This is a genomic window from Novosphingobium album (ex Hu et al. 2023) (genome assembly GCF_022832385.1).
GTDB classification, from domain to species: Bacteria; Pseudomonadota; Alphaproteobacteria; order Sphingomonadales; family Sphingomonadaceae; genus Novosphingobium; species Novosphingobium album.
Map to the genome: position 1 here is coordinate 1 of NZ_JALHLE010000043.1, position 56,047 is coordinate 56,047.

Sequence of the window (56,047 nt, forward strand, 5' to 3'; positions counted from 1 at the left end):
CCGCCGCCACCGAAGCCGCGACCACCGCCGCCGAAGCCGCCACGATCGCCACCGCCGAAGCCGCCACCACCGCCGCCACCGAAGCCGCCGCGATCACCGCCGCCGAAACCGCCACGATCGCCGCCGCCGAAGCCACCGCGATCACCGCCGCCGAAACGATCTTGCCCACCGAAAAACGGATCGAAATCGTCCTCTCCGAACCGATCCCGCTTGTCGCGTCCCCTTCCGCGACGACCTCTGTCAAAACCCATCTTTACGAACGTACCTTACGCTGCGCCCAAAAAGCACGCGCCCGGACACGTGGACGAGACCGCGCCGGGCGTCAGGGCAAGAATGAACAAAGCTCACCCCTTTCCTGCAATCATGCCTCTTACACGACTCCCAACGCAATAGCGAATGGAAATACGGGGCAGTTTGAGCCTGAATGCCCTTTCTCTTTCGATTTTGACCAGCAATTTGGCTTGCGTGTTCGACAAAGCAGGTCTTGAAGAGCGCAGGATCAGAATCCCATCTGGTTCGAGATCGTTCCTCAAGGGAGATTCGAAACGATGTTCCGCCAGATTACCGACACTGTCTTTGCCAGCCCGCAGATCGGCACCGATGCCATTGCAAAAGCCAAAGCGCTCGGAGTCGTGAGGATCATCAACAACCGACCCGAAGGCGAGGAAGATGGCCAGCCCTCGGGCCCCGACATCGAAGCCGCCGCGCGCGATGCCGGGCTGGATTATGTCGCCATCCCAGTGACCCATGCCGGCTTCAGCCAGGGTCAGGTCGATGCCATGCTGGATGCGCTGGACGGGGCGGGCGGTCCGGTTCTCGCCTACTGCCGCTCCGGCACGCGATCCACTCTGCTGTGGGCGCTGGCCCGCGCCAAGGCAGGTGACAATCCCGCCGTCATTGCCTCGAAAGCGGCATCCGCAGGTTACGACGTCACGCCCGTACGCCAGTTGATCGACATGCTGGCTGCCGGCGGTTGACGCCGGCGGCGCTCAAAGCGCCAGATCACCCTGCTCGCCAGTGCGAACGCGCAGAACATCCGCGAGATCGAACACGAAAATCTTTCCGTCACCGATCTCGTCGGTATGCGCGGACGCGCTTACGATCTCGATGACCTTGTCAGCGAAGGCATCCGAAACCGCAATCTCTAGCTTCAGCTTTGGTAACATGCTCGAGACATATTCGGCACCGCGATAGACTTCGGTCTGCCCTTTCTGCCGTCCATAACCGCTCACTTCGGTCACCGTCAGGCCCGACACGCCAAGATCGCTGAGCGCCTGCTTCACATCGGTGAACTTGAACGGCTTGATGATGGCGGTGATGAATTTCATGCTGCCCCGCGCTCCCTGATTTTGCCCTGAGCCGGACCGGAAGGCCCCTGCCCGCTATCAACGGCGATATGTCTCATATCGGCGTCAGCCACACAAAGAAAAACCGGCGCAAGGCCGGCTTCTCACGAAAAAAGGGCCGGAGCGGCTGGCTCCGGCCCATTGAGTTTGTGTTCGCAGGAGGAACATCGGTTGGCGACGACGGGTGGGAGGAGAGGAGGAAGTACCCGCCGCCGCCAAACTCGTAGGATCTTAGTTGTAGGCGCGCTCGCCGTGTTCGCCGATATCGAGACCTTCGTGCTCGATTTCCTCGGTGACACGCAGCCCGGTGATCAGCTTGGCGATGAAGATCGCGATCACGGTGCCGATGGCGGCCCAGACGATCGAAACCATCACGGCCTGGATCTGGATCCACACCTGGGCACCCATGGCAGTCGAGCCATCGCCCGGACCACCGAGACCCGGCTGGTAGACGATGCCGGTGCCGATGGCACCGATGATACCGCCGACGCCGTGGACACCGAAAGCGTCGAGCGAGTCGTCGTAGCCGAGCGCCGGCTTGACCTTCGAAACCATGATGAAGCAGACGATCGAGGCAACCGCGCCGAGCACGATGGCGCCGAACGGACCCGAGTTACCGGCAGCAGGCGTGACGGCAACGAGGCCGGCAACGATGCCCGAGCAGAAGCCCAGAGCCGAACCCTTGTGACCGCTGAACTTCTCGGCAAGCATCCAGAACAGGCCGGCCGAAGCGGTGGCGACGAACGTGTTGATCATGGCGAGACCGGCAGTGCCGTCAGCCTCGAGTTCCGAACCGGCGTTGAAGCCGAACCAGCCCACCCACAGCAGGCCGGTGCCGACCATGGTCAGCGTCAGCGAGTGCGGCGGCATCGGCTCGCTCGGGAAGCCCTTGCGCTTGCCGAGGATCAGAGCGGCCACGAGCGCCGAGACACCGGCGTTGATGTGAACGACGGTACCGCCGGCGAAGTCGAGAGCACCGAGCTTGAACAGCAGACCGCCACCGGCCCAGACCATGTGCGCGATCGGGAAGTAGACGATCGTCAACCACACGACGGCAAAAGCCATCACAGCCGAGAACTTGATACGCTCGACGGTCGCACCCAGCACCAGAGCCACGGTGATCGCGGCGAAGGTCATCTGGAAGCAGACGAAGACGTATTCGGAGATCACTTCGTCAGAGAAGGTGGCCGCGACCGAATCGGGCGTGACCGACGAAAGGAACAGGCTGCCGCTGCTGACGAAATTGCCGATGAAACCTTCCGAGGTCACCGGGCCGAACGCCATCGAGTAGCCGTACATCACCCAGATGAGCATCGCGAGAGCCGCGACGGCACCGATCTGAGTCATCGTGGAAAGCATGTTCTTCGAACGGGTCAAACCGCCGTAGAACAGGGCAAGGCCGGGAAGGATCATGAGCAGGACCAGAATGGTCGAAGTCATCATCCAGGCATTGTTGCCGGGGTTGGGGACCTTGGCCGCTTCTTCGGCCCAGGCAGGCATGGCGGCAAACAGCGACGCGGTGAGAGCGCCGGCGCCGCAGAGAATCTTGCGGTTCATCGTGGAAAGACTCCTCAAAGCGCGGTGTCGCCGGCTTCGCCGGTGCGGATACGCACGGCCGAAGCGAGGTCGAGAACGAAAATCTTGCCGTCACCGATCGCTTCGGTGCTGGCAACCTGCTGGATCGTTTCGACGATCTTCGGTGCGAGATCGTCAGGTGCAGCCACCTCGATCTTCACCTTCGGCAGCATGTTGGTCGAATACTCGGCCCCACGATAAATCTCGGTCTGGCCCTTCTGGCGCCCGAAGCCCTTCACCTCGGAAACGGTCATGCCGGCGACGCCGATCGCGCCGAGTGCCTCACGCACCTCGTCCAGCTTGAAGGGCTTAATGATGGCGATGATGAACTTCATGCCTATCCCCTGTTTGTCACCGGCCCCAGCGCCGGCTAGCGTGTACAAAAGCAAGGGATATGCCAATTTACCAATTGGCAAGATTCCGGGAAGCACCACCCGGATTGCCGCAGAAGGGGCACGTTACGTCGCCCGATTCGTGAGCACGTGCCTATTTTTTAGGCAGAAAAAGAGACGCTTTAACCGGCAGATGGTCAGAACCTGTCGCGGATAACGGGCTGTGGTGCACCTGCGTTCCCAGGACATCCCATTCCGGCGAAACAATAATGCGGTCGAGCCGCGCAATCGGGCGCCGGGAGGGAAAGCTGTGGCCTGGTGCAAGGACCCGCCATGCTTCACCGTCGAATTCCTGCAAGCATCCCCCGCGCTGCGACCACTCGTTGAGGTCTCCCATGAGCACGGTCGGCACCTGATGATCGCAATCCGCGCAATGCGCGAGCACGCTGCGGACCTGATGACGGCGGCGCAATCCCGACAGATCGAGATGCATGCCGATCGCGCGTACCCGCCTGCCTTCCAGCAGGAGATCGGCCCGGATTGCCCCCCGTGGCTCCAGCACGGGCAAGGGTACCGGCGCCGCTTCGACCAGATCGATCCCCTTGCGCACCAGCAGAGCATTGCCGTGCCAGCCCAGACTGTCCGGCTTCATCGACAAAGGCACAGGCACATAGTCGGTTGCCGCATGGATCGCATCGAGCGGCAGCACCGCCATGCGCCGGCCGAACCGGCGATCCACTTCCTGCAGCGCGACAATGTCTGCATCGACTTCCAGCAGGATGCGCAGGATGCGTTCGTGGTCACGCCGCCGGTCAAGGCCGACCGCCTTGTGAATGTTGTAACTGGCGAAAGTGATCTGCAACGGGAAGGTCCTGCCGGGCTTTTGCGAGAGGCGATTTAGGCATTCCCGGTGGGGCTTGCCAAGGCGGCCCTCGTCCAATCCGTGAAACGGCTTCCGATTCCGCTCACCGCTCCTTGGTAGCGCTGAACGTCAGCTCCGGATTGCGTTCCTGCTGGTAGCCCACGTCCCACGCCGACCGGGCCATGAAAACCGGGTCGCCATCGCGATCCTTGGCGAGGTTCATCTTGTTGAACTCGGCAAAGTCGCGCAGCGCCTGATCGCTGCCCTTGAGCCAGCGCGCGGTGTCGAAGGGCGAGGCTTCGAGCACAGCTTCCACCTTGTATTCCGCTTCCAGCCGCGAGATCAGCACGTCGAGCTGCAACTGGCCGACCACGCCGACGATCCACTGCGAGCCAATCTCCGGGTAGAACACCTGGATCACGCCCTCCTCGGACAGATCGTCGAGCGCCTTGCGCAGCTGCTTGGTCTTGGTCGGGTCCTTCAGCGCGACACGGCGCAGGATTTCCGGCGCGAAGTTGGGCAAACCGGTAAAACGGATCTGGTTCTTCTCGGACAGCGTATCGCCCACCCGCAAGGTGCCGTGGTTGGGAATGCCGATGATGTCGCCCGGTTCGGCATTGTCGGCGATTTCGCGGTCCTGAGCAAAGAACAGGATCGGCGAGTGGACCGCGATCGACTTGCCCAGCCCGGAAGGCGTCAGCTTCATCCCGCGCTTGAAGGTCCCCGAAACCAGTCGCATGAAGGCGATGCGGTCGCGGTGCATCGGGTCCATGTTGGCCTGCACCTTGAAGATGAAGCCGGTGACTTCCTTGTTCTCCGGCTCGACTGGCCCCGCTTCGGTCGGCTGCGGGCGTGGTGGCGGGGCGTATCTGGCGATGGCGTCGATCAGCTCGGCCACACCGAAGTTCTTGAGCGCGGAGCCAAAGAAGACCGGGGTCAGGTCGCCGGCGCGATAGGCTTCGAGATCGAACTCGGGATAACCGGCCACGGCCAGCTCCAGTTCGTCCGCCACCTCGACAGGCAGCGTCACGTTCTCGTCGACCTTGCCGAGGAATTCCTTGCTGCCGCCCTCCGGCCGGCTGACCTTGCCGGTAGCAATGTCGAGGATGCCCTCGAACAGCCCGCCCATGCCGACCGGCCAGGACATCGGGCACACGTCAAGCGCCAGCTTGTCGGCCACTTCGTCCATCAGATCGAAGCAGGCGCGGCCTTCGCGGTCCACCTTGTTGATGAAAGTGATGATCGGCAACGAGCGCAAGCGGCAGACCTCGAACAGCTTGCGGGTCTGCGGCTCGATGCCCTTGGCCGCGTCGATCACCATGATCGCGGAGTCGACGGCCGTCAGCGTGCGATAGGTGTCTTCCGAGAAGTCCTCGTGGCCCGGCGTATCGAGCAGGTTGAACGTCACCTTGTCGCCATTTGCGTCAGTGCGCTCGAAGGTCATCACCGAGCTGGTGACCGAGATGCCGCGTTGCTGCTCGATCTTCATCCAGTCCGACCGCGCCCGCCGCGCCTGCCCGCGCGCCTTTACTTCACCGGCAAGGTGAATGGCGCCGCCCTGCAGCAGCAGCTTTTCGGTCAGCGTGGTCTTACCCGCGTCAGGGTGCGAGATGATCGCGAAGGTACGGCGTGAATTGGTCATCCGCGCGCCTTTAAGGACGCAACGGGATTCCCGCAACGCCTAGCCTTCGCGCGCCACCTGGAAGCCCGCGAAGGACTGCGCCACCGGCATCAGTTCCAGCGCATTGATGTTGACGTGCGGCGGCTGGCTGGCGACCCAGAGCACAACATCGGCAATGTCCGGCCCGTCCAGCGGGCGCATGCCTGCGTAGAGCGTGTCCGATGCCGCCTGATTGCCGCCAGTACGTACCAGCGTGAATTCGGTCTCGACCATGCCCGGCTCGATCGAGGTGACGCGCACGCCGGTTCCGGCAAGGTCCGAGCGCAGGCCCAGCGAGAACTGACGGACAAACGCCTTGCTGCCGCCATAGACGTTGCCACCGGTGTAAGGGTAGGTCGCCGCGACCGAGGACAGGTTCACGATCACCGCCTTACTGGCAATCAGAGCGGGCAGCAGCTTGTGGGTGAGTGAGACCAGCGCCGTGACGTTGGTGTCGATCATCGTCTTCCAGTTGGCGAGATCGGCGTCCTGCGCTTTTTCGGTGCCGAGCGCGAGACCGGCGTTGTTCACGAGGCAGTCGATCTTCGCAAAGCTCTCGGGCAGGGCATCGAGCGCAGCATTGCGGGCCGCCTCGTCGCGCACGTCGAACACGCAGGGGTGGACGCGGTCCGCGCCCAGCTCATCGACCAGCGCCTCGAGCCGTTCCGCCCGGCGGCCGGTGGCGATCACCTTCCAGCCCGCCTCGACGAAGGCACGGGCACAGGCTTCGCCGATACCGGCCGTGGCGCCAGTGACGAGAACGGTCTTCATGGCAAACTCCTTTAATCGCCCATTCAATCGGCAGGCAGGACAGTGACGTCCATGCGGAACGCGCGGGCATCCCCGGACTCCAGATTCACAATCCCGGGTTTCTCGCGGAAATCGCAGGAAAAGCCAACGGGGTCTGCATGGCCCTGCCACGGTTCGATGCACAGAAACGGCGCGCCGGGCTTCTGCCATATCCCCAGCATCGGCGTATCGGGAAAGCCGATGGCAAGCTGCGCACCACCGGGCGTGCCGAACGTGAGTGATCGGCTCACCAGCTCGTCCCATATCATCGCATCAGCCTCGAACAATGCGGCGTCGAGCGCCAGGTGATGACCTTCGACCGGCGTGGGCTCGGCGTCAGGCAGCATCAGGCCTGAAGCGGGGTCAAGACGGCGAACCCGTTGGGTTTCCGGGCTGGAAAAAGCGATAACGTGGTCTGCCTTGTCCGATCCGCCGGGTAAGGGCCAGGCGAAGGCCGGGTGATAGCCAAAGCTGAACGGCAGCGCGGTATCGCCGGGATTGCGCACGGTCGCGGTCATGTGCAGCGTCGTGCCGTCAAGAACGAAAGCCATCTCCAGTTCAAACGCGAACGGGTAGACAGCACGCGTCTCCGCGCTGTCACGCAATCGGAAGCGCGCGGAGCATTCGCCTGCTTCCATGAGCTCGAATGGTGAGCGGCGAGCAAATCCGTGCCGGGGCAGCTCATATTCCTGCCCATCCACCCGGTATCGGTTCGCTGCGAGACCGCCCACGATGGGGAACAGCAGAGGCGCGTGCCCGGACCAGAACGCCGGATCGCCAGCGGTCATGAACTCTCGACCGTGCGCATCGGTCAATGACCAGAGCTCGGCCCCGAAAGGATTGATCCGGGCAGTGAGATCGCCGGAACTGATGGTCACGAATTCCATTTCCGGCACCGGCGATCTCCTGTTTCCCCTGGTCAGCCGCGCAGGACGGCCCCGAGCTTGGCGGCAGCGGCGGTCACCTTCCCGGTGATGGCCTTCAGGTCTTCTTCCTTATAGCTCTTTTCGAGCGGCTGGAGTGTGACTTCAAGTGCCAGCGACTTCTGCCCTTCCGGAACGCCCTGGCCGCGGAAGTCATCGAACAGGCGGGCCGCGACGATGTTCGCCTTGTCCGCGCCCTGCACAACGCGCACCAGATCGCCAGCCGGCAAGTCCGCCGGCACGAGGAAGGCATAGTCGCGCGTAACCGCCTGCAATGCCGGCGGGGCATAGGATACACGAGCGAACGCGGCAGCGCCCTTCTTGCCGGGGATGGCGTCGAGATAGATTTCGGCCATGGCGACCGGGCCATCGATGTCGAACTGCTTCGCCGCTGTGGGATGCAGCATACCGAAGCGCGCGAGCACGTTCTTGGGGCCAAGGCGCAACGTGCCCGACTGGCCGGGGTGGAATTGCGGGCCAGCTTCGCCCATCACCTGCAGCTTGTCGGCGGGCGCGCCCGCCTCGGCCAGCAGCGCTAGTGCTTCGGCCTTGGCGTCATAGGCGTCGAATGCAACAGCCTTGCCGCTCGCCCAGCCGCGCGAGGCCTTTTCACCCGCAAGGACCACGCCCAACGCCATGCGTTCATCGCTCGCCCCGGCGTTGCCGCGGAAATAGCGGCGGCCGAGTTCGAACAGCCGCAACGAGGAAGCGCCGCGATCGAGATTGCGCTTCGCTGCAGAGAGCAGGCCCGGCAGCAGCGAGGGCCGCATGACCTTCATGTCCTCGCTGATCGGGTTGGAGAGCGTCCACAGGCCGCCGTTGCCGTCCGCGAAGGCATCGGCTTCCGCCTGCGGCAGGAACGACCAGGTGACAGCCTCCTGCAGCCCGCGCGAAGCGGCCGCGCGGCGAACGCGCCGCTCCTGCTTCTGCGCCGGAGTGGCGGTCGGCCGGGCGACACCATCGGCCCGCGGCAGAGCCACGCTCTCGACCTTGTCGAGGCCGTGGATGCGGACGACTTCCTCGACGAGATCAGGCGCACCATCGACGTCGGGACGCCAGCCGGGCACAGTAACGGCCCAGGCGTTTTCGTACCCGGCCTGCTCGGCGACCACCACGAAACCCAGCGATTCGAGAATGCGCTGTTGCTCGTCGAGCGGGATCGAAATGCCGCCCAGCTTCTCGGTCAGGGCCGGATCGAAATGGACGATCTTCGGTGTGGTGGGTGCGGCACCCGCACGCACGACCTCCGAGGCCTCACCGCCACACAGCGTCTGGATCAGCTTGGTCAGGTGCGCGAGGCCCTGATCGAGGAAGTTGGGATCGATGCCGCGCTCGAAACGCGCACGCGCATCGGAGGTCAGATTGAGCTTGCGGCCGGTCTTGGCAATCCTCTCGGGATCGAAATAGGCGATTTCGAGCAGGATGTCGGTGGTCTCGTCCCCGCAGCCCGAATGCTCGCCGCCCATGATGCCGGCAATGTCGTGAACACCGTTGTCGTCGGCGATCACGGTCATGTCCGCATCGAGCGTGTATTCCTTTTCGTTAAGCGCCAGCACGGTCTCGCCCTGCTTCGCGCGGCGCGCGAAGACCGCGCCGCTCAGCTTGGCCAGATCATAGGCATGAGCCGGGCGGCCATAGGCCAGCATCAGGTAGTTCGTCGCATCGACCAGCGCCGAGATCGGCCGCTGTCCCGCGGACTTGAGCCGGTCCTGCAGCCACTGCGGCGAAGGGCCATTCTTTACGCCCCGGATGACCCGACCATAGAAAGCCGGGCAGCCTTCCGCATCATCGGTGCGAATGTCCACCGGGCACGGGAAATCACCGGCGAGATCGAGCTCCTGAATGGGTTTCAGGGTGCCGAGCCCCGCCGCTGCCAGGTCGCGGGCAATGCCATAGAGGCCCATGCAATCCGGACGGTTCGGCGTGATCGCCACCTCGATCACCGGATCGGCGCCATGGTACTCGGCAAAGGCGGTGCCGACCGGCGCATCCGCGGGAAGCTCGATGATGCCATCGTGGTCATCGCCAAGTTCGAGCTCGCGCGTGGAGCACATCATGCCGTTCGATTCGACCCCGCGCACGGCGGCGACCTTCAGCACCATGCCGTTCGCCGGAACCGTAGCGCCCGGAAGGCCGAGCACACCGACGAGGCCCGCGCGGGCATTGGGCGCGCCGCAGACCACCTGCAGCGGCTGGCCATCCCCGGTATCGACAGTCAGCACCTGCAGCTTGTCCGCGTCGGGGTGGCGCGCGGCGGTTAGGACTTTCGCGACGCGGAAACCGGCCAGCTTGGCGGACGGGTCCTCGATGCCTTCGACTTCAAGGCCGATGGCATTGAGCTTGGCGGCAACCTCTTCGACCGTCGCTTCGGTTTCGAGGTACTGCTTGAGCCAGGAGAGCGAGAATTTCATCGTTTCTGTTTCCTTCCGCAATCCAGCCGATCAGGCAGGCGTGCCAACGCCGCCCGAAAGGGTCGGCACGTCGAGGGCGGAGAAGCCGTAGTGGGAAAGCCAGCGCACATCGCCATCGAAAAAGGCGCGCAGGTCGTCCATGCCGTACTTCAGCATGGCGAGGCGATCCACGCCCACGCCGAAGGCGAAGCCCTGCCATTCGTCGGGATCGAGCCCGCCGGCCTTGATGACATGGCGGTTGACCATGCCGCTGCCGAGCACTTCCATCCAGGCATGGCCGGGCTCGTCGCCCGAACCGCCGACCACGCGGCGGCCGCCTTCGTTGGCATAGCCGACGTCCACCTCGACCGAAGGCTCGGTGAAGGGGAAATAGCTGGGGCGCAGGCGCAGGACGATGTCGTCACGCTCGAAGAAGGCCTTCAGGAAGGTTTCCAGCGTCCACTTGAGATGGCCGAGGTGAATATGCTTGTCGATCACCAGCGCCTCGACCTGATGGAACATCGGGGTGTGCGTGGCGTCGCTGTCAGACCGGTAGACGCGGCCCGGCGCGATGATGCGGAGCGGAGCACCTTCGGCGAGCATCGTGCGTATCTGCACCGGCGAGGTATGCGTACGCAGCACCATCTCGCGCTCCTGCGCATCGCGGTCAGGGAAATAGAACGTGTCGTGCATCGCGCGCGCAGGATGAGTTTCCGGCATGTTGAGCGCGGTGAAGTTGTGCCAGTCGTCCTCGATCTCAGGACCGGTCGCAACGGCAAAGCCCATGTCGGCGAAGATCTCGGCCAGTTCGTCCATCACCTGCGAAACCGGATGCACGGTGCCCCGCGGCGTTTCCGGCGCGGGGAGCGACAGGTCGATGGTTTCGGAGGCCAGCTTCGCTTCCAGCACGGCCGCCTCAAGCGTTGCCTTGCGGCTGGCCAGCGCTTCGGTCACGCTTTCACGCAGCCCGTGGATCTTCGGGCCTTCAACCGTCCGTTCTTCCGGGGTCAGCTTGCCCAGCGTCTTGAGCAGGCCCGAGATCGATCCCTGCTTGCCCAGAAACTCGACCCGCAGCGCTTCGAGAGCTTCAAGATCCGTGGCGCCAGCGATGCGCGAGAGCGCTTCCTGGCCGGTTGCTGCGTAGTCCACTGGTTGTCTGCCTGGCTGTTGCTGGAACGGGAAGCGCGCTCCTTAGGGTGACTGACAGCGAATCGCAACGCCGGGGACAGGCTCAGATCGGCACGGAATTCATAACTTCCGAATTTCCATTGCCGCGAAGGCGCTCGCGCATGAGCAGGTCCATGACCGGCTTGTCGAGCGCTGCATACTCACGCGGTGTCATGCCCATGAAGGCGCGGAAGTCGCGCACGAACTGGGCCTGATCGTGATAACCCTGGTCCATCGCCCCGACCCAGCGCCGCGCCGGGTTGCTCGCATAGTGCTCCAGACTGCGCAGAAACCTGTGGCGGCGGACAAGCATCTTGGGCGTGAAGCCGAAGATGGCCCGGCAAGCCCGTTCCAGAGTACGCTGTTTGCATCCGGCCCGCTCTGCCATCTCTGCCGCCGTACGGACGTCAGGGTCGGCCAGAGCGGCTTCGACACTCGCCACAAGATGAGCATGGAGCACGGACTGCTTCGGCAGAGCCTCCAGAAAAGCCATGAACCGGTCGAACTGCAATCCCGGAAGCGCGTCATCCGCCGCGAGCAAATCATACAGCGGACGAAAGCGCGCGAACGTCTCATCGGTATCGCCATCGGCGATTCTGTCAGCATAGGCATCCGCCGGAACGCCTGTCAGCGCCGCCCAGCCGAGCGGCCTCAGCCGTATCCCCCACTGCCGCCCGGTTCCCATCGAAAAGCCCAATTGCCGGGTACGGGGGCCAGCCACCACAAAACGGGACTCTACGGTTTGCGCGCCCTGGTCCATTTCGGCATGCCAGAGCGAACCGTATTGAAAACGCAAACTGCCCCATGCCGGAAACAGGATGTCATGCAGCCGGTCCGAACCAGCCTGCTGGAAATCGCAGTAGAACACAGCACCGATGTAGGGCGCCAGATTTTCGGGCACCGGACAGTACTGGATCATGACGTGGCCAGTTGCCATGCAGCCCCTTCCCACCTTCCTACTCCGGCAATGTGATCCCGCAGCAGCCGGCATGCAAGATGCGCGCACGCGAACAAATGAAAAGGCGCGGGGATTGCTCCCCGCGCCCTTTTCAATTCTTGCGGCTCCGGGCGATCCCTGGAACCATGCCACCGGCTCAGGCCGGAAGCGCGGCCTTCGCCTGCGCGATGACGGCGGTGAACACGGCACCTTCGTTCATCGCGAGATCGGCCATCGCCTTGCGGTCGAGCTCGATACCGGCGAGCTTAACGCCGTGCATGAACTGCGAGTAGGTGAGGCCTTCGTTGCGGACCGCAGCGTTGATGCGCTGGATCCACAGGGCACGGAAGTTCCGCTTCTTAACCTTGCGGTCGCGATAGGCGTACTGGCCGGCCTTTTCGACGGCCTGACGGGCGACGCGGATCGTGTTCTTGCGGCGGCCGCGGTAGCCCTTGGCCTGGTCCAGAATACGCTTGTGCTTGGCGCGGGTGGTTACACCCCTCTTGATACGGCTCATCGGTCAGTACTCCTCAGTTGAGCCCGTAGGGCGCCCACTTCTTGATCGTCTTGGCATCGGCGTCGGAAATGACTTCGGTGCCGCGATTCTGGCGGATGTACTTGCCGTTATGGCTGATCAGGCGGTGGCGCTTGCCGGCAACGCCGTGCTTCACCTTGCCGGTGGCGGTGATCTTGAAGCGCTTCTTCACACCGCTCTTGGTCTTCAACTTGGGCATTTTCGTCTCCTGTTCAGGGACACGTCCCGCCGGCCCTGGCAGCCCTTTTCGCCAGGCCGACCCGCGAATCTCTTTTTCGAAAGACTCAAGTCGTGTCGATTGAAGGGCGGCCCTTTAGTGCGGGAACGGCTGAAACGCAAGAGTGCAGCGCCCCCGGGGGCTCAGGTCCCGTCGCGCGGGCTTGAAAAGGCCCGGCGGCGGGTCTGCAACAACCACCCTGCAAAATCACCGCAGCCGATAGCCGGTGCCTCTGGCGGCAAGGCAATGCGCCACAGGTATACTTGCGCCGGGACCAGTCCTGCACGGCCCGTTCGCACGGGCAGGCAGGTGCGGCGGTACTCCTGCCCCTCGTAACGGTCCAGCCGGGCCAGATCACCCGGCGCCAGCCTGAGTTCGCACAATGTGCCCTGCACGCGCGCACCCGACTTCGCCGGGACCAGTGCCGGGAACCAACCATTGCCGCCTTGCACCGCGAAGAGGCGACCGGGTACGCTGGCCGCTTCGGCCTTAACCAGCCGCGCCTCGATCCAGCGGGCCATGCGCGTTCCCGCCTGTGGCTGCAGAGTACCGTAGACGAACAGGCGCAACCGGCCGCTCAATGATGGCAGGCCAGCGCCTCGATAACGTCCTCCATCCGCGCCGGATCGCCGATCGCCAGCACATGGCCCTCCGATTCGGCGTGGAGCGGATCGCCGTTCCAGTCGCACATCGTCCCCCCTGCCCCTTCAACGACGGGCACCAGCGCAGCCCAGTCGTGGAGCTTGAGACCGGCCTCGCAAACGACGTCGATCTGTCCGCTCGCCAGCAGACCATAATTATAGCAGTCGCCGCCCATCATCATCCGGCGGTGGTCTGTCCGGGCGGCCAGTGCCATGAAATGCTGGCCCTGATGATCGTCGAAATAGTGTGGCCCGGTCGTCGCCAGCATGGCTTGAGACAATTCCCGGCACGCACGGGTGCGCACGGGCTTGCCGTTGAACGTGGTTGGCTGGCCACTTGCCCCGATCCAGCGCTCGCCCAGAATCGGCTGATCGATGATGCCCAGCACCGGCCAGCCGTCGACCAGCAAGGAGATCAGCGTGCCAAAAATCGGACGCCCGGCGATGAACGAGACGGTCCCGTCGATCGGATCAAGCACCCATGTCCGGTTGGAAGTGCCCGTTTCGGTTCCGAACTCTTCGCCGATGATCGCATCCTGCGGCACTTCTGCCTTGAGAATGCGCCGCATGGCTTCTTCCGCCGACCGGTCGGCTATCGTCACCGGTGAGGCATCGGCCTTGCGCTCGGCATCCAGGCCGCTGCGGAAATGGGGACGGATGGCGTTTCCGGCTGCCTCGGCAAGCCTCACGGCGAGAACGATGTCGTGTTCGATCTTCATGCCCGCCCTGTGCCAATGGGACGCCGCTCCGGTCAAGCCGCCATCTCGCATGCGACACCACTGTAATAATATGGCAGGGCGCAACATCCCTGTGGTAGGTTTTCCCTCGTTGTGCGGCCGTTTCGCCGGACGTATTGCTCTGATTCGAAGAGAGCGTGGCAAGAGCGGGGGTATGGATCACAGCAAACGCCCGGCAATCGATCCGGCGATCGCACCGGAACAGGGGGTCACTAAAGACGGGCAGCCTCTGTCATACAATCGCGCACCGGCACCGGATCTGGCGCCATGGATCGCACGCCTGTACGTCACGAAAGTCTCGGCGCCTGCCGGCTACACATTATCGTGCGGGCTGTTCAGCGATGCCGCCTTCGTCCGCATCCAGCTTGCCGGAGATTGGACAGCCGAAACCGCGACCGGGCACGAAACGTTCGGGCGCGCGGCACTGTTCTTCGGGCCGCAGACGAAACGCATGCCCGTCACGGTCACCGGTAGTTTCATCAGCGTGGGAATGGGCATGCGGCCTGGCGCCTGCACCGCGTTGCGGGGCCCCAGGCTCGGCGACTTTCTCGACCGGCTGGTCCCGACAACCGCTGTCGCCATGCCTTCCGACAAAATCCTCTCGATGCTGCCGCCCGACGCCACGCCCGAAGACTGGCTGCACACGCTGGAAGACCTCGTGCGCAAGCGGATCGAACACATGGACGGAGCCATGCCCGACCCGATTGCCGCCCGCTTCGAGGACATAACCTTCAGGGATCCGGGAATGTCCGTCGGCGAGGCTGCGCAGCTTTGTGAAGTCGAACGCCGCAAACTCGAGCGCGTGGCCAACCGCGACTTCGGGATGGCGCCCAAGCAGGTCCTGCGCCGGGCCCGTGCCCTCGACATGGCCAGCCATCTGCGGGGCGTCGCTGATTCGGCGGAGGGCGAGGAGATGGCGCTTCGCTACTACGACGAAAGCCACCTGATCCATGAATTCACCGCACTGTTCGGCATGTCGCCGCGCCAGTTCGTGAAGTCGCCGCAGCCGATTCTCACCCTGTCACTCGAATCACGCCAAGCCCGCCGGCTGGAAGCGCTCCACCGCATCGCGCCCGGGGAAGCCCGTCCCTGGGAATAAGGCGCGAAGACCTCAGTCGAACAGACTGGAAACCGAGCTCTCGTCAGCAATACGGCGAATTGCCTCGCCGATCAGCGGCGCGATGGTCAGCTCCCGGATTCGGTCAGATTCCTTCGCTGCATCGGTGGTCTGGATCGAATCGGTGATTACCAGTTCCTTGAGCGCGGAATTGCTGACGCGCGAGACGGCAGCGCCGGACAAGACACCGTGCGTGATGTAGGCCGTAACGCTCGAAGCGCCTTCGTCCATCAGCGCCTGCGCGGCGTTGCACAGGGTGCCGCCGGAATCGATGATGTCGTCGATCAGGATGCAGGCGCGGCCCTTCACGTCGCCGATGATGTTCATGACTTCCGACTGACCCGGCTTGTCGCGGCGCTTGTCGACGATGGCCAGCGGAGCATTGTCCAGACGCTTGGCAAGCGCACGGGCGCGGACCACGCCGCCGACGTCGGGCGAGACGACCATCAGCGCCTGATCACCGTAGCGGGCCTGAATGTCGGCCGCCATGACCGGCGCTGCGAACAGGTTGTCGGTCGGGATGTCGAAGAAGCCCTGGATCTGCCCGGCGTGCAGATCGACCGAGAGCACGCGGTCAGCGCCGGCCTCGGTCATCAGGTTCGCGACCAGCTTGGCCGAAATCGGCGTACGCGGCCCGGGCTTGCGGTCCTGGCGGGCATATCCGAAGTAGGGCACCACCGCAGTGATGCGCTTGGCCGAAGCACGGCGCAGCGCGTCGATGCAGATCAGCAGCTCCATCAGGTTATCGTTCGCCGGGTAGCTGGTGGGCTGCACCACGAAGACGTCCTCGCCACGCACGTTCTCATGGATCTCGACGAAGATCTCTTCGTCAGCGAAACGGCGGACGCTCGCATCGGTGAGCGGCAGTTCAAGGTATCCTGCAATGGCGCGGGCGAGCGGCAGGTTGCTGTTGCCGGACATGATCTTCATGGCGAATCCCTCAATGCGGCCGAAGGTGCTGGCGCGGTCGCGCCCGCCTCTAGCCATGCGTCATCCGATTGCAATAGAGCAAGCGCCGTTTTCACCGGCAGGCGATACAGCGAAGGCCGGGTCCGTATGGTCCGGACCCGGCCTTCGCCGATCTGCAAAGATACGCAAGAGATCAGACGATGCGGTGCTCGCCCTTTATCCAGCGCACAGTGCCTGAGCTCGCACGCATGACGACACTCTCGGTCGTCATCTTGCCGCCCTTGAGGTGCTTCACGCCGTCGAGCAGCGAACCGCTGGTAACGCCGGTCGCCGCGAAGATGCAGTCGCCCTTGGCCAGTTCCTCGAGCTTGTAGATCTTGTTCAGATCCTCGATGCCCCACTTGCGGGCGCGGGCGCGCTCGTCATCGTTGCGGAACAGCAGGCGGCCGTTGAACTGGCCTCCGACACAACGAAGCGCAGCCGCCGCGAGCACACCCTCGGGCGCGCCGCCGGAGCCCATGTACATGTCGATCGTGGTGTTCTCGTCGGTCACCGCGATCACGCCGGCGACGTCACCGTCACCGATCAGCACGACACCACAGCCCAGTTCACGCAATTCGGCGATAAGAGCCTCGTGACGCGGACGGTCGAGCACGCAGACAATGATCTCTTCCGGCTTCACGCCCTTGGCCGCAGCCACGGCCTTGACGTTTTCAGTCGGGCTCTTGTCGAGATCGATCACGCCTTCCGGGTAGCCGGGACCGACCGCGATCTTGTCCATGTAGACATCCGGCGCGTTGAGCAGGCCGCCTTCTTCGGCAGCCGCCAGCACGGCAAGGGCGTTCGGACCGGCCTTGGCCGTGATCGTGGTGCCTTCCAGCGGATCGAGTGCGATATCGATCTTCGGCCCCTTGCCCGGCGCACCGCCGACCTTCTCGCCGATGAAGAGCATCGGCGCTTCGTCGCGCTCGCCTTCGCCAATGACGACCGTGCCGTCGATGTAGAGTTCGTCAAAAGCCTTGCGCATGGCTTCGACGGCGGCATGATCAGCGGCCTTCTCGTCACCTCGGCCGACCAGGCTCGAAGCAGCAATGGCAGCAGCTTCGGTAACCCGAACCATTTCGAGAACGAGAACGCGATCAAGGACTTTACTTGCAGGAGTCGGCTTTTCGGACATGTTCACTCCGGATTAATCCAGGGAGGAAAGGTTTGGCCCGCTTAGACAGAGGAATTGGAATTGTCGAGAAGCTGGAAAGTCCTTTTCGCGCTGGCCGCCATGGGCCCCGCTCCGGCGATGGCACAAACGGCGCCCCGGACGCCGGGCGACGAGGACCGTGCCATAGCTGAAAAGATGTTGGGGACAGGCGGCCGGATCATGCCTGACAGGTCCCGCAACACGTGCCTGCGCACCATCAAGCAGGGCGAAATCACGGTGTGCGCCCCCGACGAGGACGAATTTCGCGTCAAATCCTCAGCGGATCTGGATCCCGAATCCGCCGCGGCCCTGAACGATGGCCGGCTTCAAGCGCCGGACGTCGCCGGTGGCGGCATCTTCAAGGGCAAGTCAACGATGAGCGGAATGTGCATGATTCCGCCCTGCCCGCCCGAGCAGCCCTATCTGATCGACCTGTCGTCAATTCCCGAGGCACCGGCCGGATCGGATGCGGACAAGATCGCGAAAGGCGAATTGCGCGCGCCCTGAGGCAGCCGCATGCCCGGAAACGGCCAGGTCCTCAGTCGCCGATGATCTGCATCACCAGTGGCTGGGCGGTCAGGCTGTCCGAACCCTCGAGAATGCGCATGGCCTCGCTCACTGCGCTTTCGGGCACCACATGGGTGACGAGAGCGAGGATCACCTCGCCGTCGTCGTCCGGATCGCCCTTCTGGATCAGGCTTTCAATCGACACCCCGGCATCGCGCATGGCCGCAGTTATGTCCGCCAGCACCCCCGGCCGGTCGGGAACCGTGAAGCGGATATAGGACCGGCTGAGACGGTGGCCTGTCGGCGCAGGCTCCATGGCCTCCAGATCACCCGCGGGCATCGAGAACGCCGCACCCTTCTCGCCGCGGGCAATGTCGATGATGTCGGCCACCACGGCGCTGGCAGTCGGGCCGTCACCGGCACCGGCGCCCTGGAACAGCAGGCGGCCCATGAAGTTGCCTTCGGCGACAACCGCATTGGTCGCGCCATCGACATGCGCCAGCGGATGGTCGAACGGCACCAGATGCGGGCGCACGCGCTGGAACAGGCGCGGCGCGGTCTCGCTGCCGTCGATTTCCGCCGTGCCGATCAGCCGGATGACATAGCCCAGTGAACGGGCCTGCTCGATGTCCGCCGCCTTGACGCGCGAGACGCCCATGGTCTCTACCGCATCGAAGCGCAACCGCGTGCCGAAAGCGATGGCCGCAAGGATCGAGAGCTTGTGCGCAGCGTCGATGCCTTCGATGTCGAACGTGGGATCAGCCTCGGCATAACCCAGGCGCTGGGCATCGGCGAGCACGTCGCCGAAGTCGGCGCCTGTGTCTTCCATGGTCGAGAGTATGTAATTGCAGGTGCCGTTGAGGATACCATAGACGCGGTCGATCGCATTGGCTGCGGCACCTTCGCTGAGCCCCTTGATGACGGGAATGCCCCCGGCCACGGCCGCCTCGAACTTGAGCGGCACGCCGGCCTGCTCTGCGCTCGCGGCAAGTTCCAGACCGTGGTGGGCAATCATCGCCTTGTTGGCGGTGACAAGGCCCTTGCCGTGCTTGATCGCCCCGCGCGCCAGAGTCAGCGCCGGGCCGTCCGAACCACCGACCAGCTCCACCACCACGTCGACGTCATCGCGCGAGGCCATCGCCGACGGATCGTCTTCCCAGGCATAGGGAGACAGATCGACACCGCGGTCCTTGGTCCGGTCTCGCGCACTCACTGCGGTAATGCGGATGGGACGCCCAGCACGCCGCGCGATCAGTTCGGCATTCGTCTCGATAAGACGAACCACGCCGGTTCCGACAGTTCCCAGACCTGCAAGTGCGATTTTGAGCGGCTCAACCATAATGCTCCCTTTCGGGAGCGCGCCCTAGGGCAGGCTTGGCCGAATTTCCAGCACCTTCAACACCACGCACCCGGATCCGGCCCAAACCGTCAGGACAAGTTACGCCGGCACACGCCCAGTTCGCCCAGCACCATGCGGTAATCCGCTTCCGCCTGCCTTTTCTCGGCGAAGCCTTCCGACACATTCGCGCCGGGCGGCGGCATGTTAGGCAGAAAGCAGGCCAGGCGGTACCAGGCCAACGTTTCCGGCTGCGGAGGATGGCCCAGATCAGCCACCAGCTCGGAAAACGACACACCCCAGACCGGCGGACCGCTGCCCTCGTGCTGCACGGTGATCGAGGCCGCCGATCCGTCTTCCGTCTTCAGGAAGATCTGCGTTTCTCCCTGCCCCGCCAAATTCCCGGGTGCATAGAACAGCTCGCGCACGCCCGTCACCTTCGCCGGCGCGTCAGGCGAAACCAGCGATTTGAGGATGGCACGCAGCCGCGCCTCTCCGGCTGCGGTGCGCTGCCATTGCGCGGTCGGCGTAACCAGTTGCAGCTCACCCGGCCGGCCGGGAACGGCCCGCGCAAACAGGAACACACTCTGCTTCTTGAGCTTCGGAGGCTTGCCGCGTGCATCAAGCGACAGGTCGACAAGATACTTGACCGATTCGCCCAGCGGCGCGCTGCCCGTCAGCAGGGCAAGGGTTTTGGCTTCCACATAGAAGCGGCCGTAACCCTGCTGCCGTCCGGGCGCCCTTGAATCTTCCACGCGCACCATTTTCGTCACTTCCACCAGAACGACCAATCCGGCCGAATCGGCAAGGTCGGCGATGTCCGCAAAAGTGGGCTCCGGTCCCGCAGGCGCGGCGATCTGCGCCAGAGCCGGAACGGCCGAAACGGCCAGCATCGCTCCGCCCAGAGCCGCCCACAAGCGTTTCGATTTTACTGACATCGATGACAATCTCCGTGGAAATGCCGCATGTTATAATCACGAGCCGGGACAGGCTCAAAATCGTATGCACTGAGTTTGGCGGAAACCTGAATGAATTGAGGGTTAACCCTTGAACCGCCGATAAGGCGTTGCGCAGGGGGTACATCGCCGCTAAGGAAACACGCGAAACGGGGCGAAAATACAAAAATGCTCCTCGGTCCGCTTGCCCGTCGCACGTTTACGGCTGGTGGATTGTCAGCCGTCAGGGTGGGTAGTTTAGAGTTTCGTCATGGGCTCCACGTCTTTTTGGGGGGGAGGCCATGGGCGCCCTTGGACTTGTCCGCTTTTTGGATATGTTCCGGGGCTTGGTAATGGAGTGAAGGGTCTGAATGGCTTACGCTGACCAGCAAATGAGCGGTAACAAGATTACCGCGCTTGTCATTGTCGCGCTGATCCATGTCTTCGTCGGCTACGCGCTCGTCACGGGCCTTGCCTATGAGGCGGCGAAGAAAGTGATCAGCAAAGTAACGACGGTTGATATCAAGGAACCGGAGAAGCCCAAGGAGGAGCCACCTCCGCCACCTCCGAAGGAAGATACGCCGCCGCCGCCCATCGTGGCGCCGCCGCCGCCGATCAACATTGCCCCGGCCCCGCCGCCGGTGCAGACCGTGATCACGCCGCCGCCGCCGCCGCCGGTGGTCATCCAGACGGCAGCGCCGCCGCCGCCACCGCCAGCCCCCTCCAAGGCTCGTGGTGCATCGCCCAAGGGCCAGAACAGCTGGGCGGCCCGTATTCAGGCGAACTATCCGACCCGCGCCGCTCGCGAAGAGCGTGAAGGCCGCGTCGGTGTGCGCGTCACGATCAATTCGGATGGCCGTGTCGATTCCTGCTCGGTCTCGAGCTCGAGCGGCAGCCCGGATCTGGACGAGGCGGCTTGTGACGGCATGACCCGTTACGCCCGCTTCAACCCGGCGCTCGATGCTGCCGGCAACCCGACCAGCGGATCGTATTCCACAGCCATCGTTTACAGGCTTAACTAATTGACGGCCCGGCCGGGCTGTTGCTCCCGGCTAAAACTGCATTCTTCTTGAGAGGTAAATCGCATGCTTATCGTTGATATCCTTGCCGCTGCCGCCGAAGCTGCGCCGCAGAACAAATTCGGCTTTGCCGAAGCCCTGAAGCAGGGCGGTTTCATCGCCTATGCCACCGTGATCATTCTCGGCATCATGTCGTTCGGTTCGTTCTACATCCTGTTCACCAAGTGGTTCGAACAGTCGAAGATCATGCGCCAGTTCAGCACCGTCCGCACCGCGTTCTGGAAGGCTCCGACCCTCAAGGAAGGCGCGACCAAGCTCGAGAAGAACAGCGCATGGCGCCAGATCGTCGACGACGGCGTGAAGGCTGAAGAAGAAGCCTCGAAGCTGAAGGATCCGACTGAAGCGCACGACTGGCTGCACGGATCGCTGGCCCGTTCGGAAGCCTCGATCAACGCCCGCCTCGCTGGCGGCCTTCCGTTCCTCGCCACCGTCGGCGCGACCTCGCCGTTCATCGGTCTGTTCGGTACCGTCGTCGGCATCTACCGCGCCCTGATCGCGATCGGCCTTGCCGGTTCGGCCTCGATCGACAAGGTCGCCGGTCCGGTCGGTGAAGCTCTGATCATGACCGCGCTTGGTCTGCTCGTCGCCGTTCCCGCCGTTCTCGCCTACAACTACCTGCAGGCCCGCAACAAGCGCATCGCAGAGCTGCTGACCGGCTTCTCGACCGACGTTCTTGCGAACATCGCTTCGGGCGGCGCTGTCAAGCCGACCGTTGCCGCTGCTCCGGCCAAGGCCGCTCCGGCCAAGCCCGCTGCCGCTCCGGCCAAGTCGTAAGGAGCGCGGGCCAGCGGAACCGGCAGGCCCGGTTCCGCTCCCGCTGGGGACAGGCGGCGGCAAGTTGCATGCGCAAACCGCCGCCATCCCCCAGGCAACGCAAGGATTAGGATAAGACTATGGCGATATCCACGGGCGGAGGCGGTGCAGACACACCGATGTCCGACATCAACACGACGCCGCTCGTCGACGTCATGCTGGTGCTGCTGATCATCTTCCTCATCGCGGTTCCGGTCGCGATCCAGACGATCGAAAAGCTTCGTATCCCGGTCATCGTGGCAGTCGAATCGAAGGACAAGGTCGAAAACCTTCTTCTCACCGTTTCGACGACCGACGATGCCGGCCGCAGCGCTGGCGAACCTGGTTACGAGGGTGCGTCGCGCAACGGCGAATGCCGCATTTACCTCAACAACATCACGCCGGTCACTTCGGAAGAGCTGCGCGACAAGGCCTTCAAGCGCCTTGACGCCATCGTGAAGCGCGCGGGTGGTCCCGAGGCTCTCATGGAGAACCCGGACCAGATCCCGCAGGTTCACATCCGCGGTGACGTCAACGCTCCCTGGCGGTGCGTTGCGGGCGCGATCTACAACGTCCAGATTTCGGGCTACCCGACGGTTGGCTTCATCACCAACCCGATCGACCCGAACGGCTGACGTTTCGGCAGGAACAGGAGTAATATTCCATGGCTATGTCAAGCGGCAAGGACGATGGCTCGCCGATGATGGATATGAACACGACGCCGTTGATCGACGTCATGCTCTGCCTCCTCATCATGTTCATCATGTCCATCCCGGTTGCGACCCACTCGATTGACATCGACCTGCCAGTCGCAACCCCTCCGACGGACACACCTCCGCCGATCGATCCGGTCAAGAACAAGGTGGTTCTCACGGCCAGCAACGAGATCATGTGGAACGGCACCCAGATCGATGGTCAGCGCCTGCTGACCACGCTCCAGGCGACCACCCGCATGGACCCGGAACCGGAACTGCAGTTCCAGCCGGAACCCAACGCCAGCTATGAACTGTCGGCCAACGTGCTGCAGGTCATCAAGGCGTCGGCCGTGACCAAGTTCGGCTTCGTCGGCAACGAGCAGTTCTCGGAATTCGGCAAGTAAGCCGGAAACCAGACAGGATCCCTCGCGGATCCCACGAAGGGGCGGAGCAATCCGTCCCTTTTTTGTTGTATGGATACGCTGTAGAGTGACGACGGCGCGGAGCAGTCGGAAAGGACATTGCTCATGGCATCTGCCGCGCCCATTCTGCCACAGGGCCCTATCGCCGCCATCAACACGACGCCGTTGATCGACGTCATGCTGGTATTGCTGATCATGTTCGTGATCACGATCCCCGCCGCCACCAACAGCGTCGACATCGATCTTCCCGCAGAAGGCGTCACGCCACCGGCAGTGCCGGACTCTATCAAGAACAAGGTCGTGCTGACGAGCCAGGGAAGGATCCTCTGGAATGGCATCCCCGTGACCCGCCCGCAGCTCGCCGCGCTGCTGCTCCAGACCACGCGTATGCCGGTAGAGCCGGAGCTTCAGTTCGAACCCTCGGCCGATGCCACCTACGACAAGACGCTGCACGTGCTCGATACGATCAAGGCCTCGGGCGTCACCCGCTTCGGCTTCGTCGGCAACGAGCGCCATCGCGCGTTTGAGAAATAGGCGCTGCCTCGTTCCCCGGTGCACCCGTGCCGGGGAACACTCACTCTACGTCATCAGGACGAGGGCCATCCACCCGCATTGCCACGGCAGCAAGGCTTTCCGCCTCCACCAGCAATTCTTCGTCCGCCGCGCCGGACGGCAGGCTTTCGCGCCCGATCATCGAAAGGGCTGGCACGGCCAGCGGACTGATACGGTCGAGGCAGACGTGGTCGATTTCGCGCGCGGCCCGGTCGAGCACGTCGGCCACACGGGCAACATCGGTCATCCTTGCCCGTGCATCGGCCCATGCCGCCTCAATCAGCAGGTGACCGGGCTCGTACTTCTGCAATACATCGTAGATGAGGTCGGTCGAGAATGTGACCTGCCGCCCGGACTTGCGCTTGCCGGGGTGCTGGCGCTCGACAAGGCCCGAGATCACCGCCACTTCCCGAAAGGCCCGGCGCAGCAGGTAGCTTTGCTGCACCCAGTCGACGAACTCGTGCGTGAGGATATCGGGCGACAACAGTGAGGCAGGATCATCGACCGGCTTCAGCCCCCAGATCACGAGCGTGTAGTCAGTCGCTACGAAGCCCAGCGGGCCCAGCCCGCGGTCCTCCATCCGCTGCGTGATGAGCATGCCCAACGACTGGTTCGCGTTCCAGCCCTCGAACGTGAAGTAGCTGGTGTATTCGAGCCCCTGATGCGGAAAGCTCTCGACCAGCAGCCGGCCGGGCGCCGGCAGGTGCGAGCGCCAGTCCTGCACTTCGAGCCACTCGCGCACATCGTCGGGAAACCGCGCCCAGCCCGCCCGGTCGGAGAGCATTTCGCGCACGCGGCCTGCGAGGTGCGTCGAAATCGGCATCCGCTGGCCCATGTAGCTGGGGATGGTGGCAGACCGCTTCGCCGCACGCACGATGAGGTCGAGATCCTTCAGCGATTCCACTTCCAGATCCATGCCGGCAAACCGGAAAGTGTCGCCCGGCTCAAGGCTGGCGCCAAAGCCTTCCTCCACCTTGCCCAGCGAGCGTCCATTGCGAAACCGCACCTCCAGCATCTCGGCATCGACGATGATCCCGGCGTTAAGCCGGTGTCGCGCAGCATGTTCGGGATGGGTAAGACGCCATGTTCCATTCTTGTCGCGAACGATGCGGCGAAAGCGGTCATAGGCGCGCAGCGCGTAACCGCCCGTCGCGACGAACTCCAGCACCCGGCCGAACACGGTCTCATCGACCCACGCGTAGGCCAGCGACGAGCGCACTTCAGACAGCAGCGCCTCCTCACGGAACGGGCCCGCGCAGGCCGTGCCCATCACATGCTGTGCGAGCACGTCGAGTCCGCCAGGGCGGAACACCTCCCCATCGCGCTGCCCCTCGCGCACGGCCTGCTGCGCGGCGAAGGCCTCGAGAAATTCGAAGCGATTGCCTGGGACCAGCAGGGCCTCGCTCGGGCAGTCGAGCCGGTGATTGGCCCGCCCGATCCGCTGCAGCAGCCGCGACGAGCCCTTTGGCGCGCCCATCTGCACCACGAGATCGATATCGCCCCAGTCGATACCGAGGTCGAGGCTCGCGGTGCAGACCAGCGCACGCAGTTCGCCCCGGGCCATCGCCCCTTCCACCTTGCGCCGAGCCTCTTTCGACAGCGACCCGTGGTGGATACCGATAGGCAGATTCTCCTCGTTGGCATCCCACAGTTCCTGAAAGATGTACTCGGCGAGGAACCGGGTGTTGGTAAAGACCAGCGTGGTGCGGTGCGACCTGATCTGCTCGATCAGCTGCGGGATCGCCCATGTCGCCGCGTGGCCGCTCCAGGGGATGCGCTCTTCCTGCGGGAGCAGGATCTCCACCTGCGGGTCCGCGCCCCGCTCGCCTTCGACCAACGCAACGCTGTCAATGTCTCCCCATGGCGCGAGCCAGCCGCGATAGGCATCGGGATCGGCCAGTGTCGCCGAAAGTGCCGCGCGCTGCAGGCCGGGGCTGAGCGCCTGCAACCGCGCCAGCGACAAGGCCAGAAGATCGCCCCGCTTGCCCGCTGCGAAGGCATGGACCTCGTCTATCACCACGCGCCTGAGGCCGGCGAACAGCTCCGGCGCTTCGGGATAGCTCAGCAGCAGCGACAGCGATTCCGGTGTGGTCAGCAGCACATGCGGCGGACGGGCGCGCTGGCGGGCCTTGCGGTCCGACGGCGTGTCGCCGCTGCGCGTCTCGACACGGATCGGCAGCCCGATTTCCTCGATGGGAGCGATCAGGTTGCGCTGCACGTCATGCGCCAGCGCCTTGAGCGGCGAGACATAGAGCGTATGCAGCCCCTCGGCCGGCGTTGCTCCGCCCAGCCGTGACGGAGCGAATGCCGCCAGCGTCGGCAGTAACCCTGCCAGCGTCTTGCCCGCCCCGGTATCGGCCACCAGCAGCGCGTGCCGTCCGGCATCCGCTGCTTCCAGCATCTCCTGCTGATGCCGCCTGACACGCCAGCCGCGGCCATCAAACCACGCAGCGATTTCCCGAGGCACCCCGGCTTCACCCGTCATCGGCCTGGCCTGCCTGCGGTTCTGGAATGCACTGCCATGCCTCTGATGGAGCACATTACCGGCGCGTGGAAAAGGCGATCTCTTGCGGAAGAAGGACGACAGAGCCTTGCCGAGCGCGCTCCCATGCCCGAAGAGCCAACCATTCACCCATAGGCAACACCTTCGATGAACGCGCTCTCTGGCAATCCGCACCTGATCAACATCGGCATGGGCCTCGCCCTCGGCCTGCTGGTCGGTCTGCAGCGCGGATGGGTGCTGCGCGAGCAGGCATCCGGATCGCGCTTTGCCGGCATCCGCACTTTTGCCCTGATGGGCCTCGCAGGCGGCATCGCCGGCGTGCTCTACGACCACGCACGTGGCCCGGCGACTGCCCTGCTCGCGGCGGTGATGGTGCTGGTCCTGCTGGGTTACGAGCGCACCGCCCGGGTGAGCGGCCGCATCGACGGCACCTCGGGCGTGGTCGCACTGCTGACTCTCGCGAGCGGTTTCCTGGTGGGAACCGGCGAGCGGCTGACAGGCACGGCGGTCGCCGTCGTCATGGTACTGGTGCTCGCAATGCGCGAACAGCTTCATAGCTGGGTACGGCATCTCAACGAAAAGGAGATCCTGTCGATCGCGCGCTTTGCGCTGATTGCGCTGGTGATCCTGCCGCTGCTGCCGGATCAGCCTTACGGCCCATATGATGCCTGGAATCCCCGCAAGCTGTGGATGGTCGTCGTGCTTGTCTCGGGCTTTTCCTTCGCCGGCTACTTTGCCGCACGCATGCTCGGCCCGACCCGCGCCGTGATCGCGACCGCCGCCGCAGGATCGGTCGTGTCCTCCACCGCCGTCACCGCCTCGCTGGCGACGCGCATGAAGGAAGGCACGGACGGGACGCCGATCCTCGCCGCCGGCATCTCGGCGGCATCGGTCGTCATGTACCTGCGCGTGATGGTGCTCACCGCCACACTGGCCCCCTTTGCACTCGGATCACTGATACGGCTGGTGGTGCCCGGCCTGCTGGTCAGCCTCGCACTCACCGCCTGGTATCTGCGCAAGGTCCCCAAGGGCACCGAGCACGAGCCGCAGGACAAGATGCCGATGCGCAACCCCTTCGATCTGGCGCCGGCCTTCATGTTGACCGCGCTTGTCATGGCGCTGACGGTGGCAGCGCGCTGGGTCCTCGACCATTTCGGTGACCGGGAACTGGCGCTGGTGCTGGCGGTTTCCGGCACGGTCGATGTCGATTCGACCATCATCACCATGGGCAACCTGCCTGAGGGAACCCTGCCCCCTCTCAACGCCGCATTGGTGCTGGCCGTCTCCGTCACGCTGAACACCCTGTTCAAGGCCTTCGTCTCGGCAAGCGTGGGCGGATGGAGCAAGGGAAAACACGGCGCCCTGCCTCTCGTTGCCAGTGCCACCGCCGTCGTGACCGGCGCGCTTGTACTGGCGTTCTAGGCGCGCGAGAGACCCGAAAGCGCCAGTTGCGCGTCAATCTCGCCGATCAACCGCTCCAGCCCTTCCCGCGTGTCGCTTTCGGCGCGTGCCGTCAGCATGTCCTGCGTATTGGAGGCGCGCAGCAGCCACCAGCCGTCTGGTGTCGTCACCCGTACACCGTCGATGTCGACGACCTGCGCCCCGGCTTTCGCCAGTCGTGCATGCACTTCCCCGACGGCGGCAAACTTGCGTGCACGATCGACGGGGAAGCGCAGCTCGGGCGTACTGAAGGTCTCGGGCATGGCGTCGCGCAATTGCGCCAGCGTCCGGTCCAGCCGCACGGTCGCGGCCATCAGCCGGACCGCCGCATAGAGCCCGTCGTCGAAGCCGTAGTAGTCGTCGGCGAAGAACACATGCCCGCTCATTTCGCCGCCCAGCCCCGCGTCGATTTCCTTCATCTTCGCCTTGACCAGCGAATGCCCGGAGCTGCCCATCACCGGATGACCGCCTTGCCGGGCAATCGCATCGAACAGCGTGCGCGAAGCCTTGACATCCGCCACGATCGTGGCTCCGGGCTGGCGGCGCAGGATGTCCTCGGCAAAGATCGCAATGAGCTGATCGCCCCAGATCACGCGGCCGCCGGCATCGACCGCCCCGATGCGATCGGCATCGCCATCGAAGGCCACGCCGAAATCGAGCTTTTCCCGCGCGACCAGCGCCTTGAGATCAGCAAGGTTTGCCTCGATCGTCGGATCGGGGTGGTGGTTGGGGAAATGCCCGTCCACGTCCGTGAAGAGCAGATGATGTTCGCCGGGCAATCTCGCGGTGAGCCTTTCCAGCGCGGGCCCTGCTGCGCCGTTCCCGGCATCCCAGCCGATCCGCAGTGCAGCAAGCCGGGCCGGATCAACACCGGCGAGCCCTTCGAGAAGGCGATTCACATAGGCTGCAAGAACCGGCCGGTCCTCGCAGGTCCCTGCTCCCTCTTCCCAGTCGCCGGCAGCCGCCATGACGCCAAGGTTCTGGATCGCCGCCCCGAAGAACGGGTGGCCATGCAGTACGAACTTGAAACCATTGTGATCGCGCGGATTATGACTGCCGGTGATCTGTATGCCTGCATCGATATCCGTGGCCGAAGCCTCGGCGTAGTAGAGCATCGGCGTCGGTCCGAGCCCGATGCGCACCACATCGGCACCGCTGGCGGTGAGCCCGGCAACCAGCGCCTTCTCCAGCATGGGGGAACTCAGCCTGCCGTCGCAGCCCACAACAATACGGCGGCCGCCCTCCCTCAGCACGACTGTCGCAAAACTGCGGCCGATCGCATGGGCATCTGCTTCACACAGCGTAATGCCGACAACGCCGCGAATGTCGTATTCGCGCAGGATCGTGGGATCGAACCGGTGACGTGCCGTCACGCCCGCCTCAGGACGGCTGATCCGGCGTCAGCTCGGCAAGCAGGAGATCCCGCGCGGCGTTGGCCTCGTGCACCTGCTCGCTGCTGCCGCCGCGGTCGGGATGGATCGCGGCAATGCGGCGGCGGTGGGCATCGAGGATATCCTTGCGGCCGGCCCCCATGTCCACGCCAAGCACTTCGCGCGCATGAACCGCCGCAAACGAGCGGCGCACCCGCGGCTTCGGCTGCCAGGGCCAGCGGCCCACGAACACCCGCCAGGCCACGCAGGCCAGCGCGATGAGCCAGATCAGCTTCACGCCCGGATCGCCTTCACGAAAAGCCCGCCCTATTCCGCAGCGAAGGCGAAATCAGGCTGCTTGCGCGCCGGCATCGGCAGGTTGAGGCCCGCGACCAGACCACGCAATTCCTGCCGGGCGACCAGATGGCTGGTACCGAGTTCGCCGAGATGCCCCTTGTCGAGCAGAGTAAGACCAGAGGGGAACAGCTCGCGGTAGATAACGCGTTCGGAGAGACCGCTCGCCACGCGGAAACCGACGCGCTTGGACAGCTCGCTGAGCGCCCCTTCCAGACGACGCATGTTGCGCGCTTCCACGTGCTGCACGCGGTTGCGTACGACGACCCAGTCCATTTCGCGCCGCCCTTCGTTCAGGGTCTTCTGCCCGCGTTTCTTGCGGGTTTCCCACATGAGCTCGGCGTAGAACGAGAGCTTCTTCACCTTGAACGTCTCGGCATCGACATGGCCGATCAGGTCGAAATCAACGAAACTGTCGTTGAGCGGAGTCACCAGCGTGTCGGCCGTCGTCGCGACGTGGCGGGCGAAGAGGTCGTCACGGCCGGGCGTGTCGAAGATCAGGAAATCGTAGCCATCGGCGATCTGCTCGGCGAGATCGTCGAGTTCGTCGATGTCCTCGCCGTCATAGACCGCAAAGCGCGCGCCCGGCAGCGCGATATCGCGCTTGCGCTCGGTTTCTACCCGATTCTCCAGATAGCGGAACAAGGTGCGCTGGCGCGGATCGAGGTCGATCGCGGCGACATTGGCCCCTTGATATGCCAATGCAATGGCGACGTGAACGGCGGTGGTGGACTTGCCCGTGCCACCCTTTTCATTTGCGAAGACGATACGATGCGCTGCCACGGACTGTTATCGCTTTCCTGCTGCGGGAGGGTTGACCCAACCTTCCGCGAATTCAAATACATTGCCGTACGAGGCGCGCCGCGGCTAAGGGCAGGCGCATCCGCCGGTCAAGGTCATCATATCGGAGCAGCCCCAGCCAATGCAAACCGTCCACAGCGTTGATCCACTGCGCCGTGCAGTCGCCACCTTGCGCAAAGCCGGACCGCTCGCTCTGGTTCCCACCATGGGCGCGTTGCATGAAGGCCATCTGACGCTGGTTCGCGAGGCGAAGAAGCGCGCTGCCAGCGTCGCCGTCTCGATTTTCGTCAACCCGCTTCAATTCGGCGCCGGCGAGGATCTCGATGCCTATCCCCGCCAGCTCGAACGCGACAGCGCGCTGCTGGAAGCGGAAGGCGTGGACCTGATCTGGGCGCCTACGGTCGAGGTCATGTATCCGCAGGGCTTCGCCACAAACATCTCGGTCACCGGCGTCAGCGAGGGCCTGTGCGGAGCGGCGCGGCCGGGCCATTTCGACGGCGTCGCCACCGTGGTGTGCAAGCTGTTCCAGCAGGTCCTGCCCGACGTGGCGCTGTTCGGCGAGAAGGACTGGCAACAGCTGGCCGTGATCCGACGCATGGCCCGCGACCTCGACCTGTCCCGCCCCCATGCGGACCGGATCCTGGGTGTACCCACCGTGCGCGAGGCGGATGGTCTCGCGATGTCCTCGCGCAATGCCTACCTGACGGAACAGGAACGCCAGCAGGCAGCATCCCTTCCCGCGGCCATGAAGGCCGCCATTGTTGACATCGAAGCCGGCAAGGACGTGAAGGCCGCACTGCAGGCGCTCGAAACCACGCTGCTCGGCAGCGGTTTCAGCGCGGTCGATTATACCAGCCTGCGTGATGCCGATGACCTGACCGTGCTCGACAGCCGCTCCCCCCGGCCGATGCGGCTGCTGGCCGCAGCCCGGATCGGACGTGCCCGCTTGATCGACAACATGGCAGTCATGCCTTCGAACTGCTAAGTCACCTTACTGACATCGTCATTTGTTGAAAGGTCGGCAGCGGCCTAGCTTGGGCATGTCTTGGGACTGGGCGGTCCGCATTTCATCATGCGGCAGCAAGGAGGGAATATCTGCCATGAAAAAGTTCGCTTGCATACTTGGCGCACTCGCCATTTCAGTCGGCGCAAATCCGGCAATTGCCGAAAGCAAGTCTTCCGCACGCCAGGCACAGGAACGCGGAACGCAGGAAATTCCCGTCTGTTACAAAAACCTGGGCACCGTCGCCATCGTAGAGCCGGACAATCAATGGTGGCGCGAATTCAGCCTTGGCAGCCCCGAAGCGATCCTGAAGGTGTTCGTGCAGCGTTCGCGCTGCTTCACGCTCGTCAACCGCGGCCGCTCGCTCCAGAGCAGCGCAATGGAACGCGCCCTGGCGGAACAGGGTGAGCTGCAGGCCGGCTCGAACATCGGCAAGGGCCAGATCAAGGCGGCGGACTACTTCCTGCAGCCCGATATCGTCTCCACCAACAACAACTCGGGCGGCACCAATCTCGGTGGTGTGCTCGGTGGTGTTGGCGGCCTGTTCGGCCGCGGCTTTGGCGCCATTGCCGGCGGCATCAACATCAAGAAGGGTGAAGCCAATGTGACGCTCTCGATCGTCAACGCGCGCACCACCGTCGAGGAAGCGCTGGTCGAAGGCTATGCCCGCAAGTCCGACGTCAGCTTCGGCGCCGGAGGTGGCGGTTTCTTCGGCGGCACCTTCGCCGGCGTAGGCGGTGGCGGCTACCAGAACACCCAGATCGGCCAGATCATCGTGCTTGCGTACCTGGATGCCTATACCAAGCTGGTGGACCAGCTCGGCGGCCTGCCAGCAGATGCCTCGGCAGCGGCGCCCCAGGCGCACTGACGGCCGGAAACACCCTGTGTATTGGAAAAGGGCGGGCCTGCGGGTCCGCCCTTTTTTGCCGGAGCACCCGCAATCCACTACGGGCACCTGCGGGGTGCATCCCGCTCCCTAACAGCTATTGTCAGGGGACCCGGACAGCGTTGTATCATAGTCTGCCGGACATCCATTCAACGCACTTTCGGGCTGGGGAATGACGTCTTTCAAAGCCATATCCCGAACGAGCGCCGGAACCACCCTGCCTCCTCGCGACGACCGGGAAGTCAGGCGTGCCGGGGAAACGGAAACGTCCATCCCAGTCCCCCTATGTGGCGATCCGTAACCCCCCGCCGGGTGGCGGCTTCCGGAGTTGCCGCGATCAGGGGATGGACATATCCCCGATCCGGACCTGACGGGAACCCCGCCACTGGCAACCCCGCCCCGGTGTGCAGCGGCTCGTCCATTGCCATCGCGGGCGGGGCATCCTACCGGTCATGGAATTCAGATGAAGCGTGCGCTAAGGGCACGTTGGGCGATACCAATGGGGACGATAGCGGAATGAGCGGGCTCAATATCCTCTATATCGAGGACGATGCGCGCGCTGCCTCGCAGGTTGAGGAACTCATCGCGGGATCCGGCAATACGGTAACCTGGGCACCGACCGGAACCGACGGCTTGCGGATGGCAGGCGCCGGGCACTTTGATGTGATCATTCTCGACCGCATGCTGCCGGATCTCGACGGCGTCACGCTTCTGGCCCGGCTGCGGGAAAGCGGAGTCGGCACGCCTGTGCTGATGCTCTCGGCGCTGGGCCGGACCTCCGATCGCGCCGAGGGACTCGATGCGGGTGCCGACGATTACCTCGCAAAGCCTTTCGAGGCCGAGGAACTGCTCGCGCGCCTGCGCGCACTCCATCGTCGCGGTTCGGGCCGCGAACACAGCGCCGTCATCCTCTACGGCGCGTTCGAGTGCCACGTGAAGGCCCGCACGGCCTTTCGCGACAACCGGCATCTTGCCCTGAGCCCAAAGGAATTCGACCTGTTCCGGTATTTCATGGCGAACGCCGGGGAAGTACTGACTCGCGAGATGCTGCTGCGCGATGTGTGGAAGATGAACTTCGACCCGCAGACCAACGTCGTCGATGTCAACATTGGTCGTCTGCGCCGCAAGCTTGAGGACGGTTTCGACAGTCCTGCACTCGAAACGATCTGGGGGTCAGGCTACCGGCTGCTGGACGGTCGGTGATCCACCTCGTCGCAATTCGTCATTCGATCTTCGCCCAGATCGTACTCTGGGCGATCTTCACCGCTGCGGAGATCACATTCGGCCTCTGGCTGCTCACTGACAGCACGATCCAGAGGACCAACCAGCAGGCTCTGGAACGGGCTATCGATCTTGATCTGGCGGGCATGGTGGACATCTTCGCCAGCGGCGGCGCGGAAGAGCTGACCAAGCGCATCAGCGACCGCCTGGCCGTGCAGCCGCGCAATGGCAACACGGCACACTATCTCCTTGTCGATGCGCACGACGAACGCATCGCCGGCGACATCGAAGGCTGGCCGAAACAGCGGCCGGAAAACGGCAGTGTCAGGCAAATCCGGCTGGACAGCGGCAGCAACGCATACGCCCGCACGACCGAGCTGAGCCCGGGGCTGCGGCTTATGGTTGCCCATGAGCATCACGATCTCGACGTGTTGCTGCGTCAGGTCGCGCTGGCTTTCCTCAGCGGCGGCATTCTGGCCGTTCTGGCCGTGGCACTTGGCGGCTGGATGGCCGCCCGACGGCTCGCAGGCCGCATCGAAAGAATCAACGCAGCCTTTCGCCAGCCGGACAATTCAGCTTTGGAGGACCTTTTTCTCGACGCTGAAGGCCGCGACGAGATCGACGAATTGACGATTCACTCGGGCAATGCGCTCGTACGGCTCAAACGGCTGGCCGGTGCCCATCGCGAGACGACCGACCATGTGGCACACGAAATGCGCACCCCGCTGATGCATCTCGACAACCGGCTGGTCAAAGCGCTGGCCGCAACCCCCGATCCCGAAACGGCCGCGCGCATTGCCGATGCCCGCACCGAGATCCGCGGGATCATCCGCATGCTCGAATCGCTGCTGGACATCGCCGCGAGCGAAGCCCGGCGTGGCGACCGCCACGGCCTTGCCCCTGTCGACCTGAGCCTCATCGCCGCCCGGCTGGGCGAACTTTATGCCGACAGCGCCGAAGAATCAGGACGCATGCTCAAGCTCGACATCGAGCCGGGCGTCATCGTCGAGGGTGAGGAGATGGCGCTCACGCGGCTGATCACCAACCTGCTCGACAATGCCTTCAAGTTCGTACCCGAAGGAGGCACCGTATGGCTCGTGCTGCGCAAGGGCCCGAAGCTGGTCGTCAGCGACGACGGCCCCGGCATTCCCGAAGAGCAGCGCGACACGATTTTTGAAAAGTTCAGCAAGGGCGAACGAGCCGCCGGTTCCGATGGGGCCGGACTCGGCCTCGCCCTGTGCCGGGCCATTGCCGAACGCCACCATCTGGAAATCACCCTTGTGCCTACCGGCAAAGGCGCCTGCTTCAGCGTCGGCCCGGAAACCAAACGCTGAAACGTGCGCCTGTCAGGCCACATGTCATTTCTGCCGGTTGATTTTTGCCCGGCAACTGCGGATAGACTCCTGTTCCAGCGTCTTACGGGCGGTGCGCCCCGGTGCGCGCAGGAAACTTCCGCGATTGACCTGTCAGGGGACCGTTTTTGTCGTTAGCGTTATGTATTGCCCCCCTTATGGTCGCGGCGGCGCCTGCGGCCCTCGACGACTTGCCAGCGACCGCACCTGCGTCCGCCACGGCCAACCCGGACAATGCGGCCGAGCCTGCCCCATCAGCTTCCGAGGCCGACTCCGCCTCTGCCGCCAATGAGTCTCAGGCCCCGGCAATCGTCGTCACCGGGCATCCGCCGTCACCTGCCGACCCGGTCGAACAGTTCAATGCGGTATCGTTCCAAGCCGTGCAGGCGGTCGATTCCGCCGTGGTCGGCCCGATCGCCCATACCTACAAGGTCACCATCCCCGAGCCCGTTCGCGACGGGGTGCACAATGCCCTCAACAATCTCGACGAGCCGATCGTCTTTCTCAACTTCCTGCTCCAGCTCAAGCCGGGCAAGGCCATCGAGACACTCGGCCGTTTCGCGATCAACACCACGCTTGGCGTGGGCGGACTGTTCGACGTCGCCAAGAAAAAGCCCTTCAACCTGCCGCGACGCTCGAACGGCCTAGCCGACACGCTCGGCTACTACGGCGTCGGACCGGGACCGTACCTGTTCCTGCCGGTGATCGGATCGACCACTGTGCGCGACCTCATTGCGCGGCCGTTCGACCTGCTGATCCTGCCGACGATCGCCCCCAAGCCGTTTTCCGACCCCAAAGTCGCACTGGGCAAGGGCATCCTGAGCGCGCTCGACGAACGCGAGCAGGACGACGAAAAACTCGCGCGAATTCACGGCGCCGCGGATCCCTATTACGTTCAGCGTGAGGAATACCTCGCCCGCCGCCGGGCCGAAATCGACGTGCTCAAGGGCAAGCGCAAGAGCATCTACGATCCGCCCTACTACGAACTTCCCCCGCTTCCTGCTAAGGACGGCTCAGCAACAGACGCAAACGCCGCCGAGCCCACCCTACCATGAACGCAGTGCCCGCAATTCCCAATTCCGTCGCGTTCACGGCCGAGTCCGGGCTGTCCGCGCTCCGGATTGCCTTCATCAGCGGAAACTACAACTGTGTGCGGGACGGCGCCAACCGTGCCCAGAACATGCTCGTGCGCTTTCTGCTCGAGCACGGCGCGCAGGTGCGGGTCTATTCGCCCACCTGTGACACTCCCGCTTTTGAACCTGCCGGGGATCTGGTGAGCATTCCCTCCACCCCGCTCCCGTTCGGCCGCAAAGAATACCGGATGGCCTGGCGGCTGCCCCGGACGACCCGCGACGACATCGCCGCGTTCGCGCCCAACCTCTTCCATATTTCCCTGCCGCTGCTCCACGGCAAAAGCGCCCTGAAACTGGCCCGCCACATGGGCGTACCGGCAGTGGGCGCGATGCACACACGCTTTGAGACCTATCCGCGCTACTACAGGATGGGCCTCTTCGAGCGCCCGCTTCTGGCCGTGTTGCGCCAGTTCTATCAGGCCTGCGATCAGGTGGTGGCCCCTTGCGAATCCGCCGCCCGGACCATGGAAGCGCAAGGCATGCACAGCCAGGTCGGGATCTGGACGCGCGGCGTCGACCCGGAGGTTTTCCACCCCGACAGGCGGGACATGACCTGGCGGCGCCAACAGGGTTTTGCCGACGATCAGCCGGTCGTCGCCTTTCTCGGGCGGCTGGTGCTGGAAAAGGGCCTTGACGATTTCGCTGCGGCAATTGCCCGGCTGCGCCGCGAAAACGCGGAATTCGGTGTGCTCGTCATTGGGGACGGCCCGGCCCGCGCCCAATTCCGGCAGGCGCTGGGCGATGCCGTTTTCGCTGGCTACCAGCATGGCCCGGACCTGGCCCGTGCGATCGCAAGCGCAGACATCCTGCTCAATCCGTCCTCGACCGAGGCTTTCGGCAACGTCTCGCTCGAAGCCATGGCCTGCGGACTTCCCGTGATCGCCGCCGATGCAACCGGCAACAGCAACATCGTGATCGACGGACTGACCGGCGCCCTCGTCCCCCCCGGCGATATTGACGGCTACGCAGGGGCGCTGCTCCGCTATCTTGCGGATCCCCTGTTGCGGAAAGCCCACGCGTTCAATGCCACTGCCCGCAGCCAGTCCTTCTCCTGGGACCGGGCAAGCGAAGGGATCGCCAGAATCTACCTCGCGGCGATTGCCGGCCATGATCCGGCAGCATGCGAAGTTAGGTTGACCGAAGCCCGATGATTGTGGCAATCGCGCTGCGCTTGCGGAGCAGTCAGTAGTCCGCATGAGCAGCCAGCGAGCGAAACTTCGGTTTCCTGCCGGTTTGCGGGTGTAGCTCAATGGCAGAGCAGAAGCTTCCCAAGCTCTACGCAATTCAGTTTTTCCGGGCGCTGTGATGGAAAACGGGCGATTTTCGACTCGTTTCTTTTCAATAGTTTATGACTGTCGCGGAAAATGAAGTTGTAGCTGCACGGATCGGACTGCAAATCCAGACCCGCGCCGCAGCAATCTGCGATCTTCCGCAAAATCAGCATGAAACTTGCCCACGGAAGTCCATGGACTCCAAACGGGTAGTGCGGAAGATCACGGTCAGGTCCCGAGCGCCATGGCGATGCCATGCTCACCATTGGAACTAATCCATTTACGAGTTGTTGACTTCTTGCATCTACCTATCATATTGATAGGTGCATGACAGAGAAAGCCAAGCGGAAGGTTGTTTCCTTCCGTCCTAAGACCGCTGAACTCGAAGCTGAAATTCGCCTCTTGGCCGAGAACGACGAACGCGTCTTCTTCGGCCCTCACGCGCGAGAGCGCATGGAGGAGAGGGGAATTTCTCGCCTCGAAGCTCTTCGGGTTCTTCGAAAGGGCCATGCTGATGGACCGATCGAAGTTGGCAAGAAGCCGGGCGAATATAAGGTGAAAATGGTCGCAAGATTAAAGGGAAGTAGAGAGATAGGAGTTGTAACAATCTTGATTGAACGGCGCAGGCTGTTCGTCAAGACAGTTGAATGGGAAGATCTATGATCGACGTGGCTGAGCATTTCGTGCGTGACGGTGAGGATTTATCCGCTGTCCCGTACGAATACAAAGAGTGCGGGCTGCCCGGCATCTTCCTTCATAACGGGTACCGTATTGAGGAATTTGAGGGTGAGCAGTACGTCGCAATTTGCGACACTCTTGCATTACATCAGGCGATTGGGACGCAATTGGTGTGCAAGAAGAAGGAGTTAGCGCCCGCAGAAATCCGATTTCTGCGCAAAACGATGGAACTTACACAATCAGACTTGGCCGGCCTAATGGGCCAAAGCAGCCAACAGGTAGCACGCTGGGAAAAGGGTGCCTCCGCAATACCCGGACCGGCCGACCGCCTGTTGCGAGTAATTTTCCTGGTTTCTACAATGGAAGACAATGAATTCCTCGATCTTCTCAAGGATCTTGAGGAAATGGATGAGACACCACTTGAAGGTCTGGATTTCTGGCACGAGGGCGACACATGGTCAGACCGTAAGGCAGCTTAACAGCTGCCTCGAAGGCATCATGAAACGATAATGATGCCAACCATGGAGCATTTAAAATGTCCAAGCCCAGTCGCGAAACCTCCTCACGGGTTTCATCCCTGGCTTCCAATGTTCTGGCAGGGCGCGTGAAGCCCACCAAGGCGCAAATCAATACGTTGGCAGCGTCTGCCTTGAGCCAGGACCAAACGCGCGGGAACAACCCGCGCAAGAAGTAACTGGATGTTGGATTGGCTGATATCGCAATGCGTGCAGCCAATCCAACTCCAGCCGTCCAAGCTACCCACACATCCCGGAAATCAGCCATTCGCGCTGTAAAACCCGGCCATATTGCAGCATTTTCATTCAATTGCTTAGCCGCAGCGCGTAAAATGGCGCGATGGATGCCCGCCCCATTCTCGGCTTGGTTCTGATCGGTCTGATGTATCTGGACCTGCAGGTCGGCCTGATCGACGCGATCGGCCGGGCACTGCTGGCGCCATTGGCGGTGAAGCCAGCGCAGCAGCACTCCGAATTGCGTTAGAGGCTCAATGACTGTCGGCATTGAGAGCACGTCCTGAAACTGGTAAATCCCGTGCCGGTGGCAGGGAGAGGCCCGGCCCGCAAGTCTGGCGCCGCATGTGGTCTCGCCAGGGCCGCGCGTCTCATCATTGTCCATGCTGGCAGCACTCAATGACCTCACGAAAGCCCTTCCGCCGACACTGGTCACGCCCGGCCAGCGATACGCGGCCAGTATCCGGCGGGCCCGCGCATGGCAGACCGTGCGCCTGGGCATGATGGTGTTCCTTGCGGTATTCGCCGGCGGCATGGTCGCCACGCACTGGGAGGCGCTCTCCGCGGCGTCCGGGCTGGACCGCATCGCCCAGTCCGACTGCCCGTTCATGCACGTCCACGATGGCGACACGATCCGCTGCGGCACGGAGAAGATCCGCATCGAGAACATCGATGCGCTCAATGCGTTTCTGCGGCGGGGCCCGGTTCGGGTATCCCGCAGCGGAACAGACCGCTATGGCCGCACGCTGGCAAGGCTCTCAGTCAATGGCCAGGATGCCGGCGCCTTTCTTATTTCCCGAGGACTGGCACACGAATGGCGCTGAGGCAGGCGGACCGACCTAACGCCGCCACCCTTCGGCCGTCCGGTCGACAGCCAGAGGCCCGTTCCAGATCCGGCACAGCGCAAAGGCCTCTTCTGGCGCCCCCTCAGTCCAGCGAGCCCAGTCATCACGGCGCAGGATTGTCGGCATACGATCATGGACGTCGGACATCTGCTCGCAGCCGTCGACCATGACCATGGAATAGGCGTCACCCCATTCGTCAGTCGGACGCCAAATGCCAGCGACGGCGAATAGATCCTCGCTAGGCAATGAGTACCAGGTGCGGGTCATTCTGCCCTTTGCACCTTCGGCCTCCGCCCATGCGGACACCGGGATCAGGCAACGCCTCTTCGCGAAGCTGTCACGCCAGAACGAGGTGTGCAGCTTGTCCTCGCGCGCATTGTTCACCGACTTGGGCCTGAGCGGCTGCCCGGTCTTCTTGCTCTTGGGGACCAGCGGAAAACCCCATGACATGGTCCGGCAAGTGCCTTCTGCGATGACCATGCCAGGATATCCCGGGTACACTTCCTCACCAACGTTGGCCCGGTCGGCAGCCTCCACATCAAACATGCGCGCGATCGCCTGGGCCGGAGCGGTCAATTTGTAGAGATTGCACATGTTGGCATCATTCGCGGCTCAGATAGGCCAGTCAACTGGCGGGCGCCCGCCAGTTGACTGGCAACGCGATGAGAACGTAAAAAGAACAAATAGAGCGAGTCGCACAGCACTAGCTCGATGCACGCTGGTTTTCTTGGATCTGTGAGGTGTTGAAATGCGCTGGTCAGCCGAAGGGCTGATAGAGCCAACGTGTATCCTTGAGGCAGCGACGTTTCACCGATCGGTTCGTGTCGTCTGCGGGTGTGGTCACGCGAGCCGTTTCGAGGCCCATGGCCTGTGGTGGCATTTCGAGCGGAGGGGTTGGGATGACAGTCTGAACAAGGCTGCTCTCCGGTTCTGGTGCCGGAGATGCGCCTCGCAGATGCTGCGCAAGGTTAGGCCAATGGCGGTCGAAGCGGTGCCATGGGCAAAGGGCGATTTCGAGCTCCCATGGCCGGACGAGAGGATTTGGAAACGGGCCACGAGCCGGTTGCGATGAGGAAAGCTGGCAGCATGACCGGTAAAGCCGAAGTTATGGATGTTCTTTGCCGGGATATTCCCCTCATTGCCAAACTCTTGGTCGAATAGGCCAACTTTGACCTTTTTCTGTGGCGAGGCACTCAGTCCACCCATCGGCACCTGAAAATACGCAGTACGGTTCGCGGAGCACCTTTGGTGCTTCAAAAGTCGCAAGTTCTGAGGTCGCCTTGATCGCCTCACCGCCAAATGCGATGGCCACGACCACCCTTATGACAGGCAAAAAACATGGCGCGAAATCTTTGGCAGACACCCCTCCCCCAGTCAGTTTTGGAAGTGACAGGGGCTGTTGCTGTATTCGGTGCAGGTGTCCTCATCGGATCGACACTGAAGCCCACCCCTGCCGACTGGATAGGTTTTCTGGGTGCGCTAATTGGTGCAGGTCTGACAGTTGCAGGCAGCATCTATGTCTTGGATCGCGAGCGCACCCGCGAACTGCGGCAGCAAGCCAATTTGCTCACGACGCTTCTCGATGAAGTCGATCAGGAATGCATCCCGTTTCAGGTCGCCAATCAGGCAGCACTGCTGGAAAGGTACGGACGGACTGCGAAGGAACAAGTTGGGCGGCTCATCGAGGCCATAAACAGGGTCCACCGCTTTAAGGACAGCATCAAGCCCACTACAGCCCGCATGATGAAGGTCGAGGACGCAATAGCGCAATTGGAGGTTGATCCCGAGCTTGACCAACAGGCGAAGCTAGCCGGACTATACCCAGAAAGTGCTGATTTTGGAGGTCTCAACGCGATCGGTCATGATATCAAAGGACAGATTGCCAATGTCAGACACGAACTAGGCCAAGGCTGACGTCAGCGACGGTCAGTGACACGCTAGGCACCCTCGCAAGTGGCGATATGCCGGGAAACCACCCCACGAACGGACGGTCGCCACCGCCCATGCAAGGGGCAATGAACCTGTTGACACTCGCACATGACCTGAAGACACCCCGCCGCAGCATTGCGAGTGCAACCTTTTCAAGTCTCACGCATCAACACTCTCACCGACCGGTTCCCGCAGCGCACCGATCAGCCTCCGCACCAGCATGTCATCATCCGCGCCCTTCCAGCGGTTCATGAAGCGGCACACGATCTGGACGTTGTCGGGCGTGTAGTGACCGCTGCTGTCGATGCGGTCGAGTGACGCGAACATCTCCTTGTCGTCGGTTTCACCGTCATAGCCGAGCGGCAAGCCAGTCAGGGCGCAGCGGTCTTCCTGCTCACCCATCTTCACCCGCAAGAGGCGTTCCCATTCCATACGGTCGAGGGAGGTGACCTTTTCCTTCACGCGGCGCTCGACAACCTGCCCGTTGGCCTGCGCCACTGTCTGGAACAGCATGTCGATCATGCGGAAGGCAGCTCGCTCTCGCGGCGAATAGGTCTTTGCGCCTTGCTTCTTCGCCGTGGCGGCCTTGTCCTTGAACAGGGGCAGGTCATGCCAGAAGTCCAGCGGGTCCCCGTTCACGAGCGCCATGGCATAGTCGGCATAACCGCGATCATTCGCGATGGTCTGGAATGTGGCCTCCGTGGAGAGGAAGTCGCGGGCCTTCGGATGGAGCGCATCCCAAAGCAACGGACGCCCTTCCCGGTCCTTGTTCGACCATGGCTGGCACGGCTTTTCGATGTGCCAAATTTCAGGCCCGTCCCGCTTGGAGTTCGTCGAGGGTCTGATCTCCTCGCGCAAGTCACCGGGCATCGTGACCGACCACCAGAGGTCATTTCCCTGGCGGCTGATCCAGATATCGTCCTCGGTGTCGCGCATCTCCGAGACCAGATTGTACCAACGCCCTGCCGTCTGCTTGCTGGGTGGCTTACCCAACGCGGTCAGGGCTTGAGCCTGCGCGGCTTCGATGAAGCCGTCACGGTCTCCCGCCTGCCAAAACCCGTGCACGCTGACGTTGTCGATGGTGATGACGGTATTGTGCGCCTTGGCCACCGGCCAGAGCGCATTGCCCTCCCCGAAGTTGGCGATGTAGACGCGACCGGTCATGATCTGCTCACTTTCTGCTTGTTTGAAGTGACCGTGGTGACCTTGGCATTCACCCAGGCCCGCAATTCATCCCATGTCGGGTGCCGGACACCTTACCGGCCAGGTCGATGATGGACTGGTAGGAAAGCGGCAGTGCTGCCGGTGCAACGGGTTGCACTGGGGTAGGCCTAGGCACCCATCATCCTCCCGGCTCCTCGCCAGCCAAGGGGAATGGGGTGTCGATGATCAGTGGCCCCTTTGGAACAAAGCCATGGGCCAACGCTCCTTTTCCTCCCCGCTTGGGTAGCTTGCCGATTTCAACGGGGCTTGAGAGCCGATGCAGGCCACGGACCGCATAAAAGCCCGCAAAAGCCCCGTCGTTCTCGGTGCTGGGAGGTCGGTAGGGTTTCCAATCCTTTCCCGGCTTACCGCCCTTCGCTTCCCGGTACTCGACGAAGCGTGCGCGATAAGTTGCTTTGGGACTGCCCGGCGCAGGGTCTTCGGAAGCATAGAAGAGGACATCGGCAGGGTGTTCAGGGTCGATCTCTTGCTGAAGTTCCCGCAACACCTGCCAGGCATCTGTTCCGAAGACGACCAAGTCTTCGACCGTCGGCATGGTGGCGCCGGACTGGAGATGCACCAGCGGCACCGGGGTCAACAGACACACATCGGCAGTGGGTTCGGTCATGCTGCGGCTTCCTTCGGCTTGCGGCCACGTTTGGGTTTGGGGGTGGCGGCGCGCTGGGTGCGGATGCGGGCGAGGAGGGTGCTGGCGGGTTCGTCGGCGGGGTCCTGAGGGACCAGTTCGCCCCGGAACGCCTTGGCGAGCAGCGCGGCCTCCAGCCGGTCGATCAGCGCGCGGGCGCGGGCGGCTTCGGCTTCCATTCGGTCGGCGTGGGCGAAGGCTGAATTTATCAACGCAAGCCCAGCTTGTCGCTCATCGTCAGGTGGCAATGGCAAGCGCAGCGAGGCAAGGTTCCCCTGCGTGATGTTATGCATCGAAATACCGCTTGCAGCATCCTCGACCTGCGCCCTGCCAATCGGTGACCGCAAGAAGGCGAAGGCCCACTCCTGAAAACCATCGCGAACGCGCAACCTGAGTACCTTGTCGCTCAGGTAAAGGTTGCGAGGTTCCTCCTGCACTAGGGACACGCGGCCAACCAAGCTCAACGACCCGCTCGCACGTGCCAGAAGCAAGTCCCCCGCGACGATGCGGTCGCGCTCAGGCGGGCAATAGCTCTCTGGCAAGGTTTTACTTTCGAGAGGTCGGAAGATCTCGCTGCTGACCGCGCTGACCTTCACCACACCCTTTTCCTCCGGCAAAGGAGGGCGCTCATCGCATTTGAGGTTTTTGCCCGCGTGGATCATCAGATCCAAGGATGCCAAAGTGGGCCAATGAGCTTGCACTTCCTGCCCAAAAACTTGAGCCATGACTTGACGGCGCAGGCGTTCCGCGAGGACCGGCACCCGATCCAGTTCCGCCCGCGCGCGGGCGAGGCGGGCGGCCAGCGCGTCCAGCTTCGCGACGATGCGGCGCTGTTCGGCCAGCGGGGGGAGTGGCCAGACAGTTCGCCGCACAAATTTCATGTGCCGACTGTACCCCTTGGCAGGAATTTCTACCGCCAAGAGCGCATAATATGCGTACCGAATATCAGCTGCCCCGGCCGAAGCGAGGACCTTCACACCATCAGCGCCTTGTACAAAGGGTGGCGAGATCAGCTTCACACAACGCGTATGATCACCGAACACCACTACCGTTTGTTCGGTTGTATGAACCAACTCTGCTCGGCTCGTGTAACCACCGACAAGCGCTTGACCTTGGTCAATAACCTTGAACGGCCCGTCCAGATCATAGTGCTTTTCGGCAAGCTTTCGCTTGCCATCGGTGATGTCATCAAAAAACTCTTCGAATGAGCACCATCCCCAGTTGAAAGGTAGCGTCACGGAACTCCAAACGCCGCGTTCTTGATCGTCCATCACTGGTTGGTGCTGGCTTTCTCGAAGCGCCTCAATTCCTTGGCTTATCATTCGACTTCCAACTCACCGACCAGCGCGCCAATCTCCTCCAACGCCACCATCAGATGCCCCTCGATGGCCGCCGCGATGTCCTCGGGCGTGTCGAGGCCGTCCTCGGCCTCGTCGCTGGTGTCCTTGAGCCAGGTGATGTCGAGGTTGTCGCCGCGCGCCGCGATGGCCTCGCGGGTGAAGCAGCGGAACCGGCCTTCCTCGCCAGTGTCGGTGCGCGAGGCGAGGCCCAGCGGGTCGGCTCCGAAGGCGGCGACAAAATCGGCAAAGTCGGCACGTTTGAGGGGGTTGGTCTTGCCATAGGCAGGCGCGCCGGAACGCATGTCGTAGATCCAGACCGCCTCGGTGGCGTCCACGGTCGGGGCTTCCTCGTCGGCGCGGGTGAAGAACAGGACGTTGGTCTTGACCCCTTGCGCATAGAAGATGCCGGTGGGCAGGCGCAGGATGGTGTGGAGGTTGCACCAGCTCATGATGCGCTGGCGCAGCTCCTTGCCGCGCCCGTCGTCAAACAGGACGTTGTCGGGCACGACCACCGCCGCGCGGCCACCGAGCCTGAGGGCGCGCACGATGTGCTCCACGAAGGGCAACTGGAAGGAGGAGACGCGCGAGGTGATCGTCAGGTCATCGCGCGTCGGCGGGCCGCCAGCGGGGCCGAAGGGCGGGTTGGAAAGGATGAGGTCGGCGTTCTTGAACTGCGGGGCACTGCCCTTGGGGGACAGGCTGTCGCCCAGGACCATGTTGTCCGGGTCGATCTTGTGGAGGTGCAGGTTCATCAGCAGCAGGCGGAAGGTATCGGGCACGTTCTCGATGCCCCGGATGGCCTGGCCGAGCTGGAACTTCTGCTGCGCGGGCGACAGCTCGAAGTAGTCGTCGGTCGCCTCGCGCATGGCGTGGTCCGCCGCGATGAGGAAGCCGCCCGTGCCCGAGGCCGGGTCCTGGATCACCTCGCCGGCGCGTGGCTGCATCAGTTCCACCATGACCTCGATCAGCACGCGCGGGGTGAAGTACTGCCCTGCCCCGCGCTTGGTCTCCTCGGCCATCTTCTGGAGGAGGCCTTCGTAGGCATCGCCGAAGGCATCGCGCTCGGCGGTGAACCAGTGCAGGCCGTCGATCGCCTCGATCAGGCGGGTGAGCGTGGCCGGTTCGCGCACGACGGTGGTGGCGTTCTGGAAGATGGCTACGATGGAGCGGTCAGCGACCTTTTCAGGGTCTCCAAGGTCAAGCAGCGCCTTCTTGTAGGTGGTAAGCACCTCGGCTTCGTTCGCGGCCTTGATCGCGCCCCAGCGGTAGGCCTCGGGGATCTTGCCCTCGTCGTGCTGCTCGGACGCCATTTTCAGGAACAGCAGGTAGGTCAGCTCGGTGACGTACTGCTGGTAGGTGATGCCGTCCTTGCGGAGCAGCGTGCACAGGCGCCACAGCTTGGTGACGAGGTCGGAAGCGGGGTTCAAGGGGTACTCTCCTAAGCGGCCTGGCCGCTATCCCAGATGGCGCTGTTGAGGTCCATGAGCACCTCTGAAAGCTTGTGGTCAAATTCCTTGTCGATCTCGGTGAAGCCGCCGTTCTGGGCGAAGGCCCCATCGGCGAGCATGACGGGATCGCCGACGGGCTGTTCCCTCAAGGCACGTCCGATGCGGCTCAGCCAGCGCTTCTGTGCAGGCGTCCAGTCGCGGCTGGCGAGGATCTTCTGCACGCCGTTCTCGACGCGGGTCTCGTAGGGCACGAGCGGATCGCCCAGCGCGGCCTGGCGGACAAACCCGATGATGTGGGCGGCGATGTCGGCATTGCGCGCGCTGCCGTAAGCGCGGCGCAGGGCGGCCTCGGAATAGCCCTGCGCATCGAGCAGGAGGGCGATCTCGCGCAGCTCGGCCCGCGTCAGGTCGCGCGGCTTCTGCGTGGCGGCGATGAGGGCGGGCACGAGGTTCATATTGGCCTTCACGTAGGCCTCGAAGCCCGAGATGTAGTCGGCGGGCGAGGCCTTGTCGCCGAAGTCATCCTCGACCGAGATCAGTTCGTCCTCGTGAGGCGCGACGAAAATGCCTCGCCCATCCCTGCCGTTCGCGCTGTAGAGTGCCTTTGGGAGAGAAGGGTACTGGCGGAATAACGACAGGGTCTCTTCGGGATCAGATGCCCTCAATTTTTCAACCAGTGCATCGAGCGATCCCAAATGGTTTTCAATTTTTGTCCGCTGCTCGTCGCCTAGGCGCCTGATAGCATTCTGAAGCTTCACAACAATTTGGTCACGCACGACTGCCCTGTCGGTTTCAGTGGGAGCCCGTTCGAGATCACGCACCAAATCTGTGAAGGATAGCTGAGGCTTCACCACGACTGGATGCATGTCGGTGAAGTCTTGAAGGTTGGCGTAGATGTCGACCGCGTCGAAGATGCGGAAATAGGCCTTGCCGATCTCGTCGCAGCGGCGCGTGGCGCGCCCGATCATCTGGTCGTAGAGAATGCGGCTGTTGACGCGGCGGACAAAGACGAGGTTGGTGATCGCGGGCACGTCGATGCCTGTGGTGAGCAGGTCGACGGTGACGACGTACTTGGGGCGCGGGTCGTTCTTGAAGGCCTTGATAGCATCCAGGGGCTTGTCCACGCTGCCAGTGATCTTGGCCACGATGTCGTGCGGCTGGGGGCCGTATTCTTCCTCCAGAGCCTCCCTGAGCGCCTCTATGAGGATGTCGGCATGGTCATCCCGCGCGGCAAACAGGAGCGTCTTGCCGGGCTGCTGAGGCGGGCATTCGACGGCAATGGCCTGGGCCACCGCCTTGTTGAACGGCTCGGTGTAGACCTTGCGGTTGAACTGGGCGACCTCGAAGTCGACCTGGTCCTCAAGGTCGAAGAGGTTCACCTCCCCCGTCTTGGGGTCGATGATGGTGACTTCCTCGCCCTGCTCGAAGCTGATGCCGGTCTGGCTGAGCGCGGTGGTGATGCGGCGCGGAGGGCGGTGGTCGATCAAGTACCCGTCGATCACGGCCTGGCGGTAGCCGTAGGAGTAGACCGGTGGGCCGAAGATTTCGCGGGTGTGCAAAGCGGGCGTGGCGGTGAGCGCGATGGTGGTCGCATCGAAGTAGTCGAGCACGCGGCGGTAGGCGGAAAGGTAGTCATCAAGCGTGCGGAAGGCGAGGTCGTCCTCGCGCAGCTCGGCATCCAGCGTGTAGCCCCTGTGCGCCTCGTCCACGATGATGAGGTCGTAGGTACCGGGCGTGGGGCGTTCCGGCCCCGGCTCGTCGAACAGGCGGCGTACCATGGCCTGCACCGTCGCCACCTGGACGCGCGTGGAAGCCTCGGGGAACTTGGTCGCCAGGTCGGCCACGTTGAACACGTCGCTGAATTTGAGGAAGCCCTGCGTGTCCGTGGTAGCCATCGCGTCGAGGGTCTGTCGCCCCAAGGCGTTGCGGTCGACGAGGAAAAGGATGCGACGGAACCGCTTGGCGCGCAGCAACTCGTACATGAGCGCGATGGCTAGGCGCGTCTTGCCGGTGCCGGTCGCCATTGAGAGGAGGATGGACTGCTGCCCTGCCCCGATGGCATCCGTTACGGCCCCGATGGCGTCGATCTGATAGGGCCGAAGCCCGGAGACGCCCAATTCCCGATCTGCCTGTACGCTGGCAGGTTCGCCGACTTCCTGTTGCAGGCGCTCTTCCAAGTCGCGCGGCGAGAACCATTCCGCCAGTGCCTTCGGCGCTTCGCCGGTACGCGCGTTCCAGAACCAGATGCCGGACTTGGTGGCCAACTGCTTGACGTAAGGGCGGCCATTGGTCGCAAACATGAAGGGCACACGGAACAAGTCCACACCCTGCGCCCATGGGCCACCAAGGGGCTGCTCGTCCTCACTGAGGATGATGCCCCGCGCATACCGCTTGGCCTGTGACAACCTGCCTGGAACGTCAGTAGAGCCCCTCTTGGCCTCAACCACGCCGATGCAGCGGCCATCCACAAACAACGCATAATCCACCGGCCCGGTTTCGGTCGGCCACTCGGCAATTGCCATGTTCCGCCCGACGACAGGGCGGGCACCAGAGGCATGGCGAAGGACCACGCTATCCACTTCCCAGCCCGAGGCCCGCAAAGCTTCGTCGATGAGGACACGGGTAGAGGCCTCGTCAAGTTCGATGTTGTCGGCGGCGGTCGCAGCGGCAAAGGCGAGAAGGTCAAGCTGCTGCTGCGGCGCGGCGGCTGCCTGCTCCTGCAACTGCGCAATCTGGGTTTCCGCCTCACGTGCCTTTGCTTCGGTCTCGGCGGCGTACTGTTCCCAGAACTGCCGCTCCTCGTCGCGCTGGCTGGCAAGGTCCACCGCTGACGCCCTCGCAGCCTCCGCGTCGGACGCAGCAAGCCTTGCCTGCGCCTCTGCATCACGTGACGCTGCCACCTCATCACGAAGCGCCTGCATCTCGCGCTCCAGGTGCTCCGTCATATCGACGGGCGGCGCTGGCGGCACGAAAGGGCCGGGCTTGAAATTCGGCTGGTGGCGGTAGGTCTGGTAGAACCACACAGCGAGGCTTCGGGCGAACTTCAGCGCCGTCAGCGCCTCGGAGGCCGTGCCAGCCTCTTCATGCACGGCGCGGTTGCCAGCCTGCTTGAGGTGGTAGAACATGTCCGCGACCTGCCGGGGCAACTCCGAGCGCCTACGCAGCGAGAACAGCACGTCGTCAAAACTGGGGCTGCCTGCCGGGAGAACCCCGTGCGCCGCTGCGACTTCCTTCGCCAGCAATTCCGCGAACGTGCGCAACTTCGCCAGCGCAGACGGGGCATCGTCGCGGAAGTAGCGTTCGGCAAGGGTAGCAAGCCGCCGAAGTCGATCGTCGCCTGACTTAGACAAAAACTCGAAGTTGATCGAAGTAGTTTGCACCAAATGACGATAGCGCCAAGTCGCGAACGCTCAAGGGGGCAAAACCGTTTGCGCTTCGCTATCGTGTTCATTGCTGCCGGCGCGGACTGTCATGACTGGCGATGTGAAATTACCCGAAATCCCGGAATTTGTATCACGGCAGATCTGCTACCCTCACCCCCTTGGCACCTCCGCAGTACATCTAAAGGGTGGTACCCTTCGTAGCAGCGGTGTCTCGCAACGGATGTGAATGTCCGGCTGGTGGTCCGTATGCGGAAAGGCCGCTTAATCCGGCGCCTCATTCCGTTCGAAAACTTTGAAGTCGGTATCTTTGGGGGCTTCGTGGACTGATGCCGCCCCTCTTTGGCAGCATCGCCTGTGGTAAATCGCATCCGGCGAAATCGCGCATACCATTGGCATGAGTTTCGCAGTCCGAGACAGCCGAACTCCAATCGGTCAAAACGCCACCGACGATCAAGTACATAATGATCGTTGTTCTTCTAGCGCCGTCATCGAGGAAAAATGGAGTTATCGATGCCTGATAGACAGGATGGATGGTTGAGATGGATAGCTGGGTGAGGGTCTTGTACAGCAACAATGTCAACTAATGGATGTTGGTTAATTTTGGTTATTATAGAAGTATATCGAAGGTGTTCGATATTGACGTAAAAGAACATCACCCAATGGGGGGGCAAACCCATAGGTGTGAATTTTGAAGACTTACCTCACTAATGAAGAAGCCGCCCAATTTCTTGGATGGAAGCCTGGAACGCTGGATCGGCGCCGATGGCTCGGCCAGGGCCCCAAGTTCTGCCGCGTCGGACGTTCGATCCGCTACAAGGCTGAAGACCTCGAAGCCTTCATCGTGTCGGGAGAAGCCCAGTGACCCTCGACATCGAACGACTGCAGGCTCTGTTCCAGATCGGCGGTGAAAACCCCATCACACTTCGGGCCTTGGCGCCCAAGGGCCAGGCCTTGTCTGCACGCAACTTGAACTTCCGCGCTACCGAGTTCCCTTCTGTAGAGGCACGATGGGCCGCGTTTGCCGAGCAGGCCCTGCACCTCAACGATACAGGTTACAACATTTACACATGCATGAACCCGATCTTGCCGAATTTCACTGGAGATGCCGTCAAAGACGAGCACATCTTGTCGCGGCGTCTGCTGCTCATCGATCTGGATCGCAGCGACACCAACGATGCGCCAGCGACCGACGACGAGATCAAGCTGGCAGGCCATGTTGCAGATGACATCGAAGGCTGGCTTCGCGAACGGTGGAACAGCGAGCCGACGCGCGTCATGTCAGGCAACGGCATTCATCTTTACTATCCGCTGGATGACTTGCCGAACGACCAGGCCTCTCGTGATCACGTCCGCAATGTGCTCAGCAGCCTTGCCGGGCAATTCGTCAATCCGACGATCAAGGTCGACACCTCGGTTAGCAACGCTTCGCGCATCACCAAGGTGCCCGGCACCATCGCGCGTAAGGGAACGCCGACCGAAGGCCGTCCGTTCAGGAAGGCGGTGTTCCAGTGACACTCACGCTGACTGACCTGAAGCAGATCACCGATGAACTGGGTGGTCTGAAGCCCAATAAGGACTCACAGTTCAGGCCGATGCCTGCCTTCGATCATGACCTAGAGATCATGCGAAGCGCGCTCGCCTCAATCCCGCCCGATGTGCCGCGTGGCGATGGGACGATCTTCAGCCCTGATGGCGGCCCAGTCGATGATTACTGGTTCGGTGTCGTCTTGGCAGCACGGCGCGAGGGTGGCGAGGCCGCGAAGGAACTGGTCCGCGAATGGTCCCGGTCCAGCGACAGGTATTCTGATGACGGTTTTGAGCAGGCGTGGGCCGAGTTCGAACCTGAGCATCCGAAACCGGTGACGATGAAGTCAGTCTATCGGTTGGCGCTGTCGTTCGGCTGGAAGCGGCCTGCTCGCGCTTCACGCTTCGAATTGCTCGACCGTACATCCATTATGGCCCTCAAGCCCATCGAGTGGCGGGTGAAAGGGCTCTTCCCGAAGGAAGGCATTGGCGCGATTTTTGGACCGAGTGGCTCCGGTAAGTCCTTCCTCGCCATTGATCTCGCGATCCGGCTGGCATCCGGAAGCAACTGGTTTGGACACAAGACTGTCCCCAGCGCCGTCACGTATGTCATGCTGGAGGGTGAGGCAGGCTTGCGCAACCGCATCGTTGCTTGGGAACAAGCCAACGCCGGCGAGGTGCCCCTAAACTTCTCGGCGGTTACGCAGAGCTTTGACATCGCGGTGCCTGAAGATGTCGAAGACCTCGCAGCAGCGGTTCCGCACGGTGGCGTCATCATCATCGACACGCTCAACCGGGCAGCGCCCGGCAAGGACGAGAACTCCAGCAAGGATATGGGGGAAACGATCGCGGGTCTGAAGAACCTGCAGAAACTTACAAACGGGCTGGTTCTAGTAGTTCACCATACCGGCAAGGACACATCCAGGGGGATGCGTGGGCACAGTTCGCTACCGGCGGCTTTGGACGGCGCGATCGAGGTGAAACGGAACGGGCAGCAGCGGTCCTGGTCGGTGGCCAAGGCCAAGGATGGAGCCGACGGCATGGAGGTCCCGTTCAAGTTGGAGTTCGTTCACCTCGCCTTCGACGCGGATGGCGAAGCGATTACCAGTTGCGTTGCGGTACACGATGCATTTCCTTTGGTGAGCACGAAAGAACCGCAAGGTAGGCTTCAGAGAGACGCGCTCAACGCGATCCGTTCCAACCCCGGGACATGTATCAGTTGGGATGAGGCAGTTTCGGCGGTGGCAGCCTCGTTGAGTGTCCCATCGAATAAGCGGTCCTACGAGGCACGGCGTGTTTTGACTGATCTCATCAAGCACGGGTTTCTCACGCAAGACCCGACAACCAATGAAATCAGCGCCTGATGGTGTCCAATAGTCCCACCCCATAGGGTGGTGGGACTATTTGGACAGTCCACCACATCCCAAAAGTCCAAATTCGACATTCCGGACTTTTAGGACAGCAACAAGAGAGGCAGAACTTGCACAATAGCACCTCCAATATTTCCAGCGGACATGCGGTATGAGGCCGGGTTATCGGGCCGAAGCCGAAGCTTTCGCAGCTTCTTTGGTCACCCATCTGTTTGCTCTACTGCAGCAGTGTGGCCTCCAGAATACCGAACTCACTGACGTTGAAGTCCCAGGTGACAATATGACTTACACGGTAACGCTGTCGCCGTGGCGTGGCTCTGGTCGTCACTTCTGGGTGCGGCCGAAGGGGCGCAAGCGTACGCCGTTCGTCCGTGGCTTCGTCGATGTCAACGAGAGCGGTCTCTGGTTCCAGCCGGAGCACTATATCCCCGACAGGTCGCGCCGGCAGCGCGTGTGAACCTGATCCAGCAATTCACATAGGGGGCAGTGCGGCGATGTGGCTGTGTTTGGTGAAGTCGCCTGGGCACTCGAGCCCAACGAACTTCGGGCAGCGGCAAAACTAGTCACGGCTGATGGCCTTACAGATCACAATGTCACTAATATTATTCGCCGACAGGGTCTCGTCTGGCGAATGCTTCCATTGCAATCCATACCCTTGGTATAGATGAAATTTTTATTTTTCCGCGCCTTGACCCCGGACTCGCGGACTCCTACGATTTCAAGCGACCCGACCAGAGGCGGCAACCTCCAGCCGGGTCTGACCATCAACCGTCTTTACAGGAGACGACTCAATGGCTGATCAGCCGACTAGCAGCGCAGGCGACGCCTGGGCCAGCATCACCAACATTATCGACACTGTTCATCAACAGCTTCAAGCAGGCACGGGCGACATCCCCGCTGCCGAGGAACGTCTGGTCGCAGCCGAAGAATTGCTGCTGACCATGAAGGCGCCCAACATCGACGCGGTCATCCGAAAACTGCAGATGCTCTGGGAATACCGCCTCGAAGGGATGCACCTGGACGCAGTGTCCCGGCGCCAGATCCTCGACGACCTGCGGCATCTCGCAGCCGCCTGATCCACACCAGCGACTGCTGAACCGATCGGCCGACGACGCGCTGTGCGTCGCCGTGCCCGACTCTGCTTGAAGGAATTGTGCATGAAGCTGCCATCCTATCTGATGACTGAACTTGTCCGCCGTCTTGAGCGCGACGTCGACCGCAAGAAACTGACCCGGATCATTGAACCGCTCGGCCTCACGCTGGATGAACCCGGTCCCCCACCTGACACCGACGAGATGGTAGAACGCTACGATACCCCGTGTGATGTCGGTTCATTCGTCCTTGAGGGCCGGCTTGAACTTCTGGGGTTCTCAGTCCCACTTCACTTCCGGGTCAACTACGCCGGGCGCATCACCAGTGATGATCCGATGGACGTACTCTTCGGGGGTCCCTCAATCACGCTCGATCTGCTGACCTGGACCGAAGACAAGCCTTCAGTACCTGAATGGGTGCCAGTCGGGCCGGGCATCTTCAGCAACGCCATGGTCGAACGGGTATGGGGTGAAGTTGCCCTGCATGCCCTGGATCAGGCCTACGCGCCGGAAAATGACACGTAGACCATTGGTATACATGGACCTTCTTCTAGGTCGAACGCGAACATGCGCATATCTGGACGGCTTCCAGCAACTATGAATGGAGGCCGTCTTGATTACCATCAAACACTACACTGTTGGACGCTGCAACGACAATGCAGTCTGAACGCATGAGCCGGATCAAGATACACTATCCAAGCAAGGCCAAGGTTCGGTCAGCTGCTGAGGCGCTTCACGATCTCCGTGTTCAGGGGTTGGACGTTGCCGCAATCGAAGTTGCCCCTGATGGCACCATCAAGGTCATGAGCAGTGCGGCCTTCCCAGTTGTAGCTCGGGATGAGTTTGAAAAATGGGAACAGGACGGCAGGCTTTGACGTCATGAACGGAGGCCCACGCATCCTAAAAGTAGCCCGTAAGGGCAAGAACCTGCGCTGGTACATTTATGCCTGGCGCGACGGCCCTCAGGTGCGCGTGGCAGAGCAGCCCTCCCGACCTCGCCTGACCCCCGCTGACATAGCCCGCATTGCCGAGTTGCAGGCGGCCGATCGCACTCTTCCCACCTCAACCTGTGCCGGCGCGATCATGGCGTTCAAGCGGTCGAAATACTGGCGCGATCTCGCGCCTAGCACGCAGAAGACATGGGGCATCGCGCTGGACCGGATCGAGGCGAAGTGGGAACAGGTCCCGATGCGCGTGCTCGGCGACGCGCGAATGAAGCCGAAGGTCGTCACCTGGCGAGATGGAATTGCCGAAACGAACGCCCGCGGTGCCGACATCGCGGTGATGGTGCTGTCGATGTTCCTCGAATGGTGCGCCCTGCAAGGTCTTTGCATCGGCAACCCGGCAGCGGGCATCCCCACGGTCTATCGCCGCAAAGACCGCGCGCCGGTCGTCTGGCTGCCGGAGGACATCGAGGCTATCCGCAAGGTCGCCCAGCAGCCGCTGTGTGACGCGATTGCGCTGGCCGAGCTGACCGGCCTGCGCCGCGCCGATCTCGTCACCCTTCGCTGGGATGAGGTGGGCGATCTGGCCATCACGCGCATGACTGCCAAGAAGTCGCGCGGAAAACGCTACCGCGTCAGTCTTCCGCGCCTGCCCGAGCTGGACGCCCTTCTCGTCGACCTGAAGAGCAGGCCACGCAAGGAGGGCGTGGAGACGGTCCTTGTAAACCAGCACGGCAACAGCTGGGCAAAGTCTGGGGATGGCCTGAACAGCAGCTTTGACGATGCCCGCGCCAAGGCGAACGACGGCGCCGGGATCTACTATGTCGAGCGAGATCCCGTGACCGGGGAAGAAATCAGGCTGGCCAAGCGACTCCACGATCTCCGCGGCACTTTCGCCACCCGCCTGATGACGCACCCCACCGCACGTCTGACTGACCGGGAGATTGCCGACCTGATGGGCTGGAGCGAGGAGCAGGTTGGCGAGATCCGTAAGAGATACGTTGACGATGCTGCCATCGTCGTGGCACTAGGCCGCCGCCTCAGTGGAAAACGCACTGGAAAACGGCGCGCATAATTCAGCCTAAGTGCTTGAAATGCGGGTGTAGCTCAATGGCAGAGCAGAAGCTTCCCAAGCTTACGACGAGGGTTCGATTCCCTTCACCCGCTCCATTTTCCTGTCCGCCAATGTCCGCAGGCGTCTAGACAAACCCCCAAAATCCAAGGTATTTAACGGCCATCAGGCCGCAAGCGTTCACTCGCGTCCGCATTCAACCATCGATGCATGGGGGTATGATTGGGGGGTATATGCAAAACGGCCAAGTCGATACCCCCACGCATGGGGGTATATTGGGGGTATAGCCCCCTGAAAGGCAGGCAATCCCGTGGCTTTGACCGATGTAGCCATCCGCAATGCGAAACCCGGCACAAAGGCGATCAAGCTGGCAGACGGCGGCGGCATGTTCCTGCTGATCACGCCAGCCGGAGGCAAGCTCTGGCGGCTCAAGTATCGTGTCGATGGGCGCGAGAAGCTGCTGGCCATCGGGGCCTATCCTGAAATCGGACTTGGCGAGGCCCGCAGGCGGCGCGAGGAAGCGCGGGAACTGATCGCCCTTGGCAAAGACCCTTCGCGGGAGAAGCAGCGTGAGAAGGTCCGCGCCCGCATACAGGCAGCGGATACGTTCAAGGCGATCTGCGACGAGTATTGCGAGAAGCGGCGGCGCGACGGGACCAAGGGCTGGGCACCCGCTACCGCCACGCGCAGCGAATATCTGCTGTCTCTGGTCTGCGGGTCCATCGGCAAACTGCCCATTGGCGAGATTGAACCGGCGGACGTTCTGACAGCCATTCGCCGGATCGAAGGCAAGGGAAAGCTGGAAAGCGCGCGGCGCAGCCTGCAACTGGCGGGGGCCGTG

The 56,047-nt window shown here is 62.8% G+C and carries 58 protein-coding genes and 1 tRNA gene (1 of these 59 cut by a window edge); 31 read left to right on the plus strand and 28 right to left on the minus strand.

Annotation, left to right across the window (positions count from 1 at the left end; translation table 11 throughout):
* The coding region (locus MTR64_RS19520; protein ID WP_243996217.1) for a hypothetical protein at positions 1–488 on the plus strand (488 nt) is incomplete at its 5' end.
* Between the two features lie 60 nt (positions 489–548).
* Positions 549–977, plus strand: a complete 429-nt coding sequence (locus tag MTR64_RS19525; RefSeq protein WP_243996218.1) for a TIGR01244 family sulfur transferase — start codon at positions 549–551, stop codon at positions 975–977.
* 12 nt (positions 978–989) lie between these two features.
* On the opposite strand, the gene MTR64_RS19530 is transcribed toward MTR64_RS19525, so the two are convergent.
* The 14 genes from MTR64_RS19530 to hisN form a co-directional block, all read right to left on the minus strand.
* Positions 990–1,328 carry a P-II family nitrogen regulator gene (locus MTR64_RS19530; protein ID WP_243996219.1) on the minus strand — a complete coding sequence of 113 codons (339 nt, stop codon included), beginning with the start codon at positions 1,326–1,328 and terminating at the stop codon, positions 990–992.
* A 249-nt stretch (positions 1,329–1,577) separates the two neighbouring features.
* The gene (locus MTR64_RS19535; RefSeq protein ID WP_243996220.1) at positions 1,578–2,903 is read right to left on the minus strand and encodes an ammonium transporter; all 1,326 of its coding nucleotides are present in this window, start codon (positions 2,901–2,903) and stop codon (positions 1,578–1,580) included.
* A gap of 14 nt (positions 2,904–2,917) precedes the next feature.
* Positions 2,918–3,256: a P-II family nitrogen regulator gene (locus MTR64_RS19540; RefSeq protein WP_007687500.1), complete on the minus strand. Its 339-nt coding sequence runs from the start codon at positions 3,254–3,256 to the stop codon at positions 2,918–2,920.
* Between the two features lie 151 nt (positions 3,257–3,407).
* On the minus strand, positions 3,408–4,115 hold the full coding sequence (locus MTR64_RS19545; protein WP_243996221.1) for an endonuclease/exonuclease/phosphatase family protein: 708 nt from the start codon (positions 4,113–4,115) through the stop codon (positions 3,408–3,410).
* 103 nt (positions 4,116–4,218) lie between these two features.
* A complete protein-coding gene (locus MTR64_RS19550) occupies positions 4,219–5,757 on the minus strand; it encodes a peptide chain release factor 3 (protein ID WP_243996222.1) in 1,539 nt (512 codons plus the stop codon).
* 39 nt (positions 5,758–5,796) lie between these two features.
* On the minus strand, positions 5,797–6,546 hold the full coding sequence (locus MTR64_RS19555; protein WP_243996223.1) for an SDR family NAD(P)-dependent oxidoreductase: 750 nt from the start codon (positions 6,544–6,546) through the stop codon (positions 5,797–5,799).
* 23 nt (positions 6,547–6,569) lie between these two features.
* Complete coding sequence (locus tag MTR64_RS19560; RefSeq protein ID WP_243996275.1) at positions 6,570–7,451, minus strand: aldose 1-epimerase family protein; 882 nt, start codon at positions 7,449–7,451, stop codon at positions 6,570–6,572.
* A gap of 32 nt (positions 7,452–7,483) precedes the next feature.
* Positions 7,484–9,898 (minus strand): phenylalanine--tRNA ligase subunit beta, encoded by a 2,415-nt coding sequence (gene pheT / locus MTR64_RS19565; RefSeq protein ID WP_243996224.1) that lies wholly within the window; start codon positions 9,896–9,898, stop codon positions 7,484–7,486.
* Positions 9,899–9,928: 30 nt separating this feature from the next.
* Entirely contained in the window at positions 9,929–11,026 is a 1,098-nt protein-coding gene (pheS, locus tag MTR64_RS19570) for a phenylalanine--tRNA ligase subunit alpha (protein WP_243996225.1), read from the minus strand.
* An 82-nt stretch (positions 11,027–11,108) separates the two neighbouring features.
* A complete protein-coding gene (locus MTR64_RS19575) occupies positions 11,109–11,981 on the minus strand; it encodes an AraC family transcriptional regulator (protein ID WP_243996226.1) in 873 nt (290 codons plus the stop codon).
* Between the two features lie 157 nt (positions 11,982–12,138).
* Positions 12,139–12,498: a 50S ribosomal protein L20 gene (rplT, locus tag MTR64_RS19580; protein ID WP_243996227.1), complete on the minus strand. Its 360-nt coding sequence runs from the start codon at positions 12,496–12,498 to the stop codon at positions 12,139–12,141.
* A 13-nt stretch (positions 12,499–12,511) separates the two neighbouring features.
* Entirely contained in the window at positions 12,512–12,715 is a 204-nt protein-coding gene (gene rpmI / locus MTR64_RS19585; protein WP_243996228.1) for a 50S ribosomal protein L35, read from the minus strand.
* Positions 12,716–12,876: 161 nt separating this feature from the next.
* The gene (locus MTR64_RS19590) at positions 12,877–13,314 is read right to left on the minus strand and encodes a gamma-glutamylcyclotransferase family protein (RefSeq protein WP_243996229.1); all 438 of its coding nucleotides are present in this window, start codon (positions 13,312–13,314) and stop codon (positions 12,877–12,879) included.
* The gene (gene hisN, locus MTR64_RS19595; RefSeq protein ID WP_243996230.1) at positions 13,311–14,093 is read right to left on the minus strand and encodes a histidinol-phosphatase; all 783 of its coding nucleotides are present in this window, start codon (positions 14,091–14,093) and stop codon (positions 13,311–13,313) included. The genes MTR64_RS19590 and hisN overlap by 4 nt, the downstream gene beginning before the upstream one ends.
* Before the next feature lie 172 nt (positions 14,094–14,265).
* Here hisN and MTR64_RS19600 point away from each other — a divergent pair, with 172 nt between their 5' ends.
* Positions 14,266–15,210 (plus strand): helix-turn-helix domain-containing protein, encoded by a 945-nt coding sequence (locus MTR64_RS19600; RefSeq protein ID WP_243996231.1) that lies wholly within the window; start codon positions 14,266–14,268, stop codon positions 15,208–15,210.
* A gap of 12 nt (positions 15,211–15,222) precedes the next feature.
* Here MTR64_RS19600 and MTR64_RS19605 read toward each other — a convergent pair whose 3' ends face one another.
* Both MTR64_RS19605 and glpX read right to left on the minus strand, forming a co-directional pair.
* Complete coding sequence (locus MTR64_RS19605; RefSeq protein ID WP_243996276.1) at positions 15,223–16,158, minus strand: ribose-phosphate pyrophosphokinase; 936 nt, start codon at positions 16,156–16,158, stop codon at positions 15,223–15,225.
* Positions 16,159–16,330: 172 nt separating this feature from the next.
* On the minus strand, positions 16,331–17,314 hold the full coding sequence (gene glpX, locus MTR64_RS19610) for a class II fructose-bisphosphatase (RefSeq protein WP_243996232.1): 984 nt from the start codon (positions 17,312–17,314) through the stop codon (positions 16,331–16,333).
* A gap of 198 nt (positions 17,315–17,512) precedes the next feature.
* On the opposite strand from glpX, the gene MTR64_RS19615 reads away from it, so the two are divergent.
* Entirely contained in the window at positions 17,513–17,839 is a 327-nt protein-coding gene (locus tag MTR64_RS19615) for a hypothetical protein (RefSeq protein ID WP_243996233.1), read from the plus strand.
* Between the two features lie 31 nt (positions 17,840–17,870).
* Here MTR64_RS19615 and MTR64_RS19620 read toward each other — a convergent pair whose 3' ends face one another.
* Both MTR64_RS19620 and MTR64_RS19625 read right to left on the minus strand, forming a co-directional pair.
* Positions 17,871–19,178: a homoserine dehydrogenase gene (locus MTR64_RS19620; protein WP_243996234.1), complete on the minus strand. Its 1,308-nt coding sequence runs from the start codon at positions 19,176–19,178 to the stop codon at positions 17,871–17,873.
* 89 nt (positions 19,179–19,267) lie between these two features.
* The gene (locus tag MTR64_RS19625; RefSeq protein ID WP_327194297.1) at positions 19,268–19,966 is read right to left on the minus strand and encodes a hypothetical protein; all 699 of its coding nucleotides are present in this window, start codon (positions 19,964–19,966) and stop codon (positions 19,268–19,270) included.
* Between the two features lie 515 nt (positions 19,967–20,481).
* Here MTR64_RS19625 and MTR64_RS19630 point away from each other — a divergent pair.
* From MTR64_RS19630 to MTR64_RS19650, 5 genes are all read left to right on the plus strand, one after another.
* Entirely contained in the window at positions 20,482–21,132 is a 651-nt protein-coding gene (locus MTR64_RS19630) for an energy transducer TonB (protein ID WP_243996236.1), read from the plus strand.
* A 63-nt stretch (positions 21,133–21,195) separates the two neighbouring features.
* The gene (locus MTR64_RS19635) at positions 21,196–21,963 is read left to right on the plus strand and encodes a MotA/TolQ/ExbB proton channel family protein (protein WP_243996237.1); all 768 of its coding nucleotides are present in this window, start codon (positions 21,196–21,198) and stop codon (positions 21,961–21,963) included.
* Between the two features lie 119 nt (positions 21,964–22,082).
* Positions 22,083–22,616, plus strand: coding sequence for an ExbD/TolR family protein (locus tag MTR64_RS19640; RefSeq protein WP_243996238.1), 534 nt, complete (start codon positions 22,083–22,085; stop codon positions 22,614–22,616).
* A 29-nt stretch (positions 22,617–22,645) separates the two neighbouring features.
* Positions 22,646–23,080: an ExbD/TolR family protein gene (locus MTR64_RS19645; protein ID WP_243996239.1), complete on the plus strand. Its 435-nt coding sequence runs from the start codon at positions 22,646–22,648 to the stop codon at positions 23,078–23,080.
* Positions 23,081–23,203: 123 nt separating this feature from the next.
* Positions 23,204–23,632, plus strand: coding sequence for an ExbD/TolR family protein (locus MTR64_RS19650; RefSeq protein WP_243996240.1), 429 nt, complete (start codon positions 23,204–23,206; stop codon positions 23,630–23,632).
* Between the two features lie 40 nt (positions 23,633–23,672).
* On the opposite strand, the gene MTR64_RS19655 is transcribed toward MTR64_RS19650, so the two are convergent.
* Positions 23,673–26,135 (minus strand): ligase-associated DNA damage response DEXH box helicase, encoded by a 2,463-nt coding sequence (locus MTR64_RS19655; protein ID WP_243996241.1) that lies wholly within the window; start codon positions 26,133–26,135, stop codon positions 23,673–23,675.
* 165 nt (positions 26,136–26,300) lie between these two features.
* Between MTR64_RS19655 and MTR64_RS19660 the strand changes: the two genes are divergently transcribed.
* Positions 26,301–27,575, plus strand: coding sequence for an MgtC/SapB family protein (locus MTR64_RS19660; RefSeq protein ID WP_243996242.1), 1,275 nt, complete (start codon positions 26,301–26,303; stop codon positions 27,573–27,575).
* Here the strand turns inward: MTR64_RS19660 and pgmG are convergent.
* The 3 genes from pgmG to MTR64_RS19675 are packed head-to-tail and all read right to left on the minus strand — an operon-like array spanning position 27,572 to position 30,100.
* The gene (gene pgmG, locus MTR64_RS19665) at positions 27,572–28,966 is read right to left on the minus strand and encodes a phosphoglucomutase/phosphomannomutase PgmG (protein WP_243996243.1); all 1,395 of its coding nucleotides are present in this window, start codon (positions 28,964–28,966) and stop codon (positions 27,572–27,574) included. The two genes, MTR64_RS19660 and pgmG, sit on opposite strands and share 4 nt — an antisense overlap.
* 7 nt (positions 28,967–28,973) lie before the next feature.
* Positions 28,974–29,261: a molecular chaperone DnaJ gene (locus MTR64_RS19670; protein ID WP_243996244.1), complete on the minus strand. Its 288-nt coding sequence runs from the start codon at positions 29,259–29,261 to the stop codon at positions 28,974–28,976.
* Between the two features lie 29 nt (positions 29,262–29,290).
* Positions 29,291–30,100 (minus strand): division plane positioning ATPase MipZ, encoded by an 810-nt coding sequence (locus tag MTR64_RS19675; RefSeq protein WP_243996245.1) that lies wholly within the window; start codon positions 30,098–30,100, stop codon positions 29,291–29,293.
* Between the two features lie 139 nt (positions 30,101–30,239).
* Between MTR64_RS19675 and panC the strand changes: the two genes are divergently transcribed.
* The 10 genes from panC to MTR64_RS21590 all read left to right on the plus strand — a co-directional run bounded on the left by panC (position 30,240) and on the right by MTR64_RS21590 (position 39,235).
* Entirely contained in the window at positions 30,240–31,103 is an 864-nt protein-coding gene (gene panC / locus MTR64_RS19680; protein WP_243996246.1) for a pantoate--beta-alanine ligase, read from the plus strand.
* A 115-nt stretch (positions 31,104–31,218) separates the two neighbouring features.
* A complete protein-coding gene (locus MTR64_RS19685; RefSeq protein WP_243996247.1) occupies positions 31,219–31,989 on the plus strand; it encodes a CsgG/HfaB family protein in 771 nt (256 codons plus the stop codon).
* 534 nt (positions 31,990–32,523) lie between these two features.
* A complete protein-coding gene (locus MTR64_RS19690) occupies positions 32,524–33,210 on the plus strand; it encodes a response regulator transcription factor (RefSeq protein WP_243996248.1) in 687 nt (228 codons plus the stop codon).
* Complete coding sequence (locus MTR64_RS19695) at positions 33,207–34,562, plus strand: sensor histidine kinase (RefSeq protein WP_243996249.1); 1,356 nt, start codon at positions 33,207–33,209, stop codon at positions 34,560–34,562. The genes MTR64_RS19690 and MTR64_RS19695 overlap by 4 nt, the downstream gene beginning before the upstream one ends.
* Positions 34,563–34,738: 176 nt before the next feature.
* Positions 34,739–35,635, plus strand: a complete 897-nt coding sequence (locus MTR64_RS19700; RefSeq protein WP_243996250.1) for a VacJ family lipoprotein — start codon at positions 34,739–34,741, stop codon at positions 35,633–35,635.
* Positions 35,632–36,864: a glycosyltransferase family 4 protein gene (locus MTR64_RS19705; protein ID WP_243996251.1), complete on the plus strand. Its 1,233-nt coding sequence runs from the start codon at positions 35,632–35,634 to the stop codon at positions 36,862–36,864. The genes MTR64_RS19700 and MTR64_RS19705 overlap by 4 nt, the downstream gene beginning before the upstream one ends.
* A gap of 447 nt (positions 36,865–37,311) precedes the next feature.
* The gene (locus tag MTR64_RS19710) at positions 37,312–37,647 is read left to right on the plus strand and encodes a DUF4258 domain-containing protein (protein WP_243996252.1); all 336 of its coding nucleotides are present in this window, start codon (positions 37,312–37,314) and stop codon (positions 37,645–37,647) included.
* Complete coding sequence (locus MTR64_RS19715) at positions 37,644–38,141, plus strand: helix-turn-helix domain-containing protein (protein ID WP_243996253.1); 498 nt, start codon at positions 37,644–37,646, stop codon at positions 38,139–38,141. The genes MTR64_RS19710 and MTR64_RS19715 overlap by 4 nt, the downstream gene beginning before the upstream one ends.
* A 376-nt stretch (positions 38,142–38,517) precedes the next feature.
* On the plus strand, positions 38,518–38,661 hold the full coding sequence (locus MTR64_RS19720) for a hypothetical protein (RefSeq protein ID WP_243996254.1): 144 nt from the start codon (positions 38,518–38,520) through the stop codon (positions 38,659–38,661).
* 133 nt (positions 38,662–38,794) lie between these two features.
* Entirely contained in the window at positions 38,795–39,235 is a 441-nt protein-coding gene (locus MTR64_RS21590) for a thermonuclease family protein (RefSeq protein ID WP_419144971.1), read from the plus strand.
* Positions 39,236–39,250: 15 nt separating this feature from the next.
* Here the strand turns inward: MTR64_RS21590 and MTR64_RS19730 are convergent, their stop codons facing one another.
* Positions 39,251–39,850 carry an SOS response-associated peptidase gene (locus MTR64_RS19730; RefSeq protein ID WP_243996255.1) on the minus strand — a complete coding sequence of 200 codons (600 nt, stop codon included), beginning with the start codon at positions 39,848–39,850 and terminating at the stop codon, positions 39,251–39,253.
* A gap of 744 nt (positions 39,851–40,594) precedes the next feature.
* Here MTR64_RS19730 and MTR64_RS19735 point away from each other — a divergent pair.
* Positions 40,595–41,170, plus strand: a complete 576-nt coding sequence (locus MTR64_RS19735; RefSeq protein WP_243996256.1) for a hypothetical protein — start codon at positions 40,595–40,597, stop codon at positions 41,168–41,170.
* Between the two features lie 174 nt (positions 41,171–41,344).
* Here the strand turns inward: MTR64_RS19735 and MTR64_RS19740 are convergent, their stop codons facing one another.
* The 5 genes from MTR64_RS19740 to hsdR form a co-directional block, all read right to left on the minus strand.
* Positions 41,345–42,349, minus strand: a complete 1,005-nt coding sequence (locus MTR64_RS19740) for a hypothetical protein (RefSeq protein ID WP_243996257.1) — start codon at positions 42,347–42,349, stop codon at positions 41,345–41,347.
* Positions 42,350–42,527: 178 nt separating this feature from the next.
* Positions 42,528–43,016: a hypothetical protein gene (locus tag MTR64_RS19745; RefSeq protein WP_243996258.1), complete on the minus strand. Its 489-nt coding sequence runs from the start codon at positions 43,014–43,016 to the stop codon at positions 42,528–42,530.
* Positions 43,013–44,305 carry a hypothetical protein gene (locus MTR64_RS19750; RefSeq protein WP_243996259.1) on the minus strand — a complete coding sequence of 431 codons (1,293 nt, stop codon included), beginning with the start codon at positions 44,303–44,305 and terminating at the stop codon, positions 43,013–43,015. The genes MTR64_RS19745 and MTR64_RS19750 overlap by 4 nt, the downstream gene beginning before the upstream one ends.
* Before the next feature lie 47 nt (positions 44,306–44,352).
* Positions 44,353–45,801, minus strand: a complete 1,449-nt coding sequence (locus MTR64_RS19755) for an N-6 DNA methylase (RefSeq protein ID WP_243996260.1) — start codon at positions 45,799–45,801, stop codon at positions 44,353–44,355.
* Between the two features lie 11 nt (positions 45,802–45,812).
* On the minus strand, positions 45,813–49,202 hold the full coding sequence (hsdR, locus tag MTR64_RS19760; protein WP_243996261.1) for a type I restriction-modification system endonuclease: 3,390 nt from the start codon (positions 49,200–49,202) through the stop codon (positions 45,813–45,815).
* Positions 49,203–49,893: 691 nt separating this feature from the next.
* Here hsdR and MTR64_RS19765 point away from each other — a divergent pair.
* The 10 genes from MTR64_RS19765 to MTR64_RS19810 form a co-directional block, all read left to right on the plus strand.
* Positions 49,894–50,067 carry a helix-turn-helix domain-containing protein gene (locus MTR64_RS19765; protein ID WP_243996262.1) on the plus strand — a complete coding sequence of 58 codons (174 nt, stop codon included), beginning with the start codon at positions 49,894–49,896 and terminating at the stop codon, positions 50,065–50,067.
* Positions 50,064–50,717: a hypothetical protein gene (locus MTR64_RS19770; RefSeq protein ID WP_243996263.1), complete on the plus strand. Its 654-nt coding sequence runs from the start codon at positions 50,064–50,066 to the stop codon at positions 50,715–50,717. The genes MTR64_RS19765 and MTR64_RS19770 overlap by 4 nt, the downstream gene beginning before the upstream one ends.
* On the plus strand, positions 50,714–52,093 hold the full coding sequence (locus MTR64_RS19775; protein ID WP_243996264.1) for an AAA family ATPase: 1,380 nt from the start codon (positions 50,714–50,716) through the stop codon (positions 52,091–52,093). Before MTR64_RS19770 ends, MTR64_RS19775 begins: the two co-directional genes overlap by 4 nt.
* A gap of 286 nt (positions 52,094–52,379) precedes the next feature.
* On the plus strand, positions 52,380–52,556 hold the full coding sequence (locus tag MTR64_RS19780) for a hypothetical protein (protein ID WP_243996265.1): 177 nt from the start codon (positions 52,380–52,382) through the stop codon (positions 52,554–52,556).
* Positions 52,557–52,890: 334 nt separating this feature from the next.
* The gene (locus tag MTR64_RS19785; RefSeq protein WP_243996266.1) at positions 52,891–53,175 is read left to right on the plus strand and encodes a hypothetical protein; all 285 of its coding nucleotides are present in this window, start codon (positions 52,891–52,893) and stop codon (positions 53,173–53,175) included.
* Positions 53,176–53,277: 102 nt separating this feature from the next.
* Positions 53,278–53,715 (plus strand): hypothetical protein, encoded by a 438-nt coding sequence (locus MTR64_RS19790; protein WP_243996267.1) that lies wholly within the window; start codon positions 53,278–53,280, stop codon positions 53,713–53,715.
* A gap of 146 nt (positions 53,716–53,861) precedes the next feature.
* Entirely contained in the window at positions 53,862–54,065 is a 204-nt protein-coding gene (locus MTR64_RS19795) for a hypothetical protein (RefSeq protein ID WP_243996268.1), read from the plus strand.
* Between the two features lie 4 nt (positions 54,066–54,069).
* Positions 54,070–55,209 carry a tyrosine-type recombinase/integrase gene (locus tag MTR64_RS19800; RefSeq protein WP_243996269.1) on the plus strand — a complete coding sequence of 380 codons (1,140 nt, stop codon included), beginning with the start codon at positions 54,070–54,072 and terminating at the stop codon, positions 55,207–55,209.
* Between the two features lie 21 nt (positions 55,210–55,230).
* Positions 55,231–55,304 (plus strand) — tRNA-Gly (locus MTR64_RS19805).
* Between the two features lie 212 nt (positions 55,305–55,516).
* On the plus strand, positions 55,517–56,047 hold the 5' portion of the coding sequence (locus tag MTR64_RS19810) for a tyrosine-type recombinase/integrase (protein WP_243996270.1). It continues 702 nt past the right edge of the window; 531 of the gene's 1,233 nt are visible here — the first part of the coding sequence; the start codon lies at positions 55,517–55,519; the stop codon falls past the right edge of the window.

What these genes read in the sequence shown, in the direction of transcription:
- MTR64_RS19525 (WP_243996218.1), top strand. Translation starts at nt 549, where the DNA reads ATGTTCCGCCAGATTACCGACACTGTCTTTGCCAGCCCGCAGATCGGC.
- MTR64_RS19530 (WP_243996219.1), bottom strand. Translation starts at nt 1,328, where the DNA reads ATGAAATTCATCACCGCCATCATCAAGCCGTTCAAGTTCACCGATGTG.
- MTR64_RS19535 (WP_243996220.1), bottom strand. Translation starts at nt 2,903, where the DNA reads ATGAACCGCAAGATTCTCTGCGGCGCCGGCGCTCTCACCGCGTCGCTG.
- MTR64_RS19540 (WP_007687500.1), bottom strand. Translation starts at nt 3,256, where the DNA reads ATGAAGTTCATCATCGCCATCATTAAGCCCTTCAAGCTGGACGAGGTG.
- MTR64_RS19550 (WP_243996222.1), bottom strand. Translation starts at nt 5,757, where the DNA reads ATGACCAATTCACGCCGTACCTTCGCGATCATCTCGCACCCTGACGCG.
- MTR64_RS19555 (WP_243996223.1), bottom strand. Translation starts at nt 6,546, where the DNA reads ATGAAGACCGTTCTCGTCACTGGCGCCACGGCCGGTATCGGCGAAGCC.
- MTR64_RS19560 (WP_243996275.1), bottom strand. Translation starts at nt 7,451, where the DNA reads ATGGAATTCGTGACCATCAGTTCCGGCGATCTCACTGCCCGGATCAAT.
- pheT (WP_243996224.1), bottom strand. Translation starts at nt 9,898, where the DNA reads ATGAAATTCTCGCTCTCCTGGCTCAAGCAGTACCTCGAAACCGAAGCG.
- MTR64_RS19575 (WP_243996226.1), bottom strand. Translation starts at nt 11,981, where the DNA reads ATGGCAACTGGCCACGTCATGATCCAGTACTGTCCGGTGCCCGAAAAT.
- rplT (WP_243996227.1), bottom strand. Translation starts at nt 12,498, where the DNA reads ATGAGCCGTATCAAGAGGGGTGTAACCACCCGCGCCAAGCACAAGCGT.
- rpmI (WP_243996228.1), bottom strand. Translation starts at nt 12,715, where the DNA reads ATGCCCAAGTTGAAGACCAAGAGCGGTGTGAAGAAGCGCTTCAAGATC.
- hisN (WP_243996230.1), bottom strand. Translation starts at nt 14,093, where the DNA reads ATGAAGATCGAACACGACATCGTTCTCGCCGTGAGGCTTGCCGAGGCA.
- MTR64_RS19600 (WP_243996231.1), top strand. Translation starts at nt 14,266, where the DNA reads ATGGATCACAGCAAACGCCCGGCAATCGATCCGGCGATCGCACCGGAA.
- MTR64_RS19605 (WP_243996276.1), bottom strand. Translation starts at nt 16,158, where the DNA reads ATGAAGATCATGTCCGGCAACAGCAACCTGCCGCTCGCCCGCGCCATT.
- glpX (WP_243996232.1), bottom strand. Translation starts at nt 17,314, where the DNA reads ATGTCCGAAAAGCCGACTCCTGCAAGTAAAGTCCTTGATCGCGTTCTC.
- MTR64_RS19615 (WP_243996233.1), top strand. Translation starts at nt 17,513, where the DNA reads ATGCCTGACAGGTCCCGCAACACGTGCCTGCGCACCATCAAGCAGGGC.
- MTR64_RS19620 (WP_243996234.1), bottom strand. Translation starts at nt 19,178, where the DNA reads ATGGTTGAGCCGCTCAAAATCGCACTTGCAGGTCTGGGAACTGTCGGA.
- MTR64_RS19630 (WP_243996236.1), top strand. Translation starts at nt 20,482, where the DNA reads ATGGCTTACGCTGACCAGCAAATGAGCGGTAACAAGATTACCGCGCTT.
- MTR64_RS19635 (WP_243996237.1), top strand. Translation starts at nt 21,196, where the DNA reads ATGCTTATCGTTGATATCCTTGCCGCTGCCGCCGAAGCTGCGCCGCAG.
- MTR64_RS19640 (WP_243996238.1), top strand. Translation starts at nt 22,083, where the DNA reads ATGGCGATATCCACGGGCGGAGGCGGTGCAGACACACCGATGTCCGAC.
- MTR64_RS19645 (WP_243996239.1), top strand. Translation starts at nt 22,646, where the DNA reads ATGGCTATGTCAAGCGGCAAGGACGATGGCTCGCCGATGATGGATATG.
- MTR64_RS19650 (WP_243996240.1), top strand. Translation starts at nt 23,204, where the DNA reads ATGGCATCTGCCGCGCCCATTCTGCCACAGGGCCCTATCGCCGCCATC.
- MTR64_RS19655 (WP_243996241.1), bottom strand. Translation starts at nt 26,135, where the DNA reads ATGACGGGTGAAGCCGGGGTGCCTCGGGAAATCGCTGCGTGGTTTGAT.
- MTR64_RS19660 (WP_243996242.1), top strand. Translation starts at nt 26,301, where the DNA reads ATGAACGCGCTCTCTGGCAATCCGCACCTGATCAACATCGGCATGGGC.
- panC (WP_243996246.1), top strand. Translation starts at nt 30,240, where the DNA reads ATGCAAACCGTCCACAGCGTTGATCCACTGCGCCGTGCAGTCGCCACC.
- MTR64_RS19685 (WP_243996247.1), top strand. Translation starts at nt 31,219, where the DNA reads ATGAAAAAGTTCGCTTGCATACTTGGCGCACTCGCCATTTCAGTCGGC.
- MTR64_RS19690 (WP_243996248.1), top strand. Translation starts at nt 32,524, where the DNA reads ATGAGCGGGCTCAATATCCTCTATATCGAGGACGATGCGCGCGCTGCC.
- MTR64_RS19700 (WP_243996250.1), top strand. Translation starts at nt 34,739, where the DNA reads ATGGTCGCGGCGGCGCCTGCGGCCCTCGACGACTTGCCAGCGACCGCA.
- MTR64_RS19705 (WP_243996251.1), top strand. Translation starts at nt 35,632, where the DNA reads ATGAACGCAGTGCCCGCAATTCCCAATTCCGTCGCGTTCACGGCCGAG.
- MTR64_RS19710 (WP_243996252.1), top strand. Translation starts at nt 37,312, where the DNA reads ATGACAGAGAAAGCCAAGCGGAAGGTTGTTTCCTTCCGTCCTAAGACC.
- MTR64_RS19715 (WP_243996253.1), top strand. Translation starts at nt 37,644, where the DNA reads ATGATCGACGTGGCTGAGCATTTCGTGCGTGACGGTGAGGATTTATCC.
- MTR64_RS19720 (WP_243996254.1), top strand. Translation starts at nt 38,518, where the DNA reads ATGGATGCCCGCCCCATTCTCGGCTTGGTTCTGATCGGTCTGATGTAT.
- MTR64_RS21590 (WP_419144971.1), top strand. Translation starts at nt 38,795, where the DNA reads ATGCTGGCAGCACTCAATGACCTCACGAAAGCCCTTCCGCCGACACTG.
- MTR64_RS19730 (WP_243996255.1), bottom strand. Translation starts at nt 39,850, where the DNA reads ATGTGCAATCTCTACAAATTGACCGCTCCGGCCCAGGCGATCGCGCGC.
- MTR64_RS19735 (WP_243996256.1), top strand. Translation starts at nt 40,595, where the DNA reads ATGGCGCGAAATCTTTGGCAGACACCCCTCCCCCAGTCAGTTTTGGAA.
- MTR64_RS19740 (WP_243996257.1), bottom strand. Translation starts at nt 42,349, where the DNA reads ATGACCGGTCGCGTCTACATCGCCAACTTCGGGGAGGGCAATGCGCTC.
- MTR64_RS19745 (WP_243996258.1), bottom strand. Translation starts at nt 43,016, where the DNA reads ATGACCGAACCCACTGCCGATGTGTGTCTGTTGACCCCGGTGCCGCTG.
- MTR64_RS19750 (WP_243996259.1), bottom strand. Translation starts at nt 44,305, where the DNA reads ATGGACGATCAAGAACGCGGCGTTTGGAGTTCCGTGACGCTACCTTTC.
- MTR64_RS19780 (WP_243996265.1), top strand. Translation starts at nt 52,380, where the DNA reads ATGACTTACACGGTAACGCTGTCGCCGTGGCGTGGCTCTGGTCGTCAC.
- MTR64_RS19785 (WP_243996266.1), top strand. Translation starts at nt 52,891, where the DNA reads ATGGCTGATCAGCCGACTAGCAGCGCAGGCGACGCCTGGGCCAGCATC.
- MTR64_RS19790 (WP_243996267.1), top strand. Translation starts at nt 53,278, where the DNA reads ATGACTGAACTTGTCCGCCGTCTTGAGCGCGACGTCGACCGCAAGAAA.
- MTR64_RS19795 (WP_243996268.1), top strand. Translation starts at nt 53,862, where the DNA reads ATGAGCCGGATCAAGATACACTATCCAAGCAAGGCCAAGGTTCGGTCA.
- MTR64_RS19800 (WP_243996269.1), top strand. Translation starts at nt 54,070, where the DNA reads ATGAACGGAGGCCCACGCATCCTAAAAGTAGCCCGTAAGGGCAAGAAC.